Source organism: Bradyrhizobium acaciae, from assembly GCF_020889785.1.
In the GTDB taxonomy this organism is placed as follows: domain Bacteria; phylum Pseudomonadota; class Alphaproteobacteria; order Rhizobiales; family Xanthobacteraceae; genus Bradyrhizobium; species Bradyrhizobium acaciae.
Genome location: NZ_JACMYK010000034.1, coordinates 1 through 54541, shown reverse-complemented (window position 1 = coordinate 54541; position 54541 = coordinate 1). Strand labels below are relative to the sequence as shown.

Below are 54541 nucleotides of genomic sequence, written 5' to 3'. Positions count from 1 at the left end.
CGGCGATCCAACCCCGTTCACGATCCGCGACGTCAAGCGCGACGACAAGAACAACGTGCTGGTCGATGTCACCGCGCCCGACAACAAGGAGCTCAGCCTGTACGTCGAGGGGCCGACGCCCGATTGGGCGCTGCCGGTGCCCAAGCCCGTCGAGCACGCGCCGCCGGGCGTGAAGCGCTTCTCGTTCGAGCTCGACGGGTTGCCGCCGGGCGCCAAGGCGGAAGGCGCAGCGTTGAAGCTGACGCTGGTCGGCGGCGACAAAAGCTACGAATTCAACGTCAATTTGAACTGACGCCACAGCGTCGTCCCGGGCGAAAGCCGGCACCTATACGCCGCAGCGTCAGTTTGAGGCGCGCTGGGGCCAAGCAGCGCGTACCAACTGTTTCCTGTGGCTATGGATCCCGGCTTTCGCCGGGATGACGCAAGACGGGAACACCCCCTCACCCAACCCAATCTTAACGTTTCGTTGATAGATCGGGGCCATTGCCGCCTTGCGGCGCTTTGGGAATTTTCCGCTTTGGCTGTGATGGAGACACGATCCGCAACGTCTGCCGCAACCTCTGCCGCAAGCTCTGCGCCATCGGGCCCGGTCGCACGCCTGCGCGGCCTCGTTGCGCTCCTGCTCGGCGGCACCAAGGAGGCATCGGTCACCAAGCGCCTCGCCGGGATGATCTTCGTCATCCGCGTCGTCAGCGCCGCCATTGCCTATCTGGCGCAGATCCTGCTGGCGCGCTGGATGAGCGGCTCGGATTACGGCATCTACGTCTATGTCTGGACCTGGGTGCTGCTGCTCGGCAGCACCATGGATTTCGGCATCGCGCCGTCCTCGCAGAAGATCATTCCGGAATATCGCACGCGCGGCGACCTCGCCGCGCTGCGCGGCTTCCTCTCCGGCGGCCGCTGGGTGGTGCTTACGGCGTCGAGCACGGTGGCGCTGCTGCTTGCCGGCGTGATCCACCTCGCCACGCCCTGGATCGACCCCAACGCGGTGGTGCCGCTCTATATCGGCTGCCTGACCTTGCCGCCCTTCGTGGTCGCCAACACCCAGGACGGCATCTCGCGCGCGCATGACTGGATGCAGCTCGGCCTGATGCCGCAGTTCATCGTACGGCAGGGGCTGATCATCGCGCTGACCGCCGGCGCGCTGGCGCTCGGCCTCAATCTCGGCGCGACGGCTGCGATGATCGCGAGCGCCGCGGCGGTGTACATCGCGGCGATCGGCCAGATGATCGTACTGAACCGCCGCCTCAAAGCCCATCTCGGGCCGGGCGAGAAGACCTACGACGTCAAGGGCTGGTTCGCGATCTCGCTGCCGATCATGCTGGTCGAGAGCTTCTATCTCCTGCTCGGCTATACCGACGTGCTGATGCTGCAGCAGTTCCGCTCCTCCGAGGAGGTCGGCATCTATTTCGCCGTGGTGAAGACGCTGGCGCTGGTGTCGTTCGTGCACTACGCGATGTCGGCGACGACGGCGCATCGCTTCGCCGAGTACAACGCGCTCGGCGACAAGGACCGGCTGTCGGCCTATGTCGCGCACGCCATCAGCTGGACGTTCTGGCCCTCGCTGCTCGCGACCATCGCCCTGCTCGCCTTCGGCAAGCCGCTGCTGTGGCTGTTCGGCCCGAAATTCGTCGGCGGCTACAGCATCATGTTCGTGGCCGCGATCGGGCTCGTGGTGCGCTCGGCGATCGGGCCGGTGGAGCGGCTGTTGAACATGCTCGGCCACCAGAGCATCTGCGCCACCGCCTATGCGGTGGCGTTCTTCATGAATGTCGGGCTCTGCACTGCGCTGGTGCCGCGCTATGGCGGCATGGGCGCCGCCGCCTCAACCTCGCTGTCGCTGATCTTCGAGACCATCCTGCTGTTCGTCGTGGTGCGCTCGCGCCTCGGCCTGCACGTGCTGGCATTCGGGAAGCGGCGGCCGGCGGCATAGCTTTCCGCCGAACGCGGCCTCTCGTGCGCCGCTCTCGCCCTCAAATTCCAATTTCAGTTAAGCCAGTTCCGTTCCGATCAAAAGACAAAAGCCGGCCCTGATCTGAATCAGAACCGGCTCTGTCGTGAGCAACGAAACGATTACTCCGCGGTCCAGCCGCCGTCGATCGAGAGGTTGGCACCGGTGATCTGCGCGGCATCGTCGCCGCACAGGAACAGCGCCAGCGCTGCGACCTGCTCCGAGGTCACGAACTCCTTGGTCGGCTGGGCGGCGAGCAGCACGTCCTTGATGACCTGCTCCTTGGTCATGTTGCGCGCCTTCATGGTTTCCGGAATCTGGTGCTCGACCAGCGGGGTCCAGACATAGCCCGGCGAAATGCAGTTGCAGGTGATCTTGAACTGCGCGAGCTCGAGTGCCGCGGTCTTGGTGAGGCCGGCGATGCCGTGCTTGGCCGAGACGTAGGCCGACTTGAACGGCGAGGCGACCAGAGAGTGCGCGGAAGCCGTGTTGATGATGCGGCCCCAGCCGCGCTTCTTCATGCCGGGCACCGCGGCACGGATGCCGTAGAATGCCGACGACAGATTGATCGCGATGATCGCTTCCCACTTCTCCGGCGGGAATTCCTCGATCGGCGACACGAACTGGATGCCGGCATTGTTGACGAGGATGTCGACTGAGCCGAAGGTCTTTTCGCCGAGCGCGATCATGTCGGCGATCTCGGCCGGCTTGGTCATGTCAGCCGGCGAATAGGCCGCCTTGACCTTGAAGTCGGTCTCGATGCCGGAACGCTCCTTCTCGATGTCGGCCGGCACGCCCATGCCGTTGAGGACGATGTTGGCGCCGGCGCCGGCGAAAGCGCGCGCATAAGCCAATCCGATGCCACTGGTCGAGCCGGTCACAACGGCGGTCTTGCCTGTCAACGTACCCATTGTTCTTCGCTCCTATTTGCTTGCAGGGGGTGTGGGTTCGTCCCCCGTGAGGTCGTAAGTCACCATGGTTTCCCCGGACTGCGGCCGTTCTAGCCATTCTTTGTGACGCATCGACAAATGCACGTCGCGCACGCCGGCGCCCCAGTGCTCGACCATCGCAACATGGGAGAAGTCGTAGTCCTTCGACGAGCTCTCGTAATTCTTGCTCTTGTAGATCAGGTGAACCACCGTCACGGTGTTCTCCTTGGACGCCTTGCGCAGCAGCTCGACCGACGGATCGTTCTTAAGGTAATCCGGCAGCTTGCCGATCAGGTCACGCACCGCCATGCGGGCGTTGTGGACCTGCTTGTTCTTGTCGGTGTTCATCCGCGTCCGGCTGGAATAGCGGATGTCCTTTTCGCGCTCGGCGGCCTCCAGCAGCGTCTCCGGCAGCGGGCCGCGCGCGCTGAACAAATCGACCTGGAAGATCAGGAGATCGCGGCTGGTCTCCTCATCGAGCACGAAGTCGAGCGGGGTGTTGGAGGCGATGCCGCCGTCCCAGTAATGCTCGCCCTCGATCACGACGGCGGGAAAGCCCGGCGGCAGGGCACCGGAGGCCATGATGTGCTCGGGACCGATTTTCTTGCCGAGCTTCTTGAACTCGTAATTGTCGAAATAGCGGAAATTGCCCGAGGTGACGCCGACCGCGCCGACCGACAGCCGCGTCTTCAGATCGTTGATGCGATCGAAGTCAACGAGGCGCTCCAGCGTCTTCTTCAGCGGCGCGGTGTCGTAATAGCTCAGCGATTGCGAGCTGCCGGGCGGCCACATCGGCGCCGGCGGAATCCGCGGCGTGAAGAAGCCGGGTACGCCGAAGGTCGCGATGATGGCGGCAGAAGTCTCGTTGAACAGCGAGCGGGCGCGCTCATGTTTCGAGACCGGATTCCACGGCACCGGCGCCGACACCATCTCCCAGAATTCCTTCAGCCGCGGCACACGCTTGTCCGGCTCGTTGCCGGCGATGATCGCGGCATTGATGGCGCCGATCGAGATGCCGGCGATCCATTCCGGCTCGAAGCCTGCATGACAGAGCGCCTGAAAGGCGCCGGCCTGGTAGGAGCCGAGCGCGCCGCCGCCCTGAAGTACCAGCACACGCTGCGCTTGCGCGGGCGTCGAGGCCGGCGCGGTCTCAGAAGTATCCATTCGCAACCGTTCGGTCAGAAATGACGTGAGCCGCACCGTGGCGGCTGTTCGCCGCGGCGTCAATCAGCGAGATCAAGGGGTTGGATCACGCGGAATTTATCGAAGGTCAGGTTGCCGCCAGAATGAGCGTCCAGAACACCTTGTATTTGGTATTCGGAGCATAGACGGCCGCGATGCCCATTTTTGTGACACCGCTCTTCAGCATGTTGGCCTTGTGCGGCGGTGAATCGCGCCAGCCCGAAAAGGCCTCCGCCAGCGTGTGATAGCCGGCCGAGATGTTCTCGACCGCGACGGTCGCGGGATAGCCGCCGGCCTCGAGCCGCTTGCCGAGCGGGGCCTTGACGTCATGGTCCATCTTGTTGCGGGCCGCCATCGCCTGCGATTGCTGCTCGGCGAGCCTCGTCAGGTCCGGATCGACCACGACGGTGCCGAGGCCATTATTCTGGCGGTACTGCGAAAACATGATCGCGGCCGCCTGGCTGTCCAGCACGGCGCCGGGCTGCGCCATGTTGAGATACATGGCCGGTTCTTCCGGGATTTTGGTGTCCGTGCCGCAGCCGGCAAGCACCAGAAGCCCGAACAGGGCGACCGTCGTCCGTTTCACAGGTGAAAACCCCCAAGGTTGGCGCGCCGTTGTTGCATACCAACCGTGGCTGAATGGTGAACAGGGACTAACTTTTGGCGAGCAAGGCCGTCATTCCGCATGCGCCCGGTTCTTGCCGGGAACACCGGTTTTCCCTTTCCCCCTGAAAGGGGGAAGGCCGGGATGGGGGTCAGCCGTGGGCGACGCTGTGTGCGGAGACAAGAACCCCACCCGCTTTGCTATGACGAGCAAAGCGCCGCTCCCCTTTTCAAGGGGAGGTTTGAGCGGCCCTACTGCGCGGCAAAGATCCGGTAGCGGCGGGGCTGCAGCGAGACGATTTCGCCGGCCTGGAGCTCGCGGTCGCGGGGGGCGTCGATCTCGATCACGGTCTTGCCCTCGCTGCCCGACAGCGCCACCTCGGCGCGCTGGATCGGACCGAACGAACGGACATGCCGGATGGCGCCTTCCAAGGCGCCGGTTCCGGCCGGACCGACCGCCATGTCGTGGCGGCGGACGAACAGTTTTGCCGCGCCGGAGGCGGCGCCCAGCGCCGGAATGTTCAGCGGACGGCCGTCGAGCCGCACCGCATCGCCGGCCACGTCGACCGGCAGCACGATGGACTCGCCGATGAAGCCGTGCACGAAGGCGGTCGCCGGATTGTCATAGACATCGCCGGGCGAGCCGATCTGCTCGATCTTGCCCTTGTCCATAACCACGACGCGGTTGGCGACTTCGAGCGCCTCCTCCTGGTCGTGGGTGACGAAGATCGAGGTGACGTGGATCTCGTTGTGCAGCGAGCGCAGCCACTGCCTGAGCTCCTTGCGCACCTTGGCATCGAGCGCGCCGAACGGCTCGTCGAGCAGCAGGATGCGCGGCTCGATGGCGAGCGCACGCGCCAGCGCAATGCGCTGACGCTGGCCGCCGGACAATTGGCTGGGATAGCGGTTGGCGAGCCAGTCGAGCTGCACCAGATCAAGCAGGTTCTTGACGCGGGCGCGGATCGTCGCCTCGTCCTTGCGGATCGCGCGCGGCTGCACGCGCAGGCCGAACGCGACGTTCTCGAACACCGTCATGTGGCGGAACAGCGCGTAGTGCTGGAACACGAAGCCGACCTGGCGCTCGCTGGCGCCGCGCGAGAGCGCATTCTCGCCGTCGATCGCGACCTCGCCCGAGTCGGGCCAATCGAGCCCAGCGATGATCCGCAGCAGCGTCGTCTTGCCGGACCCGGACGGACCGAGCAGCGCCAACAGCTCGCCGTCGGCGACCTTGAGATCGACATTGTCGAGCGCGGCAAAGCTGCCGAACCGCTTTACGATATTCTTGACTTCAATCGCCATCGGGCACCTCTGCCTCGTCGAGCCGCCGCTCGAGAATGGTTTTCGCCACCAGCGTGATCAGTGCCAGCATCGCAAGCAGCGATGCGATCGCGAACGACGCGACGAACTGGTATTCGTTGTAGAGAATCTCGACCAGCAGCGGCATCGTGTTGGTCTCGCCGCGAATGTGGCCGGAGACCACCGACACCGCACCGAACTCCCCCATCGCGCGCGCGTTGCAGAGCAGGACGCCGTAGAGCAGACCCCATTTGATATTGGGCAGCGTGACGCGGAAGAAGGTCTGCAGGCCGGAGGCGCCGAGCGAGATCGCCGCCTCCTCTTCCTGGGTGCCCTGCTCCTGCATCAGCGGGATCAGCGCGCGCGCCACGAACGGGAAGGTGACGAAGATCGTCGCCAGCGCGATGCCGGGCACCGCGAACAGGATATGGACGTTGTGCGCCTGCAGCCAGGGTCCGAAATAGCCCTGCGCGCCGAACAACAGCACGAACACCAGGCCCGAGATCACCGGCGAGACCGAGAACGGCAGGTCGATCAGCGTGATCAGGAAGGTCTTGCCGGTGAACTCGAATTTCGAGATCGCCCAGGCCGCGACCACGCCGAACACGAGGTTGAGCGTGACCGAGATCGCGGCGACCAGCAGCGTCAGCTTGATCGCGGCTAGCGCCTCAGGCTCGGCCAGCGCCGCGAAATAGGCGACGACGCCCTTCGAGAACGCCGACGCGAACACGACGACCAGCGGAAGCACGACGAAGATGCTGAGGAAAGCGATGGCGAGCGCGATGATGACAAGGCGGATCGGACCCGGCTCGGTGCGCGGGTTACGGTGGGCCGTGACCGGCGTTGCGCGCGCGATCTCAAGCCGCGGCGCCGGCGCGGCAACGCTGACATCGGTCGCGGGTGCGTAGGTCCGCAGCTGCGTGGTCGAGGTCGCCAATCCCGTCTGCATCGACATCTTTGGGACCTCAATGCACGGGAATGCGGGCTTGCGCCCAGCGCTGCAGCCGGTTGATCAGGAAGATGATCAGGAACGAGGCCACCAGCATCACCACCGCGATCGCGGTGGCGTCGGCATAGCGGAACTCGGACAGCCGGATCACGATCAACAGCGGCGCAATTTCGGAGACGTTGGGCAAATTGCCGGCGATGAAGATCACAGAACCGTACTCACCGATGGCGCGGGCAAAGGCCAGCGCGAAGCCGGTGAGCAGCGCCGGGATCAGGCTCGGCAAGATGACGCGAAACACGGTGTGCCAGCGATTGGCCCCCAGGCTCGCGGCCGCCTCCTCGATCTCGGGATCGAGATCGATCAGCACCGGCTGCACCGTGCGCACCACGAAGGGAATGCCGATGAAGATCATCGCGATGAAGATGCCGATCGGCGTGAATGCGACCTTGATGCCGAGTTCGGCCAGCGGCGCGCCGAGCCAGCCCTTTTGCGCAAACAGCTGCGTCAGCGCGACGCCGGCGACCGCCGTCGGCAAGGCGAAGGGAATATCGACGATGGCATCGAACAGCCGCCGGCCCGGAAACCGATAGCGCACCAGCGCCCAGACGATGATGGTGCCCATCACCAGATTGACGCAGGCGGCCGCAAACGAAAGCCCGAACGAAATCTTCAGGGCATTCAGGGTGCGGCGGCTGGTGACGATGCCCCAGAACTGATCGAGGCTGAGCTCGAACGTCTTGAGGAACAGCGCGGCCAGCGGGATCAGGATGATCACGGAGAGCCATGTCAGGGTCAGTCCCATGGTGAGACCGAACCCCGGCAGGGTACTGCGCCTTGCGACCGCTGTGCTCACCAGTCCCCCTGTTGATCAGTTCTTGTAGATCTGATCGAAGATGCCGCCCTCGGCGAAGTGATCCTTCTGCGCCTTGGTCCAACCACCAAAAACGTCGTCGATGGTGAAAAGTTCGACCTTGGCGAAGGATTTTTCGTACTCCTTGGCGATCTCGGGATCGCGCGGCCGGTAGGAGTTGCGCGCGGCGATCTCCTGGCCTTCCCTGGTGTACCAGTACTTCAGATAGGCCTCGGCGACCGCGCGGGTGCCCTTCTTGTCGGCGACCGTATCGACGATCGCGACCGGCGGCTCGGCGAGGATCGACTGCGGCGGCGCCACGATCTCGAACTTGTCCGCGCCGAATTCGCGCTGCGCCAGAAAGGCTTCGTTCTCCCAGGCGAGCAGCACGTCGCCGACGCCGCGCTCGACGAAGGTCACGGTCGAGCCGCGCGCGCCGGTGTCGAGCACCGGCACGTTCTGGTAGAGGTCGGCGACGAATTTCTTCGCCTTGTCGGCAGAGCCGAACTTCTTCTGCGCGTAGCCCCAGGCGGCCAGATAGTTCCAGCGCGCGCCGCCCGAGGTCTTCGGGTTCGGCGTGATCACGGCAACTCCGGGCTTGATCAGATCGTCCCAATCCTTGATGCCCTTGGGATTGCCCTTGCGGACCAGGAAGACGATTGTCGAGGTGTAGGGCGAGGCGTTCAGCGGCAACCGCTTCTGCCAGTCCGGCGCGATCAGGCCCTTGGCTGCGATCGCATCGATGTCGTAGGCCAGCGCCAGGGTGACGACATCGGCCTGCAGACCGTCGATCACGCTACGCGAGGAAGCGCCGGATCCGTTATGCGACTGCTTGATCTCGACGCTCTTGCCGGTTTCCTTCTGATAGGCCGCGGCGAACGCCTTGTTGAAATCCACATAGAGCTCGCGCGTCGGATCGTAGGATACGTTGAGCAGCGAATAGTCGGCCGCAAAGGCCGAGCTCGCCCACAACAACCCCGCGACCAGCGGCAGCAAACGACGGATCATTTCAGTCTCCATTCAACCTGAGAATGCCAGGAAACACCTCAGACATAACTCACGGTGAAGCGGCTTTAAGTCAACGAAACCGGTTTTCTTTGTTTGCGGCCGTGCAGCGCGCCTGTGCTACGAAGGCGCCGCATTGCGAAGGCTTTGTCACGTCACCAAATCGCGATTAAGCATCATCGCGATCAAGCGCAGTACCCTACGACATCTTGGTTGTGTGGATGCCGCATTCCGTCTTGGCCCGGCCACGCCAGCGGCCGTCGCGTGCGTCCTCGCCGGAAGCAGCCCGGCTCGAGCAAGGCATACACCCGACCGACTGATATCCCGATGCGACAAGTGGATGCGGCGGCAGTTTGCCGAGGGCGTAGATCGCCTCGATCTCCTCGCGGGAGACATGGGCGAACGGATTGAATTTCAGCCTGATCCCATCGTGCTCGACGACGGGGATGTCGGCCCGGGCGTTGCCCTGAAAACGCTTGCGACCGTTGATCCAGCCGGCGAACGGCTTCAGCGCGCGCGCCAGCGGCTCGACCTTGCGGATGCGGCAGCAGGCATCGGGATCGGTGAACCACAATTCGCGGTCCGGATCCTGGCGCGACAGCGCCTGCTCGTCGGGCTTGATCGAGCGCACATCAGTGAGACCGAGCGTCTTGATCAGCGTGTCGCGATAGGCCAGCGTCTCCTCGAACAGCCAGCCGGTGTCGAGGAAGACCACCGGGATCGCCGGATCGACATCCGCCATCACCTTGAGCAGCGCGGCGGACTCGGTGCCGAACGACGACACCAGCGCCAGCCTGTCGCGGCCGACCGTCTTCAGCGCGGCCGCGATCACCTCGGCGGGCGATGCCGTGCGCAACGCGCGATCGAGCGCATCGGCCGCGGACAATGCGGCCGATGCTGCCGCGAGCTCTGGTGCAAGCATGCTCACTGGCCCGCGCTCTCCGAGTGACGCAGCTGCATGCGGCGGTTGAGGGCGGTGACGCGGCCGTCGCCGGTCGGCTGGTAGAACACCGAATAGCGCTTCATGGTCTGGGCGAACGCGTCGGCGTCGGCATCCTTCTTGACCTCGAAGGCGTCGAAGCCGGCGCGGGTCATGAACACGAACTGGTCGCGCAGGATCTGCCCGGTGGCGCGCAGCTCGCCGTCATAGCCGTAGCGTTCGCGCAGCAGGCGGGCCTGGCTGTAGGCGCGGCCGTCGCGGAAGGTCGGAAACACCAGCGCGACCGAGGCCAGCCGACCGAGATGCGGCACAAGATCGTCGAGGTTGCGGTTGTTCGGCCAGATCACGCCCACCTTGCCGGCGCGGCGCAGCAGCGCCTCCGGATCGGTGAGAAAGCGCTCGGCCGTGACCAGCACCGCACCGTCGCCGGGCAGCTCGGCGCCGTCGGCGACATGCACGAACAGATCGGTGGTCAGTCTTCCCTGCTTAACGAGTGGCATAGACCCGCTCCCTGATAGGCTCGACGCCCAGACGCTTCACCGTGTCGACGAACAATTCCTCGGGACGGTCGCGCAGCGCGAGATAGGCTTCGACAATGTCTTCGATCACGTCGGCGACTTCCGCATAGGGAACGGCCGGGCCGATCAAGGTGCCCAATTGCGCGTTCTCGTCGGCGCGGCCGCCGATCGTGATCTGGTAGAATTCCTCACCGTTCTTCTCGACGCCGAGAATGCCGATGTGGCCGACATGGTGATGGCCGCAGGCATTGATGCAGCCGGAGATGTTGATGTGCAGCCGGCCGATCAGATCGGCGGTGTCGTGGTTGGCGAAGCGGCGCGTCAGCTCCTGCGCGATCGGGATCGAGCGCGCATTCGCCAGCGAGCAGTAATCCAGCCCCGGGCAGGCGATGATGTCGGTCACCAGATTGACGTTCGGCGTCGCGAGGCCGAGGCGGTCGAGCGCCTTGAACAAGACCGGCAGATCGCGCTTGGCGACATGCGGCAGCGCCAGGTTCTGCTCGTGGCCGACGCGGATCTCGCCGAACGAATATTTGTCGGCGAGGTCGGCGACCGCGTCCATCTGCTCGGCGCTGGCGTCGCCGGGTGGACCACCGACCGGCTTCAGCGACAGCGTCACGATCGAATAGCCCTGCACCTTGTGCGCCGACACCGAGTTCTTGCGCCAGCGCTCGAACAGCTTGTCATGCGCGGCCTGCTTCAGCTCGTCCGGCATGTGCGGCAGCTTTTCGTAGGCCGGGTAGGAGAAGCGCGAGCGGACCTCCTCGATGGCGGTGTGATCGAGCGTCAGCCCGACATCGCCCATCGCCTTCCACTCCTCGTCGACTTCCTTGGCGAACTTCTCGATGCCGAGCTCGTGCACCAGGATCTTGATGCGCGCCTTGTAGATGTTGTCGCGGCGGCCGTACTGATTGTAGACCCGCAGGATCGCCTCGATATAGCTCAGGATATCGCGGCCGGAGACGAACGGCTTGATGGTCTTGGCGATGAAGGGCGTGCGGCCGAGGCCGCCGCCGACCAGCACCTCGAAGCCGGTCTCGCCGTCGGCATTCTTGTGCAGCCGCAGCCCGATGTCGTGGATCTTGATCGCGGCGCGGTCGTGCTCGGCGGCGGTGATCGCGATCTTGAACTTGCGCGGCAGGAACGAGAATTCCGGATGCAGCGTGGTGTGCTGGCGGATGATCTCCGACCAGATCCGCGGATCCTCGATCTCGCCGGGCGCGACGCCAGCCCACTGGTCCGAGGTGACGTTGCGCATGTTGTTGCCGGAGGTCTGCATCGCGTGGATGCCGACCTCGGCGAGATCGGCCAGCGCGTCGGGCAGCTCGGCGAGCTTGATCCAGTTGAACTGGATGTTCTGCCGCGTGGTGAAATGGCCGTAGCCGCGATCGTAGCGGCGCGCGACATGGGCGAGCCGGCGCAGCTGCTTCGACGACAGCGTGCCGTAGGGGATCGCGACGCGGAACATGTAGGCGTGCAGCTGCAAATACACGCCGTTCTGCAAGCGCAGGATCTTGAATTCGTCCTCGGTGAGCTCGCCGGAGAGGCGGCGCTTCACCTGGTCGCGGAATTCCGAAACACGCTCGTTGATCAGCGTGCGGTCGAGTTCGTCATAAGCATACATGTTCGATGAGCCTTACGCCGGCGCGCCTTACGCGGGGACCTGGAGATCGATGGTGACGCCCTTGGCGCGGATGTGTTCGCGGAGATTGCCGGGCTTGACCTTGCCGCCGTCCTTGAGCTCGACCGGCGCGATATAGGGGCCGACCGCGCCGACATCGTCGGCGGTCGCTTCGGCCAAAAGCGCGCGGGCATCGTCAGAGGTGCTGACGATGGCGGAATCGGCGAGTTCGGTGGACCAGCCTTGCTTGGCGGTTCGGTACACGACGGCGCCGTCCCAGGTGCGGTTGGCGGTCACCACCGAGGGGCCCGTGATCCTGATTTTCTTCTGTTCAAGCGGAGAGGTCATTCGGCAGCTTTCAGCAGTTCGGAGAACATCTGGTTGGAGAAAAGTTGGGTGACGTTGGATTGGCTCCACGGCGCGGAATGCGCGACGACGTCGCCAATGATGAGGACGACGGGACCGCCATCGACCTGTTTGACGAGCTCAGGCAGCCGCGACAGCGTACCGACCGCGGCCTTGGCATCCAGCCGCGTGACGCGCGCGAACACGCCGACCGGCGTCTCCGGCGAGCGGCCCGCCGCAAGCATGCCCTCGCGGATCGCGGGCGCCGCCGTCATGCCCATGTAGACGACGACGGTCATCTTCTTGTCCGTCAGCACCGACCAGTCGACGACCTCGGCATCGCGCGCCTTGTGCGCGGTGAGGAAGGTGATGCGCAGCGCCTCGTGCCGGAAGGTCAGCGGCACTTCGAATTGCGCGGCCGCGCCAAGCCCGGCGGAGACGCCGGGAATAATGGAGTACGCGACGCCAGCGTCGCGCAGCGCTTCGATTTCCTCGCCGCCGCGGCCGAAGATGAAGGGATCGCCGCCCTTGAGCCGCACCGCGCGCTGGCCCGCCTGCCCGGCCTCGATCATCAGGCGGTTGATGGCATCCTGGCCGATGCCGGGCTTGCCGACACGGCGGCCGACCGGGATCCGCGCAGCATCGCGGCGGATGCGGTCGAGAATTTCAGGTGAGACCAGTTCGTCATAGAACACGACGTCGGCGTCCTGCAGCGCGCGCAGCGCCTTCACCGTGAGCAAATCAGGATCGCCGGGACCGGCGCCGACCAGCGTCACATGACCGACGGCCTTGCCTTCCGCGCTTGCGCCGGCGAAGGCGGCGGGATCGGTGATCGCTTTCAACGCCCGCTCCGCCTCGTCGTTGCGGCCGGCCAGCACCTGCGCGCCGATCGGGCCGTCGACGATGCGCTCCCAGAAGCGGCGACGCAGCGGAAACTCGTCGATGCGGGCATGCATCGATTTGCGGAAGCGGCCGATGAAGCCGGCGAGATCGCCGATCCGCGCCGGCAGCACCGCCTCGATCTTCTCGCGGATGCGGCGCGCCACCACCGGCGACGTGCCGCCGGTGCCGACCGCGACCACGACATCGCCGCGATCGACGATCGCCGGCATGATGAAGGTGGAATGCACCAGGTCGTCCATCACGTTGACCGGCAGGCCAATCGCCTTGGCGCGCACCGACATCGCTACTCCAATGTCGCCTGCGCCGGCACAGAGCACCGCGATGACGTCAGAGAGATCGGCTGCGAGCGGATCGCCGTCGGCACGCTCGATGCGCGCGGCGTCCTCGGCTGCGATGCCGGCAAGCTCATGATCGCCGTCGGTCGCGTACCAGCGCACTGCGGCGCCAGCGGCTGCGAGCAGCCGCAGCTTGGCGCGCACGAGCTCGCCCGCTCCAACGAGCAGCACCTTGCCGCTTTGCAGATCCAGAAACACCGGCAGATATCGCATTAGACACTCGCTTCCCCAATTTGGGGGTTGACTGAAATTATTTTCTATTTATCTCTCGATCAAGCCCAGCAAAGAGAAAATTATTTCTTCTCTATTGCAGCGCAACTTTAGAATTTTCAACTCCACAGGCCAAGGCCAAGAGATGCATCTTCTCGACAATGAATCCGCCGCTGCCGGAACGCGTTCCGCAGCCCTTGGTAAAGCGTCTTCCGTGCCGGGAATTTCGGCCGCTCAGCCGCCGTCGATGGACCATCTCGACGAGCTCGAGGCGCAGAGCATCTACATCCTGCGCGAGGCGTTCGCCCGGTTGAAGAAGCTCGCGCTGCTGTGGTCGCTCGGCAAGGATTCCAACGTGATGATCTGGCTGGCGCGCAAGGCGTTCTTTGGCCGCGTCCCGTTCCCGGCGCTGCATGTCGATACGGGCAAGAAGTTTCCGGAGATGTATGCGTTCCGCGATCGCTTCGGAAAGGAGTGGGATCTCGACCTACGCGTCGAGCCCTGCCCGCCGATCGACAGCGTCGACCCCACCCTGCCGCCGGCCGCGCGTTCCGCCGCGCGCAAGACCGAGGGCCTGAAGCTCGCACTCAACAAGTATGGCTTCGACGGACTGATCGCCGGCATCCGCCGCGACGAAGAGGCAACCCGCGCCAAGGAGCGCGTGTTCTCGCCGCGCGGCACCGAAGGCGAATGGGACGTGCGCGACCAGCCGCCGGAATTCTGGGACCACTTCAATGCCTCGCCGCCGCAGGGCGCGCATCTGCGAATTCATCCGATCCTGCATTGGACCGAGGCCGACATCTGGGCCTATACCAAGCGCGAAGGCATTCCGATCATCCCGCTCTATCTCGCCAAGGACGGCAAGCGTTATCGCTCGCTGGGGGATCAGGACATCACCAACCCGGTCGCCTCCACCGCCTCCAACATCGACGAGATCCTCGCCGAACTCGACGCCACCAAGATCCCGGAGCGCGCCGGTCGCGCGCTCGACCACGAGACCGAGGATGCGTTCGAGCGGCTGCGTGTCGCCGGCTATCTCTGATCCAAGTTTTGCCGTGAGTGCTTTGATGAACATGATCCTCCCCACCGCTTCGATCTCGGCGACCCCCAACGGCACCACCCGTCCGCAGGTGCGCATCGTCATCGTCGGCCATGTCGACCACGGCAAGTCGACGCTGGTCGGACGCCTGCTGCATGAGACCGGCAGCCTGCCGGACGGCAAGCTGGAGATGTTGAAGGCGGTCAGCGCGCGGCGCGGCATGCCGTTCGAATGGTCGTTCCTGCTCGACGCGTTGCAGACCGAGCGCGACCAGGGCATCACCATCGATACCACCCAGATCCGCTTCCGCACCCGCTCGCGCGACGTCGTGCTGATCGATGCGCCCGGCCACGCCGAGTTCCTGCGCAACATGATCACCGGCGCCTCGCAGGCCGACGGCGCGGTCCTGATCATCGACGCGCTCGAAGGCGTCCGCTCGCAGACGCGGCGGCACGGCTATCTCCTGCACCTGCTCGGCGTGAAGCAGGTCGCGGTCGTCGTCAACAAGATGGACCGGGTCGATTTCAGTGCCGACCGTTTCAAGGAAATCAGCGAGGAGATTACGGCGCATCTGATCGGCCTCGGCGTGACGCCGACTGCGGTGGTCCCGATCTCGGCGCGCGACGGCGACGGTGTCGCCGAGCACACGCCGCGGATCGAATGGTACAAGGGTCCGACCGTGGTCGAGGCGCTCGATGCGCTCGAGCCGGCGCGGCCGCTCGCCGAATTGCCGCTGCGGCTGCCGGTGCAGGCGATCTACAAATTCGACGACCGCCGCATCGTGGCGGGCCGCGTCGAGTCGGGCAGCCTGAAGGCCGGCGACGAGATCGTCATCATGCCGACCGGCAAGATTGCGAAGATCAAGACCGTCGAGAGCTGGCCGGTGACGCCGGTCAACGGCCCGCAAGGCGCCGGGCGCTCGGTCGGCATTACGCTCGACCGCGAACTGTTCCTCGAGCGCGGCGACATCATCGGCCATGCCGGACAGAGCCCGCGCGACACCCGCCGCATCCGGGCCCGGATCTTCTGGCTGCACGACAAGCCGCTGACCAAGGGCGAGCAGATCCTGATCCGGCTCGGCACCAAGGAAAGCCGCGCCACCGTGGTGGCGATCGAAAAGGCGGTCGATCCCGGCGCGCTGTCCAACGAAGAGAACACCGCGATCGCGCGCAACCACGTCGGTGAGATCGACGTCTCGCTGGCGCAGCCGGTTGCGACCGATCCCTACACCGACAATCCGCGCACCGGCCGCCTGGTGATCGAGGTCAACGGCCGCATCGCCGGCGGCGGCCTCGTGCTGTCGGTCGACGCCGGCCGGCCTGCAGTGCCGGTCGATATCGTGCCGGTGGAATCAGCACTGCGGCCGGACGAGCGTTCGGCGCGCTATCACCATAATGGCGCGGTGATCTGGCTGACCGGGCTGCCCGGCTCGGGCAAGTCGACCTTGGCGCGGGCGCTGGAACGGCGCCTGTTCGGCAATGGCGGCTCGCCGATCCTGCTCGACGGCGACACCTTCCGCGCCGGGCTGAACAGCGATCTCGGCTTCTCGCCGCAGGATCGCGCTGAAAACATCCGCCGCCTCGCCGAGGTCGCGACCCATCTGGCGCGCAACGGCCATATCGCCATCGTCGCCGCGGTGTCGCCGTCGGCGACCGACCGTGCGGCAGCACGCCGCATCGCCGACAGCGCGTTCCGCGAAATCTATGTCGCGACCCCGGCCGAGGTCTGCGAGACCCGCGATCCCAAGGGCCACTATGCCAAGGCGCGCTCCGGCGGACTGCCGTCCTTCACCGGCATTACCAACGACTACCAGCCGCCGACCGGCAACGAGCTGACTATCGACACCTCGAACCGCTCGGTCACTGAAGCCACCGACGAGATCGAGCGGATGCTGGCCACGACCGGCATCCTGTTCGACGAGCTGACCGACCTCGCGGCGAATATCTGATCTTGCTCACCTGTCGTCGCCCGGCGCGACCGGGCGATCCATTATTCCAGAGACAGCAGTTACCAAGGCGATGGGCCGCGGCGTGCTGGATGCCCCGCTTGAAGCGGGGCATGACACCAGTGTCAAAAAGCGGGCTTCGGTCGACGCCTATTCCGCCGCGCGTTGGCTTCCGGACCCGTGCCGCACCATTCCCGGCGATCGCCCGGTGACACGCTTGAACGCGCGGCTGAAGGCCGCCTGTGACGCATAGCCCAGCCGTTGAGCGATGATGTCGATCGGCTGGCGTTCATGCTCGATCCACTGTGTCGCAAGGCGCATGCGGAGTTCGGCAAGATAGCGCAGCGGCGATTGCCCGGTCATCGACTGGAAGCGCTCGGCGAACAGCGAGCGCGAGCAACCTGCCTCCGCGGCCAATTCGGCCACCGTCCAGTTGCGGCCGGGCGCGCGGTGCAGCGCGCCGATGGCGCGGCCGAGACGCGGATCACGCAGCGCTTCGAACCAACCGACGGCGTTGTCGCTACCGCATTCGACCCAGCCTCGCACGATCGACGCGGCGAGCACATCGGCGAGCCGCGCGGTGACACCGACGGAGCCGGCCCGCGGCGTGCAGGTCTCCCGCTCCATCGCCTTCAGCATCGGTTCGATTTCCGGCTGGCGCACAAGCAACGTGTCGGCCCGCATCACCTCCGGCATCAGGGCAATGAGCGGACGCATGCCGCCAAGATCGAAATTCATGCAGGCGCTGAAGACCAGGACCGACTCGTCCTGCGGGCATCCCGCAGGACAGGCCGACGTCACATCGACATTGCCGCAGAGCGTCTCGGTCTCGAAACGCTCGACGTCGCAACTCGGCTCGTCCGCGGCCGAGACGAGATCATGCGCACCGCCGCGCGGCAGGAAAATCGCGTCACCGCATCCAAGCGGAAGCAGCGTCGCATCGGCGTAGCGCAGCAGCGCCGTGCCATGGGCGACGAAGTGGAATTGCGCGCGTCCGTATGGCGTTTCAAAGCGCAAGCCGAACGGCGCCCTAGTCTGGAGCCGACGGTAGTGAACGCCCTCAAGCCTCATGCCGAGCAACAATTCGCTCACCAGATCGACGGCGGTGTCCGTCGGACCAGCGGCAGGCGATTTGGACGATCGATCAAACATTCGAGCGTCTATGGCATAGATTGTCCAAAACCTCCAGCCTATGTCTGCGGCAACGCAGCATAGAAATGGAAGTTTTGGTCGATGGATCAAGAAATGGACCCGGCTCTGGCGCACACCGATGTGGTCGCGCTGGTACCGCGCGACGTCGCGCTAAAGTCGCTCCCCTCGGAAGAGCCTGCCTGGGGCGCGGTCGTCGCAATGATGCTGGGCGTCACCGCGCTTCTGACGGCGGAGTTCCTGCCGTCCGGTTTGCTGACGCCGATGGCGAGGGACCTCGGTGTGAGTCCGGGCCTGGCCGGCCAGGCGGTGACGGCGACCTCGCTGGCCGGACTGATCGGCGCATTGTTCACACCGAGGCTGACACGCAGCTTCAACCGAAAGCCGGTGCTGCTGAGCTTTTCAATCCTGCTGGTGATCTCCAATCTGCTGGTGGCGCTGGCGCCGAACATCACGTTCCTGCTGGCAGCGCGCATCGTGCTTGGCCTCGCCATCGGCGGCTTCTGGGCGATGGCGGCAGCGACGACGATCAGGCTGGTGCCGCCGGCCCTCGTGCCGCGAGCCCTATCGATCGTGATGAGCGGCATTCCCGCCGCGATGATCATTGCCGTTCCGCTCGGCAGCTATCTGAGCGAAGTGGCGAGCTGGCAGTCCGTGTTCCTGCTGGCGACGGCGCTGGGCGCAGCGGTGTTCGTGATCCAGGCACTGGCTTTGCCGCGTCTGGCCCCAAAGGGCGAAGCCGGGCTCGGCACCCTGATCGACATCCTGACGCGGCCGGGTATCGGCGCCGGCATCCTGGCGGCGACGTTGGTCTTCACCGGACACTTCGGCTATTTCGGCTACATCCGTCCATTCCTTGAAAGCGTGACCGGGCTTGGCGCCGCCGGCGTGGCGGCGACGTTGCTTGCTTTCGGTGTTGCCAACTACATCGGCTCCTTCGCGAGCGGAGTGATGGCTGAGCGCAGACTCAAGCTCACGCTGATCGCGATGCCCTTGGCGATCAGCGTGATCGGTCTGTTGCTCTCGCTCCTTGGACAAGACGTCATCCCCGCCCTGGTTCTGGTCGCGCTGTGGGGATTCGCCTTCAGCGGTGTGCCGGTTGCGACGACGACCTGGATCACCCGCATGGTGCCCGATGAAACCGAAAGCGGGACCGGATTGACCGTGGCCTCGATCTTCCTCGGCATCACCATGGGCGCGGCCGGCGGCGGACTTGTGCTCGATTTGATGGGCGCTGCGGCGGTGTTTGTGGCAGGCGCCGTCCCCCTGGTGCTCGCCGCCCTGCTGATCGCCGCCAAGGTGCGGACCAGGGTGCCGTGACCACTTGGCGTGAGGGTGCCAGCAGGGGCCTTCTCAGAGCCGTGGCTTTAGGGCTAAAAGGGCCGTGAACGCGGCCCTTTGGCGCGTTTTTTGCTGATTTCTTTCGAAAACAGCGCCTAAACGCCCCATTTTTTGAGAAAGCCCATCATGACTCGTGTCGATGCCCATGGATTGAAGATCGCCCCTGTCCTGTTCGATTTCATCGCCAAGGAGGCGACGCCGAAAACCGGGATCGCGCCCGACGCGTTCTGGGCAGGACTTGCCGCCATCATCCAGAAGCTCGGCCCGAGAAACCGTGAGCTGCTCGCGGTCCGCGACGCGCTGCAGGCCAAGATCGACGACTGGCATCGCGCCAACAAGGGCAAGGCGTTCGACATCAACGCCTACACCGCGTTCCTCAAGGACATCGGCTATCTGCTGCCGGAGCCCGCGACCCACAAGGTCGAGACCGCAAATGTCGACGAGGAGATCGGCAAGATCTGCGGCCCGCAACTCGTGGTGCCGCTGACCAACGCCCGCTACGCCTTGAACGCCGCCAACGCGCGCTGGGGTTCGCTGTACGACGCCTTCTACGGCACCGACGCGATCCCGCATGATCCGAGCGAGAGCGGAAAGGGCTACAACAAGGCCCGCGGTGACAAGGTGATCGCGAAGGCGAAGGCGTTCCTCGACGCCGCCGTGCCGCTCGCGACCGGAAGCCACACCGACGTGACGTCCTACGCCGTGATCGCGGGCCAGCTCTCGGTCAAGCTGAAGAGCGGCAATTCGACCGCGCTGAAGAACGGCGCCCAGTTCGCCGGCTATCTGGGCGATGCCGCCCAGCCCACCGCGATCCTGCTCGTCAACAACGGCATGCATGTCGAGGTCAAGATCGACCGCAGCAACGTCATCGGCAAGGATGATCCGGCCGGCGTCGCCGACATGATCCTGGAATCGGCGGTCTCCACCATTCTCGACATGGAAGACTCGGTTGCCGCGGTCGACGCCGAGGACAAGGTGCTGGTCTATCGCAACACGCTCGGCCTGATGAACGGCACGCTGTCGGCCGATTTCGAGAAGGGCGGCAAGACGCTGACGCGCTCGCTCAATGCCGACCGCGTCTACAAGAAGCCCGACGGCAGCGAGCTGAAGCTGCACGGCCGCAGCCTGCTCCTGATGCGCAATGTCGGCCACCACATGTTCACCGACGCCGTGCTCGACGCCAAGGGCGAGGAAATCCCCGAAGGTCTTCTCGACGCTGCGGTCGCCGGCCTGCTCGCGATCCACGACCTCAAGGGCAATTCCAAGGTCAAGAACAGCCGCACCGGCTCGGCCTACATCGTCAAGCCGAAGATGCATGGTCCCGACGAGGTGACGCTGACCTGCGACCTGTTCGCCGAGGTCGAGAAGATGCTCTCGCTGCCGGAGAACACGCTGAAGGTCGGCATCATGGACGAGGAGCGCCGCACCACGGTCAACCTCAAGGCCTGCATCCAGCGCGCCTCCAAGCGCATCATGTTCATCAACACCGGCTTCCTTGACCGCACCGGCGACGAGATCCACACCTCGATGGAAGCGGGTCCGATGATCCGCAAGAACGACATGAAGGCGCAGCCGTGGATCAAGGCCTATGAGGACTGGAACGTCGACAACGGCCTGATCGACGGCCTTCCCGGCCATGCCCAGATCGGCAAGGGCATGTGGGCCGCGCCCGACAAGATGGCCGACATGCTGGCGCAGAAGATCGGCCATCCGCAGGCCGGCGCCACCACCGCGTGGGTGCCGTCGCCGACCGCGGCCACGCTGCACGCGCTGCACTATCACCAGGTCAACGTAACAGCCCGCCAGCAGGAGCTCACCAAGGGCGGCCCGCGCGCAAAACTCTCCGACATCCTCACCATTCCGGTGTCGCAGTCGAACTGGGCGCCCGACGACGTCAAGCAGGAGATCGACAACAACTGCCAGGGCATTTTGGGCTACGTCGTGCGCTGGATCGACCAGGGCGTCGGCTGCTCCAAGGTGCCCGACATCCACGATGTCGGCCTGATGGAAGATCGCGCCACCTTGCGCATCTCGAGCCAGCATCTGGCGAACTGGCTGCATCAGGGCGTCATCACCAGGGATCAGGTGATGGAATCGCTGAAGCGCATGGCCGTCGTCGTCGACAAGCAGAACGCCGGCGACAGCCTCTACAAGCCGATGGCGCCGTCGTTCGACGGCGTCGCCTTCAAGGCGGCCTGCGACCTCGTGTTCGAGGGCCGTACGCAGCCGAACGGCTACACCGAATACATCCTCACCGCGCGCCGCCGCGAGGCCAAGGCCGCGGGCTGATCCACGATGTCCCAACGACAAGCAAAAGCCCCGGCGACGAGCCGGGGCTTTTTTTATTGGAGATGCACTGCTGCATCCACGTCATTGCGAGGAGCGAAGCGACGAAGCAATCCATTGCTCGCCTCGCGCGGTGAGATGGATTGCTTCGCTTCGCTCGCAATGACGAAGCTAAAACACCGCCAGATATTTCAGCAGCGAGACGATGCCGATGATGATGACGACGACGCGCGCGATCTGCTTGGCGCGGCCGTCGAGCGGCAGCATGTTGATGAGATAAAGAACGAGAATAATGACAAGGAAAGTGACGAGTACGCCGACGAGCATGCGGGGCCCCCTGATGGCATCGGTGAATGTGCTGTTCGCATGTTGCTAACGTGCGAGCGGGAGGCCGGTTCCAGAATTCGGAACCGAAATGGCCTGCCTTGCGTGAGCGACGCTATTCGCGCGCCAGCACCGGCGCGCGCTGGTACTTCGCGCGGATGCGATCCGGCGCCGGTGTGAAATTGAGAGATGCACCACGCCGGTCCGGACGGCTGACCGACATCAGCCCATCCTTGCCGGCGACAATGTCGCCCTTGCGCAAGGTCGGGTCGTCCTCGATCTTCACCGCGGCGAGCCCGACGGGATCCCTGCCGTTGCAGGTGCAGCCTGAGACGAGTTCGTCGCGATAGCGGAACGCGTTCGGCAGCTCGGAATACGGCCTGCCGTCATCCGTCGCGGCATTGTCGATATTCCCGCCATAGACCACTTCGGTCGCACTCGCCGGGCAGAAGCTGTTGCAGCTCTCCGCCTTGCTCTGATTGCCGGTCGCAGCCAGCGGGAAATAGCGGCCGTCGCAGGTGCGCACGCAATAGGCCTGGCCGCCGTCATAGCGCGCGCGACGCTCGGCCCGCGGCATGACCTGTGCCGGGCCGTCGTCGAACGGCATGCGGATCACCGGTGCGCGGCCCTGCATGAAGCCGCCGAACAGTTGCTGGAAGAAATCCTGGGCTTGCGCCGCGGGCGCCAGGGACAGGCCGAGCAATGCCGCCGTCCCGAACGCCCACCGCCTCACGTGCAGCTTTGCCATTACCGACCCTCAGTACGACGCATTCCTCAGTACAACGTGGAAGTCGCAGGGATGTTCATCGCCTGACGGCCGGAAGGCAGCGTCATGACCGCGGGACGCGGCTGCACCGGCGCCGGCCGGACCGAGATCTGCGTCGTCGCCGGGCCGAGCTCACGCGCGGCGAGATGCGGCGCGTTCTTCGGCAGCACCACGACCTTGGTGCCGACATCGACCCGGCTGAACAGGTCGGAGACGTCTTCATTGGTCAGGCGGATGCAGCCCGACGACACGAACTTGCCGATCGTTGTGGGATCGTTGGTGCCGTGGATGCGGTATTCGCTCGAGCCGAGATACATCGCGCGGGCGCCGAGCGGGTTGCCCGGACCGCCGGCCATGAAGCGCGGCAGATAGGGCTGGCGCTTGATCATCTCGGCCGGCGGATGCCAATCCGGCCACTCGGCCTTGCGGCTGATGGTCTGGGTACCGGCCCAGGTGAAGCCCTCGCGGCCGACGCCGACGCCGTAGCGGATCGCGCGGCCGCCGCCGAGCACGTAATACAGCGCAGTGTTGCCGGTATCGATGATGATGGTGCCGGGCGCCTCTGACGTGTTGAGCGCGACGGTCGTCCGGCGCAGTCGCTCCGGCAGTGCGCCGTCCTCGGCGGCCCCGGTCGAGGGATCGATCATCGCCTCGTCGGACGGGAAAGCGCCCGGCTGGGTCGACGCATAGCCGAGCACAGAAGATCTGGCTTGGGCGTGAGCCGAATTGGTGACGATGAATGGCGTCACCAACAGGACGCCGGCGAAGGCAAGGCTACGGGCAAGAGTCCGGGCATGGGTACGCGCGGCGCGCGACGCAAGCCGGCGGCTGGAGAGAGACTGATTTGTCATGTGCTGCCCCTGGACGGGATGCGCATCGTGGTGATGCGATGCCAGACCAACGCGCGTGACCGCCGGAGAGTTCCGGTGCGAATCGTCCCGAAGCCGCGATTGTCAACCCGCCCCATCTCACGAACCCGCGATGGAACCTTTGCCCGGGCGGTCCGTTGTCAGGCGCTATTGAGGCGCGGGACGGTTTTGCTGCGCGAAATTCATTTGTTGTCCTCGTGCGGGAGGAGTCTGGTGCGCGCTTTTCCGAGTGAAATTCTGCTTGGCAATGCGCTCGAAGGCACGCCCGTCCCCGACAGCAAGGCCGAAACGCCACCGGTCGTCGGCCGTGCCGAGGTCGTCGCCTCTGCGCTGGTCGCGCTGCTGGTCATTGTCATCGTCGCCGTGCTCTATCTGGCCCGCGCCTTCTTTCTCCCGATCACCATGGCTTTCATTGTCGGCACCATGCTGTCGCCGGCGGCGAACCTGCTCGAGCGCTACCGGATTCCGCGCGCGCTCGGCGCCGTGCTGATCGTGATCGCGGTCGGCGCTGCCGTGACCTTCATGGTCGGGCTGATCGCTTCGCCGGCCATGGAATGGAGTTCGCGGCTGCCAGAGCTCGGCGCGATCCTGAGGGATAAGCTGCACGTGTTCGACCGGCCGCTCGCCCTGTGGCAGGAGCTGCAGAGCATGGTCGGCGGCTCCGGCACGCTGGCCAGTTTCCAGCTGCCGAAATTCGAATGGGTGCAGCCGACGCTGGAATTCCTGTCACCGACGTTCGCGGAATTCCTGCTGTTCATCGCGACCCTGATCCTGTTCATCGCGAGCTGGAAGGATCTGCGCCGCGCGCTGGTGATGACCTTCAGCGAGCGCGAGGCGCGGCTACGCACGCTGCGCATTCTCAACGAGATCGAAACCCATCTCGGCAATTATCTCCTGACGGTGACGATGATCAATGTCGGCGTCGGCATCGTCACCGGCGCGATCTGCGCGGCGACGGGCATGCCCAATCCGGCGGGGCTCGGCGCGCTCGCGGCGACGCTTAATTTCATTCCGATCATCGGCCCGGTCGCGATGTTCGTAGTGCTGGTCGCGGTCGGCATCATCTCTTCGCCGACCATCGGCGCAGGGCTGATCGCGCCGGCCTGCTTTGCGGTCGTGACCTTCATGGAAGGACATTTCGTGACGCCGACGATCGTCGGCCGGCGGCTGTCGCTGAACGCGCTCGCAGTCTTTCTCGCGCTCGCATTCTGGACCTGGCTGTGGGGCCCGATGGGCGCCTTCCTGTCGTCACCGCTGTTGATCGTCGGCCTGATCGTGAAGGAGCATTTGATGCCGGACAATTCGCCGCAGCTGCCCTAGTGCTAACCTCGGTTTCGTACCTGGAACCTTTGCTTGGTGCGAAGCGTTTTTCTCCGAACACACACGTCCTCCGGGAGCCTTCGATGTCGAGCACGGACAGCGCATTTGGGATCAAGAACATGACGGACAAAGCGACCTACGAACGCCTCGAAAAGGATGTCATCGCCGTGAAGAACGATATCGCAGCTCTGACCGAACAAATCACCGACGCGCTCAACTCGTTTGCGAGCAACGCAGGCAAGCAGGCGCGCCGCCACTACAAGGATGCGCGTGCCAACGCGGAATCGACCTTCGACGACGTGTCGGAGCGTGGCAGCGCGATGATGGGCGCGGCGCAGGAGGCGGCATCCTCGATCGAGGAATCGCTGGAAGAGGTGATCACACAGCGGCCGCTGGCGACCGTCGGCCTTGCGCTCGGTCTCGGCTTCCTGATCGGCCTCACCTGGCGCCGCTAGGCAACCAATCCATCCCTGAGATCATGGTGGCGATCATGCGCAAACCACCGTTCTGGGCCAGATGGCAGCGCTGGCGCGCCGCCGCCTCGTTTGTCGATGCGCTGTTCAAGGCAAGAATCAAGACAAGATTCAAAGCAAGGCTGGTCAATGCTTCAGCGGCTGATCGATGACCTCAAGGAGTCCACCGGCAGCGCGCTGCGGCTGACATCGCTCGCGGCCGCTGCCGCGATCGCGCTGTTCATCACCATCGCCTTCCTGTGTGCGGCCGCCTTCGTCTATGTGCTGCAGCACTACGGACCGGTAGAAGCGTGCCTGTCCGGCGCCGGCGTTTTCCTCGTCGTCACACTGATCGCGATCGGCGTTTACACCGCGCGCAAGCGCGAGATGCGCCGCCGCGCCGAGAGGGCGGCCAAGGCCGCGAAGTCTGCCGCGGCATCGATGCTCGCCGACCCCGCCTTGATCGCCACCGGCCTGCAGATCGTTCGCGCCGTCGGCGTGAAGCGGCTGATCCCGATCCTCGTGGTCGGCGGCCTCGCATTAGGCCTGATGGCAAGCCGCGGTGCAGCCAGCAGCGGCGAGGCGGAAGAAGAGTAACGTCCTCCACCGTCATTCCGGAGCTCGCAAAGCGAGCCGGGAATGACGGTGAGATAACTGACGTTCTCAAGTCACGCAGCGGCCGGGCTGCAGCAGCTTGGCCACTTCGGTCAGGACGCTGACCACGGGCTCGCAGGCCACCTTGCGGGTCTCACCGGGCCGGACCCGCGCCGGCGCGGCGGGGTGATTGCGCGCCTCTTCCCGCGCCACGGGGACGCGGACCAGAACCGACGTCTCGGGAAGCCGATCGAGTTTCAGCGCCACCGTCCGGCTCGGCAGGCCGCTTGATGGAACCGCCGCACGATCGGTCTTGGCGGCGCGATTGACGGCGCTCTCGGGCGCCAATGCGATGGTAACCTGCTGGCCGCCAATCAGATCGTGACCGGATGCCAGCTGGACGGCGCCAAGCGTCAGTCCGACCGCCAACGCAGCGAAAATTCCCTTTTGAATCTTTGACATGGTGCGCCCCATGGAAATTCGCTTAACAATCCCTTGGCGATCACGGACACAACGCGAACGAAACCTGTGGGGTTCTCGCGTCCGACCATCACTTAACCGTGTACGAAAAAATTTCGAATCGCGCGGAACGAGTCCGGGGGTCTGCGAGTCATTGGAAGAGCCGGTTATTCCCCCTGCCCCATTGACCGGCGACGTAGGGCGCGACCGTGGTGATGCCGGTCGCGCCCTGCTCTTTTTCGGCTGCCCTGCAGACGATGCGCACGCACCCGTCACATTGGACGTCAGGCATCGGGGGAAGCGGTCCCCTCGCCAAGCGGGAGGACCTCTTGTTTCAGGCATCGTCGCTCGATTGCATGTCCTGAGATCGAACAACCGTCACTTCACGGCATGACGGGCAACGACCGACATGAAACTTGATTCCCGTCGTCTGGTCGTCGACGAGCATCAATTCGCTCAGGGGCTCACCGCATTTGCAGGTGACGGTTTTCCTATCGGCAAAATACATCTGACGTCCTCCATAAGCCCGGAGATTCATCGCGTCATTGGGGCGGGCTCGCATGCGCCGCGCTCGCCCCTTGGGTTTCTGCTCCTTCTCGCCCTGTCAGATCCGGATGGTGGGAGTTGCGTTGCCGGCTGCTATTTTGAAACGGACTGTGCCTGCGGCCGATGCTCGGCGGCTTCGCGCGCATGCCGTTCGGCCTTGAGGCGCTGGAAATTGTCGTAGAAGGCCTTCTCGTTGGCGCGATGCTCTTTCATCGCCTGCGACGCCTCTTGCTGACGCTGCGCATCACGATCCTTGCGCTGCTGGGGAGTCAAATTCATTCGGCGCTCCGATAAACTATTGAATCGACGATGGATTCAACGCGCATCCGGGCAAAAAGTTGCATCGGGGTTTCCGGCGGCGGGAAAGCTTGCCCGGCCTATTTGCGCAGGCTGGCCCAGACGCCGCCGAGGATCAGCAGGCCTCCGATCAGATGGATCAGCTTCGGCGGCTCGCCGAGGATGATCCAGGACAGCAGCGCGCTCGCGATCGGCGCGACATAGAGCACCAGCGACGTCCGCACCGAGCCGAACCGTGCGCCGAGCCAGGCGAAGCCGGCATAGGCCATCAGGCCGGGCACGAGGCCGGCGAAGACATAGGCCTCGAACGCCCTGGCATTGAAGACCGCGGCCGGCGTCGCCCACATCTCCTGGAGCGCAGGCGGCAGCGAGCACAGCGCGCCGGCCGCCGAGAACAGGCTGACGCGGGCCAGCAGCGAGGCGCGCGGCGCGACCCGCGATTGCACCAGCGTGTAGCCGGACCAGCCGAGCATCGCGCCCACCACCAATAGATCGCCCCAGGCCCCGCTCGACTGCGTCAGCGTTTCCAGGTGGCCGCCGGAGACGATCAGCAGCGCACCGGCGAGCGCCAGCGCCGTCCCGAGCCATTGCAGCGGACCGATATGCTCGATGCCGAGCGCCGCCGAGATCAGCAGCACCATGATCGGCGACAGCGCGAAGATCAGCGCGATATGGATCGCGGTGGTGGTGATACCGGCGATGTAGACCGGGCCGCCGCACAGGAACATGCCGAGGAAGCCCGCGGCGAGGATCGGCCAGAAATTCTGCGCCAGCGGAATTTTGCCGTCGCGGATCGCCGCGATCGCAAACGGTGCCAGGCCGATGGCGATGATGCTCCAGCGGAAGAAGGCCAGCGAGAACGGCGGCACCGAGCCGGCAAGGCCGCGCGCCAGCACTTGGTTGGAGGCCTGCCCGACCGCGACCAGGATGAAGCCGGTCAGCGCGACCGCGTCCTCCCAGCCCGTGGCCGGACGGCCGAACGGCGCCTTCGGCTGCTCCGCATCCATGACACCGCCCCCTCAGCCGGTGCGCCGCGGCGCGCGCTACTGCTCCGCCGCCTCCCGCTCCATGTCGCGGCCGGACATGTCGTCGCCCTGCATGTTGGCGTATTCGCGCGCCATCTCGCGCATCAGGAATTTGGCGGGCACGTCGTGATAGGTGCCGTGGTCGTTGACATACTGCATGTAGGCACGCCCATCGCCGTCGAAGGGATGCAGCAGCGCATCCGAATGACCGTCGAAATCGAGCGGCGCAACACCGAGCTTGGCGCACAGCGTGTCGTTGAAGGTTGGCGTCGCCTTGCGCCAGGCGCCGTCGACGAACACTTCGGTGAAGCCGTGCCAGGTGAACAGGTCCGAACCCATGCTCTGGCGCAGCTTCTCGGTGGTGAGGTGGTTGCGCACGTCGGCGAAGCCGACGCGCGCCGGAATGCCGTGCACCCGGCAGGCCGCCGCGTAGAGCGCCGCCTTGCCGACGCAATAGCCGTTGCCGGCGGCGAGCACGCTGGAGGCCCGGTAGGTCTCGGGCGAGCGCATGCTGACATAGGGGTTGTAGCGGATGCCGTCGCGCACCGCGGTGTAGAGCCGGCTCGCTATCTCGCGCGCGCCGGTGCCGGGTAGGACGGCGGCGCGGGCGAACGCCTCGACGGCGGGATGGTCGCTGTCGACATAGTCGCCGGGGTCGGTGTAGAGGCGGCTGATCGTGTCAGTGAGTTGCTCGGTCATGGCGCGAGCTTAGCAAGCAACGGGATCAGATCAATGCAGCTCGTCCAGCGCTTGCTGCAGCCCTGCCCCCATGTCTGGGTTTTGACGCGTCGTCTTGACGCGAACCGGTGCCCACTTCGCTTGAAAACGCTCTAGTTCTCGAAGTGTTCGTCGAGTTGCGGCGGCCGGTAGCTGCGCCGCTTCGCCTTGAAATATTCGCGCGCGAAATGGATGCCGATCCCGATCAGGAACGGCGGGGCAAGCGCGGCAGCGATCATGAACACGGTGATCGACTTCGGCGTCAGGATGTCCAGCACCATCGACGCCAGCAGCCACAGCGTGGCAGCGATCACCGCGACGTCGACATGCTTCATTCCCCGCTCTTTCCTTGGTCCCTGACCACCATCCGGGTTCCATCCTACCGGCTGGCCCCGCACGCGCCAAGGATTCCGGCGGCAAACGATACCTGTGGCCCTTCACTTTTTGGAACGGCGCTCGCGCAGCCCACGTTGGTCCGCAGCAACCAGACGCGGAGGCTACGATGGGGAACTCGAGTGACATCCACAACGGCGTCGACCATCCCGCGAGCCGGAACGGCGTCAACGACCCCATCGACGGGGTCGATGTGAAGCGGACCTTCGACGACAACCAGACGCCGCACGAACGCGCGCAATGGGCCGCCGATGTGCGCGCCGACGCCTCGCCCAAGCATGGCGAGGCGTTCCTTCCCGAGGCACTGCGGCGGCAGCCGACCGCGCCACTCAATCCGCGCACCGGCCGCCGCCCCACCGACTAGCTAGAGCATTATCCAGTTTGGGACCGTCGCATGGGGCGTTGCCAAAATATCGAAAACAACCCCATGCAAAGGAGCCGGCGGCGGCCGGCGTTCGAACCAAGCAACTTGACACGTCGGGCAACTCAGAGGCATTCTTCTAATATTCCGAAATTGTGCAGGGACCATCAAGCCGCGAGCGCCTGCACCATCAGCAGGCCGCCGAACAGCGCCAGGATCGAGAGCGCAACGGAGGCCGCCATATAGGCACCGGCCGACCACAGCTCGCCCCGCTGCATCAGCACGATCGCATCGAGCGAGAAGGTCGAGAAGGTGGTGAAGCCGCCGCAGATGCCGACCGTGAGAAACACCCTCACCGTCTGGCTGACATTCCAGCTCAGCGCGAACGACTCCGCGAAGACGCCGATCAGGAACGAGCCCACGATATTGATCACCAGCGTGCCCCAGGGAAACTCCGTGCCGACCAGACGCCCCGCGCCGATCGCCACCAGATAGCGCGCGACCGATCCCAGCGAACCGCCGATCGCGACCGCCGCCAACAATTGTACGTTCAAAGTCTCACCCTTCCTGCACGCCACTCGGCGATGCCGACCAGCATCCCAACAACGAAAGTCGCGGCCACGAGCTCGCCGGGCGCGCCGACCAGCAGGGCGACGACACCGACGAGCCAGATCGACCCGACCAGCGACAATGCGATTGAGAGTGAACCAGGAAGACCCGTCATGCTCTGCCCCTTCTCGTTCGCGGGGCGCGGCGGCGGATCGGCAGTGGCGCATGCTCCTACCGACGCTGTCGCGCCCGGTAGGAGTCATCAGCCTTGCGGCGGTTATCGGGGGACTCCATCCCCATCGACCTGGGAATGGTAGGGGAGCCAAGCGGCGGGAGCAAGTGGCCTCCCGCCGCTCTGGTGTCGGTTCATTCGCTCATCGACAGCATCGCGTTCAATTCGACGGCTGTCTTCAGTTGCTCGATCCGCGCCGCGATCTGTTCGCGCTCGACGCCGCGCGGCAGTTGCGCGAGCTGGCCCTCGAGCCGCACGCGATGTTCCTCAAGCCGCTGCACGAACGTATGGGGCTCAGACCGTTTCCGCTTCTGAATCGTCTTCTGCATCATGCACCTTCGGTGGTTGCAGACCGGGACTATTGGCCCAGCGGTCCAGTTCATCGATGACCCGGGCGTGGCTCGGGCGCCGCGGTTCCGGCGCTTTCGGCTCCTCGGATAGTTTGCGGGGCAGCTTGACTTGGTTAGCCATGGCATTTCTCCCCCAACATAACGAAGCAGGCGGCCGGCCGTTCCCGATTTTTTGATTAAGCTATTGATTTTACTTGATAATTATACTCAATCGGCAACTTTACCTCGGTCTAGGGAACCGAATACGAGTTTGGCGGTTTAGCAAATTACTCAATTCGCTAAGTCCGGGCATTTGAAGATGAAAGAGTTGCGTGCCGAACGATTGCAAGTGATGTTGTCGCTTGAGGAATTGGCTGCCCTCGATGATTTCCGTTTCAAGCACCGGATGCCCACCCGCGCCGCGGCAGTCCGCGAACTGCTCAAGCTCGGCCTGGCCGGCATCGGCACCGATGCTGCGGCCGGAGTGAAATCCAGCGATTACGGGGTATTCAATCGGGGGCCCGAAGGGCACACCCAGATGGAAGACGCGGACGGCAAGTAGCGGCGCGTTGGCGCAGACGTAGCGCTCAGCCGCCGACGAAGAGGTCCACGACCGCCTTCAAGGTGCAAACCACGAGCGCCGACGCGAACATAGCCGTGCCGAGATCTGCGAGATAAAGCAGCTGCGCCTTTTGCTCCGCATCGAGCCGCGCGATCGCCTTGCGCATGGCCAAGCTCCCTTTCCAGGAGAACGCGTCTCGCGAACCTCGGTTCCGTCGGTCGCCTGCTCAGGCCCGCTGCAGCGCCAGCGTCACGCCGCCGAGCGTCAGCGCCATGGCACCGATCTCGCGCAGCCCCAGGGGCTCGCCGAGGATGATCGCGGCCGACACCACGCCGATCACCGGCACCAGCAGCATCCCCGTCGACGCCGATGTCGGCGGCAGGCGGCGCAGCGTCTCGAACCAGGTGAGATAGCAGATGCCCATCGGCATCAGCGTCATGTAGGCGAAGCAGCCGAGGCCGAACGGCGTGATTGCGGCATAGTTCGGATGTTCGAACAGAATGCCGAGCAGCAGCATCACCAGACAGCCGATGCCGACCTGCCAGGCGACCACCGCGAGGGGCGGCATCGGCAGCGGCTTGCGGTTCAGCACATTGCCGAGCGCAAACAGGATGGCGCAGGCGAGCGCGAGCGCAATGCCGGTGAGCTTGTCGGCGCTGAACGCAAAGCCGTTACCGCCGAGCAGCAGCGCGACGCCGGCGACGCCGAGCACCAGCGCCGCCAGATCCCGCAGCGTCGGGCGGCTGTGCAGCACCGGCCAGGCAAACAGCATCGCCCAGATCGGCATCGTGTAGGCGAGCAGCGCACCCTCGCCGACCGTGACGAATTTCATCGCGATGGTGCCAAAACCCATCCAGGCAAAGACATTGGTGAAGGAGGCGAACAACAGCCGCGGCATCGCCTCGCGCGGCACGGCCAGCGATTGGCCGCGGGCCAGCGCCAGCGTGCCCAGGATCACCGCCGCGCAGGTCCCCGCCAGGCCGCGGGCGAACAGCGGCGGCCATTGCTGCAGCAACAGCTTCATCAGCGGCCAGTTCAGGGCCCAGCCGAAGGCCGTCACCACCAGGCAGAGAAAGCCGATTGTTCGATCGCGCTGCGTCGTATCCATCGGCCGCGCTTAGCAGGCGGCGGCACGCGATTCCACAGCGCATCGCGCATGCCGCATCGCCCTGTCAGGCAAAGGTACCGGTCGTGATCTTTGGCCAGCCCTCGCTTTTCCGTGCGACGGCAAGCCTGCTCGCCCAGGCATCGATCAGGCTTGCGATCAGGAGTCGGCCGGTGCCGCGCATGTCGGGCAGCTTCATGGTGGGCGTTCCGAGCGTCAGGGCGACCACGCCATGGATTGCTGCAAGCAATGCGGTCGCAAGCCGTTGCGGCAGGCCCGGCGCCGGCTCGGCGCCATGTGCCGCGAGATATTCCCGCACCGAGATCACGAACAGCTCGTAGCTGCGGCGCGCGATCTCGGTCTCGCCGAAATAGACGCCGTCGGGAAAACGCCGGTCCTCGACCGTACCGGACATCGAGAACAGCGAACGGAAGTGATCGGGATTGTCGGCCCAGTAGTCGAGATAGGTTTCCATCACCCGCCGCAGCCGCTGATCGCTGTCGGCTGTCTGCGCGCGGACCCGCTCGAGCTGCGCGGCAACCACCTCGAGGTTCTGCTGCTTCACCGCGAGCAGCAGCAGCAGCTTGGTCGGATAATATTTGAGGACGGTGCCTTTCGAGTAGCCGATCGCGTCGGCGATCTTCTGGATCGAAACCGTCTCGAGGGTGCCGGCAGCGAACTCCTTGCGCGCGGTCTCGAGGATCAGCGCCTTCAGCACCTCCTTGTCGGCCTCCTGGCGCGCCCTGCGCTGAAACCGCCGCGTGCCCTTGGCTCGCTCCTCGATCGACATTGCCATCTCCCTGGCGCCTCCATGCCGCTTGTTCGCAAGGATGGCAACCTGAGCCCCTTGCCATCCCGGATTTAATTGACTATGGTCAATTAACTAATCATAGAACCGGAGGGTCCCAATGAGCACGATGGCCGGCGAGGCTATCCGCAGCGATTTCGATCCGTTCAGTCCGGCGACGCGAGCCGATCCCTACGGCATCTATGCGGAGCTGCGCGCCGCGGGGCCGGCCATTCGGCTGACCGGGTACGACATCTGGGCGGTGCCGCGCTTTGCCGAGGTCAAGACGATCTTCGGCGACCACGTCAATTTCAGTAACGCCGGCGGTGCGGGGCTTGCGAACCACTTCAAGGAGAAGCCGTGGCGGCCGCCGAGCATCGTGCTGGAAGCCGATCCGCCGCTGCACACACGGACCCGCGCGGTTCTGGCGCGGGTGCTGTCGCCCGGCGCGATGCGCAAGCTTGCCGATGACTTCAAGGCGAAGGCTGCAACGCTCGTCGACGGGCTGATCGAACGCGGATCGTTCGACGCCATCAAGGACATCGCTGAGGTGTTTCCAGTCAGCGTGTTTCCCGACGCGCTCGGCATCGACCAGGAAGGCCGCGAGAACTTTCTGACCTATGGCGCGATGGTGTTCGCCGGCTTCGGGCCCGAGAACGACTATTTCCGCGCGTTGATGAAAGAGGCGCCGCGCGTGCTGCCCTGGGTCGCGGCGCGTTGTCAGCGCGAGGCGCTGCGCCCGGGCAGCTTCGGCGCGCAGGTCTACGAGGCGGCCGACACCGGCGAGATCAGCGCGGAGGAAGCTCAGCTGCTGGTGCGCTCGCTGCTCTCGGCCGGGCTCGACACCACGATCAGCGCGATCGGCATGGCGCTGTACACGCTGGCGCGCCATCCCGAGCAATGGGCATTGCTTGCCGCCGACCCGTCGCTGGCACGCGCGGCGTTCGACGAGACGCTGCGCTTCGATTCACCGGCGCCGTTCGTGTTCCGCACCACGCCGCATGACACCGAGATCGCCGGCGTCAGGATCGGCAAGCACGAGAAGGTGCTGCTGCTGCTCGCTTCCGCCAACCGCGACGAGACGCGCTGGGAGCATCCCGACCGGTTCGACGTCAGGCGGCGGCTGTCCGGACACATGGGCTTCGGCGTCGGCATCCACGGCTGCGTCGGGCAGATGGTGGCGCGGCTGGAGGCGGAGGCGGTGATCGCCGCGCTGGCTGGCCGCGTGAAGCAATTCGACATTGCGGGCCCTACAGCCTTCCGCGACAGCTCGGGGCTGCGGGCACTCAGCACGATGCCGGTCCGCGTCACACTGAAGTAGTTTCGAAATACTCCAAGAAAAACCGGCGTACCTCTCGGTACGCCGGCCGGATTTTGCCCTCTTGCGTAAACTCAGGTCATGCCGACGCGGCACGTGGCGTGCGGTTGCGCGAGTTGCGCTGGAAGAACAGCGCCTGGCTCGCCACCGCCGACACCATCGCCGGCTGGAACGGCTTTGAGATCAGGAACGCCGGCTCCGGCCGCTCGCCGGTCAGGAAGCGCTCGGGATAGGCGGTGATGAACACCACCGGCACCTCGAAGGTCCGCAGCAGCTCGTTCACCGCATCGAGGCCCGACGAGCCGTCGGCGAGCTGGATGTCGGCGAGGATCAGGCCGGGCTTCTTGTTCTTGGCAAGCGCCACCGCATCGGAATGCGTGCGCGCGACGCCGATCACGTTGTGGCCGAGGTTCTTCACCAGGCTCTCGAGGTCCATCGCGATGAAAGTCTCGTCCTCGATGATGAGGACGTCGGTGGCGATCTCGGCGGCCATCTCGCGGCCGGCGGCATCGGTCAGCTTGCGCGTCTCGGCGATGTCGGTGCCGAGAATGTAGCCGACCTCCTCCTCCGAAAAACCTTCCAGCGAAAGCAGCAGGAAGGCCTGGCGGGGCAGCGGCGTGATGTTGGAGAGCCGGCGCTCCGGCGGCAGCGACAGCGTCGCCACGTCGTCATTGTCGTTGTTGTTCACCGACACCGAATTCCAGATTTGGGTGAACAGCCGGAACAGGCCGGCGCGCGGGCCATGCGTCTGGTCCAGCAATGATCCATCCTGCAACAGGGCCTCAAGCATGGCTCCGACATAGGCGTCCCCCGACGCCTGGTTTCCGGTCAGTGCGCGCGCATAACGCCGCAACAGCGGAAGGTGTTCGGCAACGATCTGCGATCGGGACATTCCCACTCCATCCTTGTTCGTGAGGCCTGCGGCCTGAAACCCGTATCCTGGGGCGGCGTACCAATTTGGGGCGCCCCCGGTTCCCCTGCATGCCCGACTACGCGCGAAAGCCGGAAAAGTTCCACGAAATAGTTCCAAGCTTCCGGAACTTTATCCGCAACTTCGCATTAGCTCCTGACCGACGAGGCAACGCGGCCAGCCTCTTTTTTCGAGGAAACATCTTGGAAATCAGAGACTTAACTCCCGGGGAAGCGTGGATCAGATCATGAAGGAAGTAAAGAAGCAGGGCGGTCTCAACGCCGAGATTCAGTCGAGAATCGGCCACCAGCTGCGCGCCATGTACGACGACGTGGTGCGGCAGGGGGTGCCCGACCGCTTTGCGGAGCTGATCCGCAAACTCGACGGGCCCGAGGCTGCCGCCGCGGCTGTGGCCGGGGGCGATACCGACAAGAACAATGGAGGGGACTAATGCCTCTCACGAATGAACTCCGCGACGATATCCTGGCGTCGGTCCCGAGCCTGCGCGCGTTCGCGATCTCGCTGTCCGGTAATGGTGACCGCGCCGACGATCTGGTGCAGGAGACCCTGCTGCGCGCGATCGCCAATATCGATTCGTTCCAGCCCGGCTCGAACCTCCCCGCGTGGCTGTTCACCATCCTGCGCAACCTGTTTCGCTCCGACTACCGGAAGCGGCGGCGCGAGGTAGAGGACGCCGAGGGCAATTATGCCAAGACGCTGAAGAGCCAGCCGTCGCAGGCAGCGCATCTGGAGTTCGAGGAATTCCGCGCGGCGCTCGAAAAGCTGCCGCAGGACCAGCGCGAGGCGCTGATCCTGGTTGGCGCCTCCGGCTTCTCATACGAGGATGCCGCGGCGATCTGCGGCTGCGCGGTTGGCACCATCAAGAGCCGCGTCAACCGTGCGCGATCGAAGCTGTCCGCGCTGCTCTATGTCGACAGCGCCGAGGATTTCGGCCCCGACAACACCGTGCGCGCCGTGATCGGCGGCAATGGCGGATAAGCCAGACGCGCGATGAACAAGGAAGAAGGCGGCCCCGATCGGGCCGCCTTTTTGATTGGGAGAGCAGATCACATTGACACGATCGCCAGACGCGCTGTCTTTGCGCAGCTGGAGCCTAATGAGATTAGATTGAGCTGGAGCGGCATCGAAGCTTCACCTCTCCCTTGGGAGAGGTCGATTTGCGCAGCAAATCGGGTGAGGGGTTACGGTCCATCGAGAGAGCAAGAGCCCTCACCCGGATTGCACTGGACGATGCTTCGCATCGTCAGGCGCAATCCGACCTCTCCCCGCTGGGGAGAGGTGAACCGAGACCGCCAAGGCGATTCAATCAAAACGCTCTAACCCGCCATCGCCTTCTTGACGGCGGGCGGCTTGAAGCCGTTTCTCAGTTCGAGAATCTTGGCTGCGACTTCGGTCACCGGGACCGGATGACTGAACAGGAAGCCCTGGGCCTCGTTGCAGCCTTCGGCGCGCATGTGATCGAGCTGCTCGACGGTCTCGATACCCTCCGCGATCGTCGTCATGCCAAGGCTTCTGCCGAGACTGATGACGGCGCGGACGATCGATTTCGATCCATTGGTCGCGGTCGCGTCGCGCACGAAGGACTTGTCGATCTTGAGCTTGTCGAACGGGAAGCTCCGCAGATAGCTCAGCGAGGAATAGCCGGTACCGAAATCGTCCAGCGCGATGCGCAGTCCCTGCGCCTTCAGCTTGTGCAACGTTGCAAGGGTCTCGTTGCTGTTCGCGAGGAAGACGGACTCGGTGATTTCGAGCTCCAGCCGGCGCGGCGACAGCTTCGAGGCCTCGAGCGCGTTGACGACGACGTCGATGAAGTCGGGATCGCGAAACTGGACCGCGGAGACGTTGACCGCGAGCTTCATCTCGCTTGGCCAGCCGACGGCCTGCTCGCAGGCGCGATGGAGCACCCATTCGCCCAGCGGGCCGATCAGGCCGATCTCTTCGGCGATCGGGATGAACTGGTCCGGCGGCACCAGCCCGCGCTTGGGGTGGTGCCAGCGCAGCAACGCCTCGAACCCGCAGATGCGATCGAGATGGAGATCGTAAAGCGGTTGGTAGAACAACGAGAACTCGTCCTTGGACATCGCCTCGCGAAGGTCGAGCTCGATCGCCCGGCGCCGCTGCAGGCTGGCATCCATCGCAGGCTCGAAGAAGCGCCAGGTGCCCCGGCCCTCCATCTTGGCGCGGTACAGAGCGACGTCGGCGTTCTTCAGGAGCTTCTCGCCGGTGGTGCCGTCGCCCGGCGACATCGAAATGCCGACGCTGCATCCGACGACCACGCGATGCCCACTCAATTCATACGGAGCGCCGACGCATTCCACGATGCGGCGCGCGAGGCGTTCGGCCTCGTCTCCGCCCTGGACGCCACACTGGATGACCGCGAACTCGTCGCCGCCCAGACGCGCGACGGTGTCGACCTCACGAACGCAGGCGTTGAGTCGATCCGCGACCGCGCAAAGCAGCTCGTCGCCGACCGGATGGCCAAGCGTATCGTTGACCTGCTTGAAATTATCGAGATCGAGGCAGAACACCGCAAAGCCGGATCCGCGGCCGACCTGAGCGACCGCGAGCTCGATCCGTTCGGCCAGCAACGTCCGGTTCGGCAGCCTGGTCAAGGCATCATGCCGGGCCATGAACGCGATCTGCGACTCCGCCCGCTGCTGTTCGGTGACGTCCTCGCAGGTCACGAGCCAGCCGCCGTCGGTCGTCGGCCGCTGCGCGATGGCAATGATCCGGCCATCGCTGAGATGCTGCAGATAGGTGCCGCCCTCGTTCAGCGCCATCGACCGCTCGCGCTCCGCCAGCAGGTCGGCGACGGTCCGCTCGCCATGGTTGCCGGCGGCGACGCTGAGGCCGAGCACGTCCTCCATGGTCATGCCGGGAACCACGAGCTCCGGCGAGATATCGAAGATCTCGCAGAACCGGCGGTTGGCGACCTGGAGACGCGCCTCGCTGTTGTAGAGGCACAAGCCTTGCGACATGTGCGTGAGCGCAGCATCGAGCCGCAGATTGGTCTCGTGCAGCTCCGCCTTCTGCTGCTTCAGCGCGGAGATGTCGCTGTAGACGAGGACGACGCCGCCCTCCTGCGTCTCGCTCCGGCTGACCCGCAGCCAGCGCCCGTCCGAAAGCTGCGCTTCGCTCGCGAAGCCGTCGATGTCACCGTCGGCCGGCGCCAGCCGGGCGGCATCGAGCCGATCCGACTGCAGAAGCTGCGGCGAAAGGCGGATGAACTCACCGGCGCGCGAATTGGCCAGGGCAATCTGGCCGTCCGCATCGAGCAGCACGACACCCTCGCGCGACGTTTCGAGTGCATCGGAAAGCCGCGCCTGCGCGGAGCGACGTTGCGAGACCTCCTGATCGACCATCCGCCTGATGTTGTCGCGCATGGTTTCCATGGCGGTCAGGAGCGTCCCCAATTCGTCGGTGCCGCCCTTGGGGACGGTCGCATCGAGGTCGCCGCCGGCGATGCTGCGCGCAGCCCGGGATGCGATGGCGACGGGTCCGATGATGCGGCGCGCCAACAGCCACGAAAACAGGGCCGACAGGAACAGCGCGACGGTCAGTCCGGCCACGTTGAGCTGCAGGTCCCGCTTGATCGTCGAGAGCGCCTTTTGCCGGAACAGAAAGCCGTCGCCGGCGGTATAATTGACCAGCAGTTCGACCTGCTGGCTGACGATCTTGGAGTAGCGATCGACGTCGCCGACCGTCGCACCCGATGCACGCGGATCGGTCGCCGGATTTCCCTCGAGCGACAATCCGACCGCACGGCGATGCAGCGTCATCCAGGCGTCGGCGGCTTCCTGAACCTTGGCGGCGGCCTGTGCCGCCCGCGCGGACTGCGACCGGTCGGCTGCGATCGTCAGATCTTCCGAGAGCGTCTTCGCGAGCTTTTCAATCTGGCTGTCGAGGCCGGCGCGGATCTCCGGATCCGTGGTCAGCAGCCGCTGCGACGAGGCGACCCGCATCGAGGCGAAGTCTGCGCCGGCCGCACGGGCGTAATTGATCGACATCAGGGATTCGTCGAACGTCTTGGCCACCAGGTCGCCGGCATGGCTGATGCCAAGGATGGAGTATCCGCCGAGGGCGACGGCAACCGCGCTCATCGCAAGGCAAAAAATCAGAATCTGGGTGCGGATCGAACCCTTGGTCAGGGCAAGACGCGACAGGCCGCCGGTTGCGAACCGGAAGGCCGCACCGCCCTTTACCTTGAGGTTGCCCAATAGGCTATCCATGCCCGCGTTTCGCCGTAGTGCTCGATGTTCAAGCTACGCAGAAACGCGCAGCGCTGCGGAAAAATGACTGTCTGCTCAAAATTGGTTTAGTAGTGACTGCAACTCATGCTGAAATCGTTAAGATCAGCTGGCGATAATCGCCACTACAGGTAATCCGGGAGGCACGACTTGCGCCCTGGGTAGCCGATGTCGGGTGTTCGAGGTTCAACCGGGGGTCCCATGCAGTCAGGCTTGTTGCGCGCAGTGCGCCTCGGCCAGTTCGGTCGCGTGCCGTTTGTGGCCGCGATTGTCATGGGAGCGCTTGCCGGAGCCGCTCTGGGTGCGGCTCCCTATGTCATTTCGCAGAAGGACCGTGAATTCAAGCCCGCAGAAATCTCGATCAAGCGCGGTGAGGTTTTACGGTTCATTAACGATGACGGCGAACTGCTGCATCACGCTTATTTGAGCAGCGATACGTTCAGTTTCGACTCGGGCGACCAGCAGCCGGGCAGCAAGTTCGACGTCACATTTTCCGTGCCCGGCGACTTCACCGTGTTGTGCGGCATTCATCCGAAGATGAAGCTCGCCGTCCACGTCGCCAAATAGCTCCTTGAGGCAACGACGATCTACAGGACCGACGTCTTGAAGATCGCGGCGTGGCCGACATAGTAGACGAACAACGTCAGCGACAGCGCGGCACAGAGCGCGACCGGAGCAAGCCACGGGGCACGACGGTCGCGCGGCAGCACCTTGTCGTCGGCGACAATCGCAATCAGCACGGCGATGATCGCCGAGTGTCCTATCGTGTCGATCCTGCCGAATTCGAAGCACGCGCTGATGAACATCCCGGTCAGCACGGCAGCCGCGCAACGCCGGATCAGCGGCGTCCAGATCAAGGCGAAGGCGAGCACGAATTCCACCATGCCGGCGGCGCGCATGTAGAACTCATTGTCGAAGCCGAGGGTCATTCCGGCATGCTCGATCAGGAGCGGGAAGCTCCACTCCGGATAGGCCCATTTTTCGATCGAGGCCCACATCAACGTCACGGCAGCCGCGTAGCGCATCACGTCGATCGGCCGGATTCCGAACAGATCCCTGTTCAGGCCGATCAACGCAAAATAGGCGGCAACGCCGAGGAAAATCGGGTAATCCGCGAGATGGAAGACACCGTAGTCGCGGACGCCGATCCCGAACAGGATCGCCATGCCCACGGCCGACAGCGGCAGCGTGCGCCGCGACAGCATCCCGGCCGCGATCGCGAGCTGCAATGCGCCGACGAGCGGCGACGTCGTCTTCAACTCCGGCGTCAGCAGGATTCCACCGACCGCCCAGATCGAGATGAAGAAGAACCCGGCAACCGCGCGCATCATCAGTTCGGTGTGCGACCGCACCCCCGCGGTGATGCGGTCCATCACCCGGATCGTCGCATCGCCCAGCGACGTGGGCTCGACCAGGCAGCCCGCAAACAGCCAGAAGACGGCAACGCCGAGCAGCAGTTCAAAATCGAGGCAAAGGACGTTCTCGAGTCCGCGGGGCTGACCGGCGACATCGTACGCACAAAACCATTTGACATGTGCCTCGGCACTGCGCGCGGCTACGACGCAAAACAAAACCGCTGCAAGGCACGTGGCAAAAAAGGAGCGCACAGCCGATCGGGCATCGCGCTCCTGCCCATTAAACATTGAACCAACCGCCCACACACACTTAAGGACTTGTTTAACTTATATCAAATTTTAGGCTTTGCGCCTGCCTCGGACACCCGCTGGTTGCATTGTGGTTAATTGCGGCAGGCAGGCCCCAGCCCGTCCCTCAGTGCGGTCGTTTCCGGCCGGTTCCGTCGAATTTTAGCTAATTCCGGCACGGGGGCTCAATTCAACTGTCGTAGTGAAATCCGGACAAATCGGATCGGGAGGCCGGTTAAATGTTCGGAGTGTTGAGCGTCGTCAGTATCGGGGTGGGGTCGGCCCTCGCCTATGTGACAAAATCGTCGCCGTCGCGCACGGCGGCCCTCGAGACCTGCGCGGGTGCGCTCCTGCTCGTCGGGCTTGGCCTGCTGGGCGCCGCGCTGCCGCACCTCGCCTGAAGGCCCCTGCCCCTAGCGGTCCTTGTTTCGGATAGCCTTGTTTCAAATAGCCTTGTTTCGAACAGCCTTGTTTCGAATAGCCCTGCGCCGCGGTCAGCGCGGCAGCTTGGGGACCCCCGCCACCGGCGGCGCCGTCGCGGTCAAGGTTTGCAGGAAGGCGATCAGATCCTTCTTCTCGCCCGCGGTCAGCGACAACGGCTTGATGTCGGGCGACCGGCTCGGCCGCTCGATCCCGCCCTTGTTGTACAGCTCGATGACATCTTCCAGCGTTGCGACCGATCCGTCGTGCATGTAGGGCGCACGGCGCGCGACGTCGCGCAATGTCGGGGTCTTGAACGCATATTTCAGCTTCGCCGAGGTCGGAAAGAAACGACCGCGCCCGATGTCGTGGCCCTTGGCGGTGCCGATATCCTGAAAGGATCCGTCGGAGAAGGACGGACCACTGTGGCAGGACGAACAGCGTCCCTTGCCGTTGAAAAGTTCAAAGCCGTGCTGGGCTGAAGCGCTGATGGCGCTTTCGTCGCCCTTGATCCAGCGGTCGAACGGCGCTTCGCCGGCAACGATGGAGCGCTCGAAGGTCGCCAGCGACTGTTCGATCCTCGGCCGCGTGATCGCGCCGTCTCCGAAGGCGTGGGAGAACGCGTCGACATAGCCGGGGATCGCCGCAAGTCGCGCGATCAATTCCGGCTCGGTCATGTTCAGGTTCATCGGGCTGAGGATCGGCCCGAACGCAACGGATTCCAGATCCCTGAACTTGCCGTCCCACCCCAGCGGCTCGAAGAAAGCCACGTCGATCAGGGTCGGCGAGCGGATCGGCAAGCCCTTCGGATCCTCACCGATGGCGCGCGGAAGGCCGTCGGCCCAGGACAGGCTCGGCTTGTGGCAGCTCGCGCAGGAATGCGTCTTCGACCGCGACAGCAGCGGTTCGAAGAACAGCATCCGACCAAGCGCGGATTTCGCCTCCGAATAGGGATTGCTGCTCGGGAAGGGAACGATGTCGAGCCTGCGATAGCTTGCACGAATAGCCGCAGGGTCGCGCGGCTCCGTCGCCGGAGTCAGGGCAAGCGACAGCCCTACCGGCAAAACTGCCGCGAGCAAGGTCAGGCTGACCCAAAGCCTCATCGGGGTCCTCAAGCGGTATCCTGCTCGGTATATGCCGAAGCATGTTCAACGAAGTTTTAACGCTCGGTTGCGGGATATTACGGATGCCGGGTGTCGGTCCCGGAACGTTGCCGGCGTATTCCCATCAGCGTGAATACGATCAATCCGTGCAGCGGTGGAGCCGCACAATCTGTGGCGGTCGCGCGCGGCTACTTCTTCACCGGACGCAGCGGCGCGGAGAACTGCTCGGTGCGATCGCGCTCGGTCATGTCGACCACGGTGTCCATCGGCGCGGTCAACTCGTAGACATAGGAGACGTCGGTGAAGTAGCGCTTCGCAGCGCCGCCCAGCGCCTCGGGCGCGACACGGTCGAGCAGGATCAGGCCGAAGTCGCTGTCGGCCCGCCGCGTCGCCTGGCTGGTGTTGAACTCCTCCCAGCGGAAATTGAAGACCGCGTCCGCATCCTCGCCGACGACCTCCCAGTTCGCGACGATGTGCGGATGCTTGCCTACCAGCGACAACCCTTCGTCGGAGTGCGAGGCGAGCTCGAAGAACAGCAGCGACAGCGATTGCGCGGCACGGGCACTGACGGTGATATCAGGGCCGTTCACCGCGATCCGGTCGGCATGCGGGATCGCGCGCGATTCGAACAGGCCCTTCAGCTTGACGCCCTGCCACTGGCTCTCGCTGAGCAGCGTGACGACGTTCGACATCGCGTGGATGCGCCCGATCAGGAGCTCGCGCGCGCCGTCGATATCGGCGCCATGCCTCAGCGTGCGGGTCACGATCGACTGGATCACCGCGAGGATGTTCTTGACCCGATGGTTGAGCTCGTCGATCACCGCGGTCAGCCGACGCTCGAAACCGATCCGGACCTCGATCTCGCGGCTGAGACGCAAATTGTTGTAGGCGACATAGCCGAACAGGCCGCAGACGATGCCGGTCAGCGCGAGGCCGATCGCCGCGACGATGGTTGCGGTCTGCTGCGCACGTACTGTGGCGTTGCTCTTGGCGTAATAGTCGAGCGACCAGTCGCGGCCGCCGAACGTCACGGTGCGAACCATCGACGGCAGCGGTCCGTCCTGGCGCACCGCACGTGAGGTGACGATGCCCTGTTCGTTGGAGGTGAACTCGTCGTTGGAATCGCGCGGATCCTTCAGCGCCACCGCAAACAGCGAGGAATCGTCGTTGGTCAGCATCAGCGACGACAGCTCATAGGAGAACGTGATGAAGCCGGCCGGCTCGGAGGCCCCTTCCTGGAACACCGGCGCGGCGAGCACGACGCCGACCGGGCCGTTCTGCCGCAGCAGCGGTACCGGGTCCGAGGCCACCGGCTTGGCGTTGGCCATCGCCTTCGCCAGCATCGGGCCGACCACCGAGTGGCGGTCGAAGGCGCGGCCCGGGATGCTCAGGGTCTCCGGATTGCGCGGCTCGACGTCCATCAGCACGTTGATCGGCTTGTCGAGCGCCTTGATGTCGAGCGCCTGGTCGTCGAAATCGCGGATCGAGGGATTGGTGAAGCCGGCGGCTTTCAGCTCCGCCTCCGCCGCCGTCAGCTCGTTCGGCTTGAGCCGCGCGATCCAGGCGGCGACGACGAAATCGGTCTTGAAGGCATAGATCGCCGAGCGCAGCGGCTGCAGCATGTTGGCCTTCACCATCGACGGCGTCCGAAACAGGCCCGAGGCCACCCGCGCCAGCAGCTCGCGCTCGGTCAGGCGGTCCTGCACCAGGCTGGCATGGACGTCGATCGCCCGCGCCAGCGCGATACCGTCGATGGCGAGCTCCTGATCGTGCACCCGATAGGCGGCAAGACCGGAGAGCAGGACTCCGATCAGCGCAATCAAGGCAACGATGAAGCCCAGTCGAACCACACGCTTACTCGGCAATCAGGGGGTGGCGAAAGGGGACTGAAGGCATCTGGCTTCTGCGGGGGCGGCGATAGATCAGGGTGCGAAGAACGCCAGCCGCACAGGAATATGGAATAGCGATCATCGGTACGCAACAGGAGCCGGTCGGCAACATTAACGACGACGCCACCCGGCGGTCTTTGGCGGCGCCAAAGGTTGCTAATCGTCAAAGTTGGAAATTGTTCCGGCCATTGGGCAGCTTTTTGCGGCGGGGTACTGCCGCCCCGTCATCCCCGCGCAAAGGCTTCGCCTTTGTCGCTGGAGGTGCGAGCACTTGCGAGCCTCGAAGGATGCACGGCCACAATCGGGCCGTCGCCCCTTCGAGACGCGCTACGCGCTCCTCAGGGTGACGGGACGGGCTGCTGGCGCTGGCAGCTCCGCCACAATGATTAACGACTGGCCCGCGCCGTCAGCCTGCCTTGCCGGCGGCCTGCGGCCGAAGGCCGCCCTTGGTCTCGATGAAGCTGATGATGCGGTCGAGGCCGTCGCTCTTCTTCAGGTTGGTCATCACGAAGGGCCGCTCGCCGCGCATCCTTCTGGCGTCGGTGTCCATCTTCTCAAGCGACGCACCGACATGGGGCGCGAGGTCGATCTTGTTGATCACCAGAAGGTCGGATCGCGTGATGCCGGGGCCGCCCTTGGAGGGAATCTTGTCGCCGGCAGCAACGTCGATGACGTAGATCGTGAGATCCGCCAGCTCCGGCGAGAACGTCGCCGCCAGATTGTCGCCGCCGGATTCGATCAGGACCAGATCGAGATCGGGGAATTTCGCCCGCATGTCGGCGACCGCCGCGAGGTTCATCGAGGCATCCTCGCGGATCGCGGTGTGCGGACAGCCGCCGGTCTCGACACCCGCGATGCGGTCCGGCGTCAGCGAGCCCGAGCGCACCAGAAACTCCGCATCCCATTTGGTGTAGATGTCGTTGGTGATCGCCGCGATGTCGTAGCGCTCGCGCATCGACTTGCAGAGCAGGTCCATCAGCGCGGTCTTGCCGGAGCCGACCGGACCGCCGACGCCGACACGGAGTGGGCCATGAGAAGTGGGCATGTGATGTGCTCTCTATGTTATCGTCGTCCCGGCCTAGTGCGCAATTGCGCACGGGGGCCGGGACCCATTACCACCGAATTGAATTCTTGCGAGAGGCTGGAGCCCCAGCGTTGCACAATCACAGAGACTTGTGGTTATGGGTCCCGGCCTTCGCCGGGACGACGGTTGAGGACGCAGGGACGACGGGTGGAGAGTGTCGCGCATCATGACCTAAACAACCTCGTATATTGCGTCTCGTGACGCAGGCTCGCGAGATCCGCCCGAAAGGTCGCGCTGCCGAGCTGGTCGAGCGAGGCCGCGTTGGCCCGCCCTGCGGTCGCGGCAACGACCGGCTCGAGATCGGCCAGCACGCGCTGGCTGTCGGTTTGCCCGAGCGGGATCAGCCGGGCGCCTGCCGAAATCCAGTTCGAGAGCACGGCATGCAGGAAGGCATGCAGCGACGGCGCGAGCCGAATGCCATGCGCGGCGCTGACGATGCCGACCGCGACTGGATAGACGATCGGTCCGTCGCAGGCCGCGACCATCGCGTCGAGGCCGGGTGAATTCCAGGCGGCACGAGCAATCTCGATGAAGGCGCGCCCCTGCGTCGTGGTCTCGAGCTGCCGCTCGCGCGACGGCACGAAGGCGGCTGCAAGCTCGGTGATCTCCTTCAACCCAGCAGGATCAGACGCCGCGCGAAAACTCTGCGCGAGAAACACGGCGTCGCAAAATCCGCTGCCGTCGGTGAGCATCGCGGCGAGCCAGCCGCGCAACGATGCGGCATCGGTGATGTCACCGGCCTCGACCGCCCATTCGATTCCGCTGGAATAGGCGAACGCGCCGACCGGAAAGGACGGCGACAGCCACGTCATCAACCGGTACAGCGCGGCCGCCTCGTCCTCCTCCATCCCGCCGCGCACTGCAGCGGGATCGGGCTCATTTGTGGTCATGAGCATGGGAGTGGTCGTGGTGATGATGAGCGTGGTCGCAGTGCTCATCATGATGATGGTCGTGGTCATGCCCGTGATCATGATGGTGACCATCACCGTGGTGATGTCCATCACCGTGGTGGTGACCATGATCGTGCGCATGGCCATGGGCACGATCGTGCCCGGTGTGACCATGCGCGGGTGCGTCGGCATGCGCATGCTCGGCATAGGCACCGCCCTCGGGATCGAACGGAGCCTCGATCTCGATGACACGGGCCCCTAGCCCCTTCACCATCGCCTCGATCACGTGATCCCTGCGGATGCGCAGGCCCTTAGGCATGATCTGCGTCGGCAGATGGCGGTTACCGAGATGCCAGGCGACCCGGATCAGATGATGCGGATCGCTGCCGCGGATCTCCGCGAGCGGTTCGGGCGCTGCGACCACCTCGACGAGGCGGCCGTCCTCCAGCACCAGCGCATCGCCGCCGCGCAATGCGACGGCGTTCTCGAGATCGAGCAGGAACTCGAGCCCGCGCGTCCCGGTCATCGCCATCCGCCGCCGGTGCCGGTCGTCGAAATCGAGCACGACGGTGTCGGCTGCCGCTTCCGTCCAGCGATGCTGCCCCAGAACCTTGGTTGCGCGGATCATCGATTGCCTCAGAGCTTCTGAACCTTGGCGTCGCTGATGATCTCGATCATCGTCGGGCCCGTCTTCATGTCGGCGGAATATTCGCGCCACACCTTCATGTGCGGCGCCTTGCTGTGCGCGGTCAGGTCGTCGCGGGTTTCCCAGCGTTCGACCACCACGTACAGATTGGGATCGTTGACGCTGACATGCCCCTCATAGGAGAGGCAGCCCTTCTCCTTGTGGGTCTCGACGATGCACGCCTTGTGTCCCTTGATGAAGGCGTCCTTGTTTTCCGGCTTCATCGGCGTGGTGGCGATGACATAGATCATGATGTTTCTCCCATTCTTGTTGTTGTTTTAGCGGACGTCGACCTTCTCGGGCGTGATCACCTCGATCTTCGGCGGCGCCGCCATGCACTTCACCGCGACCCGGCCGAACGTCTTCATGTGCTCGGCGGTGCGATGCGGCACCAGCGCGTCGGCATTTTCCCACTGCTCGACGAACACCATCTTGGCCTGATCGGTGACACTCTCATGCAGGTCGTAGGCGATGTTGCCGGGCTCCTTCCGGGTTTCCTTGATGCAGGCCGTCGCCGCAGCGATGAATTCGGCACGGGTCTCGGGCTTGATGGTCAGCGTGGCAACGACGTAAATCACGGAAATTCCTCCCGGTTTTCTCTTTTGGCTCAAGTCTTGTTTTGACGCGTTTTCTTTCTGCGAACCGGAAATCCACTTCGCTCGAAAACGCTCTGGTTACCGGGACGGGTTTTAGAACATAAAATAGCGCTGTGCCATGGGCAGCACCTCGGCCGGCGCGCAGGTCAGGAGCTCGCCGTCTGCGCGGACCTCATAGGTCTCGGGATCGACCTCGATCTCTGGCGTCGCATCGTTGTGGATCATGCTCTTCTTGGAGATTTTTCCACGGGTGTTCTGCACCGCATAGAGCTTCTTGCTGATCCCGAGCTTGCGGGCGAGGCCGCCGGTGACCGCAGCCTTCGAGGTGAACACCACGGAGGATGCCGTCAGCGACTTGCCGAAAGCGGCGAACATCGGTTGGTAATGCACCGGCTGCGGCGTCGGGATCGAGGCGTTCGGATCGCCCATCGGCGCCGCCACGATCGAGCCGCCCTTGATGATGCAGTCCGGCTTGACGCCGAAGAACGCCGGCGACCACAGCACGAGGTCGGCCATCTTGCCCTTCTCGACCGAGCCGATCAGCTTCGACACGCCATGCGCGATCGCGGGGTTGATGGTGTATTTGGCGATGTAGCGCTTGACGCGGAAATTGTCGTTGGCGTTGCCCTTGTCCTGCGGCAGCGCGCCGCGCTGCTTCTTCATCTTGTCGGCGGTCTGCCAGGTGCGGATGATCACCTCGCCGAGCCGGCCCATCGCCTGCGAATCCGACGACATCATCGAGAGCGCGCCGAGATCATGCAGGATATCCTCGGCCGCGATGGTCTCCTTGCGGATCCGGCTTTCGGCGAAGGCGAGGTCTTCGGCGATCGAGGGATCGAGATGATGGCACACCATCAGCATGTCGAGATGCTCGTCGATGGTGTTGCGGGTGAACGGCCGGGTCGGGTTGGTGGAGGACGGCAGCACGTTCTTGAGCCCGGCAATCTTGATGATATCAGGCGCGTGGCCGCCGCCGGCGCCTTCGGTGTGGAAGGCATGGATGGTGCGGCCCTTGAACGCCTTCACGGTGTCCTCGACGAAGCCGGACTCGTTCAGCGTATCCGAATGCAGCATCACCTGGACGTCGTAGTCGTCGGCCACCGACAGGCAGGTGTCGATCGCAGACGGCGTGGTGCCCCAATCCTCATGCAGCTTCAGCGCGCAGGCGCCGGCCTTGATCATCTCGACCAGCGCCGCCGGACGCGACGCATTGCCCTTGCCGGAAATGCCGAGATTGACCGGGAAGGCGTCGAACGACTGGATCATTCGCCCCATGTGCCAGGGGCCGGGCGTGCAGGTGGTGGCGAAGGTGCCGTGCGAGGGCCCTGTGCCGCCGCCCAGCATCGACGTGACGCCCGCCATCAGCGCGTGCTCGATCTGCTGCGGGCAGATGAAATGGATGTGGCTGTCGAAGCCGCCCGCGGTAAGGATCTTGCCCTCGCCCGCGATCACATCGGTACCGGGGCCAATGATGATGGTGACGTTGGGCTGGATGTCGGGATTGCCGGCCTTGCCGATCGCAACGATCATGCCCTCCTTGATCGCGACGTCAGCCTTCACGATACCCCAGTGATCGACGATCAGCGCATTGGTGATCACGGTATCGGCCGCGCCCTGCGCGTTCGTCACCTGCGACTGCCCCATGCCGTCGCGGATCACCTTGCCGCCGCCGAACTTCACTTCCTCGCCATAGGTGGTGAGATCCTTCTCGACCTCGATGATCAAATCGGTGTCGGCGAGCCGCACCTTGTCGCCTGTGGTCGGACCGAACATGTCGGCATAGACGGAACGCTTGATCTTCACAGACATATCAGCCCCCAGTTTCAGCCAGCGCGGCCCTGGCGCGCGCAATGGTGTCATCGAAAATACGGTCAAGCCGCGGATTGATTCCCCGGCAACCGGCAACGACCTTCTCCGCCCAGGCCGCATAGTCGGCGAGATCGTCGCGCTCATCCTTGCTTGGATGCGGCACGATCCGGGCACCGATATTGCTGACCTTGTCGGCGGTCTTGATCAGTCTTGCGTCGGGCGATTTGTGCGGAGCGTCCTCGATCTGCCTCTGCCGGCGGACGGCTTTCGGCAGGCTCATGTCGTCGGTGCATTCGACCACCAGCGAGGCAACGCGTTCGCTGAATTTTTGCGCGAGCTCTTCGCGCGTGGTCTCGGTGTCCTCGATGGTGTCGTGGAGCCACCCGGCAGCAATCAGCTCGGCATCGGCGCCATCAGTCACCTGCGCGAGCAGGTTCGCGACCTCGGCTAGATGGTTGATATAGGGCTCACTCCCCCGCCCCTTGCGCGCCATCCCATTGTGACGGCGCGCAGCAAGCTCGGCGGCTTCGGAGACAAGGCGGAGCGCGGGGAGCATCGACTACGAGGCCTCCTCTTGACCGCAACCGCAATCGGCGCGGAATCGAAAAACGACTTCGATTAGCGCCCGGGGCTTACCCCTCTCCCCAACCCTCCCCCGCAAGGGGGGAGGGAGCCTGACTGACGTGCTCACCTCACTTTGCCTTAAAGCTCTACCACACAGCATTACAGCTTCTCCGCTCCATCGACGTCAGACGTGAGGGAAGCACTGGTGGCCGGGTTCCCTCCCCCCTTGCGGGGGAGGGTTAGGGAGAGGGGTGTCGCTTGCTCCGCAGCTTCCGCGATGCTCAGAGCGACTCCTTCAAGATCCTTCAGCACGTCGTCGTTGGTGAAACGGAGAACACGATAACCGCGTGACTTCAGCCAGGCATCCCGTCGTTCATCGTGACGGATACGCTCCTCGAAATCATGGCTCTCGCCGTCGACCTCAACGATGAGCTTGCAGGAATGAGCGATGAAATCGGCGATGTAGCTGCCAATCGGCGCCTGCCGACGAAAGTTGAGACCGGCGAGACGATCGGCTTTCAAATGACGCCACAGCAAGGTCTCCGCGCGCGTCATGGTGCGGCGGAGTTGCTTGGCGCGATCGCGCTGGATGTCGCTCACTTGAGTGTGCGGCATACCCCTCTCCCGAGTGCAATATCCAGCGACGGAGTTCGGGGCTTACCCCTCTCTCCAACCCTCCCCCGCAAGGGGGGAGGGAGCCCCTCCGTAGTGCTCACCTCACGATCCGTCACAGCTTCCCCTTCACCTCGGCGCGAAAACCGTAGATCACGCGTTTGCCGGCGAGTGCGACGAGCTGGACGTCGCGGGTCTGGCCGGGCTCGAAGCGGACGGCGGTGCCGGCGGCGATGTCGAGGCGCATGCCGCGGGCGCGTCTGCGGTCGAATTTCAGCGCCGGGTTGGTCTCGAAGAAATGGTAGTGCGAGCCGACCTGGATCGGCCGGTCGCCGGTGTTGGCGACCGACAGCGTCACGGTCTTGCGGCCGGCATTGAGCTCGATCTCGCCGTCCTTGATGAAGAGTTCGCCGGGGATCATGTCGCGCTCCTATCGGATCGGCTCGTGGACGGTAACGAGCTTGGTGCCGTCGGGGAATGTCGCCTCAACCTGGATGTCGTGGATCATCTCCGGGATGCCATCCATCACCTGCGCGCGGGTCAGGACCTTGGCGCCGGCCTGCATCAGCTCGGCTACCGTGCGGCCGTCGCGCGCGCCCTCGACGATGAAGTCGGTGATCAGCGCAATGGCCTCGGGATGGTTCAGCTTGACGCCACGCTCGAGCCGGCGGCGCGCCACCATGGCGGCCATCGAAACCAAGAGCTTGTCCTTTTCGCGGGGAGACAAATTCATGCGAGCACTCTGATCGTTCTAAAAGGATTAGTTGAGCCACAGGCCTTTAGTTGAGCCACAGCCGCGGCAGCGGGACGATGGAGGCGCGGCCGAGCACCGTCATCATGTCGGCGCGCAGCCGGGCCGCATCTTGGGCACAGAAGCGCGCTATTGCAAAGCCATTCCATGCTGAGATGCCGACCTCGCCGCCGAAGCTTTCCGACGCCTCGCGGATGCGCTCGACCAAGGCTTCGTCGCCCGGCACGATCAGCGCCGTGCCGATCGCGCAGCCGCCATTTGCAATCGCGGGTCTCGCGAGCTTCTCGCCGATCTCGCCGTCGAGCCTGATCGTTTCGGCAAACACCAGCCTGCCGCCGCGCCGCATCCGCCAGCGGTCGACGAATTCGCCATGGCGCATGGTCTCGCCCATCGCGGCGCGGCCGAACACCACGATTTCGCAGAGTAGCAGTGAGGCGCCCTCGGCAAGGTCGATGTCGAAAGTGCGGTGGATGCGCGCGCGGTCGAACAGGATGGTTTCCTGCGGCAGCCAGGAGAGATGCGCGCCCGCGGCAACGTTCAGCGAGATATCAAGCCGCGCCGCGGCGCCAGGGGCGCGATAGACCTTCTCGGCGGCCGCCGTGGTCAGCGTCAGGCGGGCGCCCTCACCGGCCGTGATCGCGACCTCGAAGCGGTCGCCCCCGGCAATGCCGCCGGCGGTGTTGACGAACATGGCCGAGAGCCCGTCATCCTCCGGTGACGGGAAGCGGACACGCAAGGAGCCCGACTCATGCAGGTCGCCGCGGCGGGTGGCGCCGTCTTTGCGATGCACCTCGAACCTCGCAGCACCCTGGGCGCGGTTCGCCGCAAACGTCGCCGCCGCCGCGCCTGCGATCCCGGTCCGCATTCCCCCGACGCTCCCTTGCGCACGCCGCGAGAGGCGGCGTCACTTCCTGTTTACAGCGCCATCTGGCGGCTGATCTCGGCGGGATCGAGGTTCGCGCGGTCGCAGGCATATTTCACCGCACCCCGGTCCATCACGGCAAAACTGTCGCCGAGTTCGCAGGCAAAGTCGAGATATTGTTCGACCAGCACGATGGCGATGTTGCCGAGGTTGCGCAGATAGGAAATGGCGCGGCCGATATCCTTGATGATCGAGGGCTGGATGCCCTCGGTCGGCTCGTCGAGCAGCAGGAGCTTCGGACGCATCACCAGCGCGCGGCCGATCGCAAGCTGTTGCTGCTGGCCGCCGGAGAGGTCGCCGCCGCGGCGGCCCAGCATGGTTTCCAGCACCGGAAACAGCGAGAACACGTCATTGGGAATGTTGCGGTCCTCGCGCTTCAGCGGACCGAAGCCGGTCTTCAAATTCTCTTCCACCGTCAGCAGCGGGAAGATCTCGCGGCCCTGCGGCACGAAGCCGATGCCGCGCCGCGCCCGCTCATAGGGTTTCAGCGCGGTGATGTCCTTGCCGTCGAAATTGATCGCGCCGGAGGCGATCGGATACTGGCCGACCATGGCGCGCAGCAGCGAGGTCTTGCCGACGCCGTTGCGGCCGAGCACGCAGGTGACCTTGCCCGGCTCGGCAGTCAGCGACACGCCGCGCAGCGCCTGCGCCGCGCCGTAATAGAGATTGATGTTGTCGACCTTCAGCATCGCGCTAGCGCCCCAGATACACTTCAACCACCCGCTCGTTCGACGACACCTGGTCGATCGAGCCTTCGGCAAGCACCGACCCCTCGTGCAGACATGTCACCTTGACGCCGAGCTCGCGCACGAAGGTCATGTCGTGCTCGACCACCATGATGGTGTGGTTCCTGTTGATCTCCTTCAGCAGCTCCGCCGTCAGATGGGTCTCGACATCGGTCATCCCCGCGACCGGCTCGTCGACCAGCAGCACCTTCGGATCCTGCGCCAGCAGCATGCCGATCTCGAGCCACTGCTTCTGGCCGTGCGACAGGCTGCCGGCAAGGCGGTGGCGCGCATCGGTCAGGCGGATGGTCTCCAGCACCTTGTCGATCCGCTCGGACTCGGCCTTGCTGCCGCGCCAGAACAGCGTGCCGCGCACGGAATGATCGACGTTGAGCGCGAGCAGCAGGTTGTCCTGCACGGTCTGGCTCTCGAACACGGTCGGCTTCTGGAATTTGCGGCCGATGCCGAGCTCGGCGATGCGGGTCTCGTCGAGCCGGGTCAGGTCGACGGTGCCGTCGAACAGCACGGTGCCCTCGTCCGGTTTGGTCTTGCCGGTGATGATGTCCATCATCGTGGTCTTGCCGGCGCCGTTCGGGCCGATGATGGCGCGCATCTCGCCGGGCGCGAGCGTCAGCGACAGATTGTTGATGGCGTGGAAGCCGTCGAACGAGACGTGGACGCCGTCGAGATAGAGCATGGCCGAGGTGGCGCGGGTATCCATGACGTTCATCTGCCTACTCCGCCATCTTCGCAGCGCTGATACCGTCTTCGCGCGCGGCACTTGCCTCGTCGGCTGCGATGCCCGTGCTGCGCCGCGGCTCCCACCAGCTGTTGAAGGTGCCGACGATGCCCTTGGGCAACAGCAGCGTGACCAGGATGAACAGCGCGCCCAGCATGAACAGCCAGTACGGCGCGAGCGGCCCGGAGGTAAAGAACGTCTTGGCGTAGTTGACGACGACGGCGCCGAGCGCGGCACCGATCAGGGTGCCGCGGCCGCCGACCGCCACCCAGATCACCGCCTCGATCGAGTTGGCCGGCGCGAACTCGCTCGGATTGATGATGCCGACCTGCGGCACATAGAGCGCCCCGGCGACGCCGGCCATGCAGGCCGACAGCGTGAACACGAACAGCTTGTAGGATTCGACGCGATAGCCGAGGAAGCGGGTCCGGCTCTCGGCGTCGCGTACCGCGATCAGCACCTTGCCGAGCTTCGAGCTCACGATCGCGCGGCAGATCAGGAACGCGATGATCAGCGCCAGGCAGCTCAG

65 protein-coding genes and 1 riboswitch (1 of these 66 cut by a window edge) are annotated in these 54541 nt (G+C 64.6%); of the genes, 17 read left to right on the top strand and 48 right to left on the bottom strand.

Translation table 11 applies throughout. The features are described from left to right. Positions 1-292, top strand: partial view of a protein-disulfide reductase DsbD domain-containing protein gene (locus H8A92_RS16285; protein WP_229196721.1) — the end only. 548 nt of this gene lie to the left of the window's left edge; 292 of the gene's 840 nt are visible here — the last part of the coding sequence; its start codon lies off the left edge, out of view; it ends in the stop codon at positions 290-292. Between the two features lie 234 nt (positions 293-526). Next, positions 527-1933, top strand: a complete 1407-nt coding sequence (locus H8A92_RS16280; protein WP_229196720.1) for an oligosaccharide flippase family protein — start codon at positions 527-529, stop codon at positions 1931-1933. 140 nt (positions 1934-2073) lie between these two features. Here H8A92_RS16280 and H8A92_RS16275 read toward each other — a convergent pair whose 3' ends face one another. The 12 genes from H8A92_RS16275 to cysG all read right to left on the bottom strand — a co-directional run bounded on the left by H8A92_RS16275 (position 2074) and on the right by cysG (position 13640). Beyond that, on the bottom strand, positions 2074-2862 hold the full coding sequence (locus tag H8A92_RS16275) for a 3-hydroxybutyrate dehydrogenase (RefSeq protein ID WP_092118875.1): 789 nt from the start codon (positions 2860-2862) through the stop codon (positions 2074-2076). 12 nt (positions 2863-2874) lie between these two features. Beyond that, positions 2875-4044: a DUF3734 domain-containing protein gene (locus tag H8A92_RS16270; RefSeq protein WP_229196719.1), complete on the bottom strand. Its 1170-nt coding sequence runs from the start codon at positions 4042-4044 to the stop codon at positions 2875-2877. Positions 4045-4150: 106 nt separating this feature from the next. Then, a complete protein-coding gene (locus tag H8A92_RS16265) occupies positions 4151-4648 on the bottom strand; it encodes a CAP domain-containing protein (protein WP_076860877.1) in 498 nt (165 codons plus the stop codon). Between the two features lie 269 nt (positions 4649-4917). Next, positions 4918-5964, bottom strand: coding sequence for a sulfate/molybdate ABC transporter ATP-binding protein (locus tag H8A92_RS16260; protein WP_212012293.1), 1047 nt, complete (start codon positions 5962-5964; stop codon positions 4918-4920). Then, positions 5954-6916, bottom strand: a complete 963-nt coding sequence (gene cysW / locus H8A92_RS16255) for a sulfate ABC transporter permease subunit CysW (protein ID WP_420831329.1) — start codon at positions 6914-6916, stop codon at positions 5954-5956. Before cysW ends, H8A92_RS16260 begins: the two co-directional genes overlap by 11 nt. A 10-nt stretch (positions 6917-6926) precedes the next feature. Further along, on the bottom strand, positions 6927-7733 hold the full coding sequence (gene cysT, locus H8A92_RS16250) for a sulfate ABC transporter permease subunit CysT (RefSeq protein WP_092126216.1): 807 nt from the start codon (positions 7731-7733) through the stop codon (positions 6927-6929). Positions 7734-7778: 45 nt separating this feature from the next. Next, positions 7779-8768, bottom strand: a complete 990-nt coding sequence (locus H8A92_RS16245) for a sulfate ABC transporter substrate-binding protein (protein ID WP_229196718.1) — start codon at positions 8766-8768, stop codon at positions 7779-7781. A gap of 196 nt (positions 8769-8964) precedes the next feature. Further along, the gene (locus H8A92_RS16240; protein WP_233285477.1) at positions 8965-9687 is read right to left on the bottom strand and encodes a phosphoadenylyl-sulfate reductase; all 723 of its coding nucleotides are present in this window, start codon (positions 9685-9687) and stop codon (positions 8965-8967) included. Between the two features lie 2 nt (positions 9688-9689). Then, positions 9690-10205, bottom strand: coding sequence for a DUF934 domain-containing protein (locus H8A92_RS16235; RefSeq protein WP_229196716.1), 516 nt, complete (start codon positions 10203-10205; stop codon positions 9690-9692). Next, complete coding sequence (locus tag H8A92_RS16230; protein WP_229196715.1) at positions 10192-11847, bottom strand: nitrite/sulfite reductase; 1656 nt, start codon at positions 11845-11847, stop codon at positions 10192-10194. The genes H8A92_RS16235 and H8A92_RS16230 overlap by 14 nt, the downstream gene beginning before the upstream one ends. A gap of 27 nt (positions 11848-11874) precedes the next feature. Then, on the bottom strand, positions 11875-12192 hold the full coding sequence (locus H8A92_RS16225) for a DUF2849 domain-containing protein (protein WP_229196714.1): 318 nt from the start codon (positions 12190-12192) through the stop codon (positions 11875-11877). After that, positions 12189-13640 carry a siroheme synthase CysG gene (gene cysG, locus H8A92_RS16220; RefSeq protein WP_229196713.1) on the bottom strand — a complete coding sequence of 484 codons (1452 nt, stop codon included), beginning with the start codon at positions 13638-13640 and terminating at the stop codon, positions 12189-12191. Before cysG ends, H8A92_RS16225 begins: the two co-directional genes overlap by 4 nt. Positions 13641-13884: 244 nt before the next feature. Between cysG and cysD the strand changes: the two genes are divergently transcribed. Together cysD and cysC are read left to right on the top strand one after the other, a co-directional pair. Then, positions 13885-14679, top strand: a complete 795-nt coding sequence (gene cysD, locus H8A92_RS16215; RefSeq protein ID WP_229196728.1) for a sulfate adenylyltransferase subunit CysD — start codon at positions 13885-13887, stop codon at positions 14677-14679. A 25-nt stretch (positions 14680-14704) separates the two neighbouring features. Further along, positions 14705-16624 carry an adenylyl-sulfate kinase gene (cysC, locus tag H8A92_RS16210; RefSeq protein ID WP_229196712.1) on the top strand — a complete coding sequence of 640 codons (1920 nt, stop codon included), beginning with the start codon at positions 14705-14707 and terminating at the stop codon, positions 16622-16624. A 147-nt stretch (positions 16625-16771) separates the two neighbouring features. Here the strand turns inward: cysC and H8A92_RS16205 are convergent, their stop codons facing one another. After that, the gene (locus H8A92_RS16205) at positions 16772-17692 is read right to left on the bottom strand and encodes an AraC family transcriptional regulator (RefSeq protein WP_229196727.1); all 921 of its coding nucleotides are present in this window, start codon (positions 17690-17692) and stop codon (positions 16772-16774) included. 174 nt (positions 17693-17866) lie between these two features. Between H8A92_RS16205 and H8A92_RS16200 the strand changes: the two genes are divergently transcribed. Beyond that, positions 17867-19090, top strand: coding sequence for an MFS transporter (locus tag H8A92_RS16200; protein WP_229196711.1), 1224 nt, complete (start codon positions 17867-17869; stop codon positions 19088-19090). A gap of 147 nt (positions 19091-19237) precedes the next feature. Next, entirely contained in the window at positions 19238-21400 is a 2163-nt protein-coding gene (locus H8A92_RS16195; protein WP_229196710.1) for a malate synthase G, read from the top strand. A gap of 168 nt (positions 21401-21568) precedes the next feature. On the opposite strand, the gene H8A92_RS16190 is transcribed toward H8A92_RS16195, so the two are convergent. The 3 genes from H8A92_RS16190 to H8A92_RS16180 form a co-directional block, all read right to left on the bottom strand. Beyond that, positions 21569-21724, bottom strand: a complete 156-nt coding sequence (locus tag H8A92_RS16190) for a Thivi_2564 family membrane protein (protein WP_021076357.1) — start codon at positions 21722-21724, stop codon at positions 21569-21571. Positions 21725-21836: 112 nt separating this feature from the next. Then, complete coding sequence (locus H8A92_RS16185; protein WP_229196709.1) at positions 21837-22469, bottom strand: DUF2865 domain-containing protein; 633 nt, start codon at positions 22467-22469, stop codon at positions 21837-21839. 26 nt (positions 22470-22495) lie between these two features. Then, complete coding sequence (locus H8A92_RS16180) at positions 22496-23338, bottom strand: L,D-transpeptidase (RefSeq protein WP_229196708.1); 843 nt, start codon at positions 23336-23338, stop codon at positions 22496-22498. Positions 23339-23569: 231 nt separating this feature from the next. On the opposite strand from H8A92_RS16180, the gene H8A92_RS16175 reads away from it, so the two are divergent. The 4 genes from H8A92_RS16175 to H8A92_RS16160 all read left to right on the top strand — a co-directional run bounded on the left by H8A92_RS16175 (position 23570) and on the right by H8A92_RS16160 (position 25725). After that, positions 23570-24676 carry an AI-2E family transporter gene (locus H8A92_RS16175; RefSeq protein WP_229196707.1) on the top strand — a complete coding sequence of 369 codons (1107 nt, stop codon included), beginning with the start codon at positions 23570-23572 and terminating at the stop codon, positions 24674-24676. An 83-nt stretch (positions 24677-24759) separates the two neighbouring features. Beyond that, a complete protein-coding gene (locus H8A92_RS16170; protein ID WP_229185093.1) occupies positions 24760-25131 on the top strand; it encodes an ElaB/YgaM/YqjD family protein in 372 nt (123 codons plus the stop codon). Positions 25132-25154: 23 nt separating this feature from the next. Continuing rightward, a complete protein-coding gene (locus H8A92_RS16165; RefSeq protein ID WP_229196706.1) occupies positions 25155-25301 on the top strand; it encodes a hypothetical protein in 147 nt (48 codons plus the stop codon). After that, entirely contained in the window at positions 25279-25725 is a 447-nt protein-coding gene (locus H8A92_RS16160; protein WP_229196705.1) for a hypothetical protein, read from the top strand. Before H8A92_RS16165 ends, H8A92_RS16160 begins: the two co-directional genes overlap by 23 nt. 66 nt (positions 25726-25791) lie before the next feature. Here the strand turns inward: H8A92_RS16160 and H8A92_RS16155 are convergent, their stop codons facing one another. The 6 genes from H8A92_RS16155 to H8A92_RS16130 form a co-directional block, all read right to left on the bottom strand. Continuing rightward, the gene (locus tag H8A92_RS16155) at positions 25792-26184 is read right to left on the bottom strand and encodes a hypothetical protein (protein ID WP_229196704.1); all 393 of its coding nucleotides are present in this window, start codon (positions 26182-26184) and stop codon (positions 25792-25794) included. A gap of 331 nt (positions 26185-26515) precedes the next feature. Then, positions 26516-26689, bottom strand: coding sequence for a hypothetical protein (locus tag H8A92_RS16150; protein WP_229196703.1), 174 nt, complete (start codon positions 26687-26689; stop codon positions 26516-26518). A gap of 131 nt (positions 26690-26820) precedes the next feature. Continuing rightward, positions 26821-27006 carry a hypothetical protein gene (locus H8A92_RS16145; protein ID WP_229196702.1) on the bottom strand — a complete coding sequence of 62 codons (186 nt, stop codon included), beginning with the start codon at positions 27004-27006 and terminating at the stop codon, positions 26821-26823. 98 nt (positions 27007-27104) lie between these two features. Beyond that, complete coding sequence (locus H8A92_RS16140) at positions 27105-28031, bottom strand: DMT family transporter (RefSeq protein WP_229196701.1); 927 nt, start codon at positions 28029-28031, stop codon at positions 27105-27107. A 36-nt stretch (positions 28032-28067) separates the two neighbouring features. Then, complete coding sequence (locus H8A92_RS16135; protein ID WP_229196700.1) at positions 28068-28748, bottom strand: transglutaminase-like domain-containing protein; 681 nt, start codon at positions 28746-28748, stop codon at positions 28068-28070. Between the two features lie 131 nt (positions 28749-28879). Further along, on the bottom strand, positions 28880-29101 hold the full coding sequence (locus H8A92_RS16130) for a hypothetical protein (RefSeq protein ID WP_163158569.1): 222 nt from the start codon (positions 29099-29101) through the stop codon (positions 28880-28882). Positions 29102-29268: 167 nt separating this feature from the next. Between H8A92_RS16130 and H8A92_RS16125 the strand changes: the two genes are divergently transcribed. Beyond that, positions 29269-29523, top strand: coding sequence for a hypothetical protein (locus tag H8A92_RS16125; protein ID WP_229196699.1), 255 nt, complete (start codon positions 29269-29271; stop codon positions 29521-29523). A gap of 164 nt (positions 29524-29687) precedes the next feature. On the opposite strand, the gene crcB is transcribed toward H8A92_RS16125, so the two are convergent. The 4 genes from crcB to H8A92_RS16105 form a co-directional block, all read right to left on the bottom strand. Next, the gene (gene crcB, locus H8A92_RS16120) at positions 29688-30074 is read right to left on the bottom strand and encodes a fluoride efflux transporter CrcB (protein WP_229196697.1); all 387 of its coding nucleotides are present in this window, start codon (positions 30072-30074) and stop codon (positions 29688-29690) included. Then, positions 30071-30244 (bottom strand): hypothetical protein, encoded by a 174-nt coding sequence (locus tag H8A92_RS16115; RefSeq protein WP_229196696.1) that lies wholly within the window; start codon positions 30242-30244, stop codon positions 30071-30073. Before H8A92_RS16115 ends, crcB begins: the two co-directional genes overlap by 4 nt. Before the next feature lie 71 nt (positions 30245-30315). Beyond that, a riboswitch (Fluoride riboswitch) is annotated at positions 30316-30376 on the bottom strand. A 59-nt stretch (positions 30377-30435) separates the two neighbouring features. Then, positions 30436-30630 carry a hypothetical protein gene (locus H8A92_RS16110; RefSeq protein WP_229196695.1) on the bottom strand — a complete coding sequence of 65 codons (195 nt, stop codon included), beginning with the start codon at positions 30628-30630 and terminating at the stop codon, positions 30436-30438. Beyond that, the gene (locus H8A92_RS16105) at positions 30596-30772 is read right to left on the bottom strand and encodes a hypothetical protein (RefSeq protein ID WP_229196693.1); all 177 of its coding nucleotides are present in this window, start codon (positions 30770-30772) and stop codon (positions 30596-30598) included. The genes H8A92_RS16110 and H8A92_RS16105 overlap by 35 nt, the downstream gene beginning before the upstream one ends. Before the next feature lie 177 nt (positions 30773-30949). Here H8A92_RS16105 and H8A92_RS16100 point away from each other — a divergent pair, with 177 nt between their 5' ends. Beyond that, positions 30950-31192, top strand: a complete 243-nt coding sequence (locus H8A92_RS16100) for a hypothetical protein (RefSeq protein WP_229196692.1) — start codon at positions 30950-30952, stop codon at positions 31190-31192. A 25-nt stretch (positions 31193-31217) separates the two neighbouring features. On the opposite strand, the gene H8A92_RS16095 is transcribed toward H8A92_RS16100, so the two are convergent. The 3 genes from H8A92_RS16095 to H8A92_RS16085 form a co-directional block, all read right to left on the bottom strand. Beyond that, positions 31218-31358, bottom strand: coding sequence for a hypothetical protein (locus H8A92_RS16095; RefSeq protein ID WP_229196690.1), 141 nt, complete (start codon positions 31356-31358; stop codon positions 31218-31220). 60 nt (positions 31359-31418) lie between these two features. Then, entirely contained in the window at positions 31419-32300 is an 882-nt protein-coding gene (locus H8A92_RS16090; protein ID WP_229196689.1) for a DMT family transporter, read from the bottom strand. Positions 32301-32364: 64 nt separating this feature from the next. Next, positions 32365-33087 carry a TetR/AcrR family transcriptional regulator gene (locus H8A92_RS16085; protein ID WP_229196687.1) on the bottom strand — a complete coding sequence of 241 codons (723 nt, stop codon included), beginning with the start codon at positions 33085-33087 and terminating at the stop codon, positions 32365-32367. 118 nt (positions 33088-33205) lie between these two features. Here H8A92_RS16085 and H8A92_RS16080 point away from each other — a divergent pair, with 118 nt between their 5' ends. After that, the gene (locus H8A92_RS16080) at positions 33206-34405 is read left to right on the top strand and encodes a cytochrome P450 (RefSeq protein ID WP_229196686.1); all 1200 of its coding nucleotides are present in this window, start codon (positions 33206-33208) and stop codon (positions 34403-34405) included. 76 nt (positions 34406-34481) lie between these two features. Here H8A92_RS16080 and H8A92_RS16075 read toward each other — a convergent pair whose 3' ends face one another. Next, positions 34482-35294 carry a response regulator gene (locus H8A92_RS16075; protein ID WP_163158559.1) on the bottom strand — a complete coding sequence of 271 codons (813 nt, stop codon included), beginning with the start codon at positions 35292-35294 and terminating at the stop codon, positions 34482-34484. Positions 35295-35559: 265 nt separating this feature from the next. Here H8A92_RS16075 and H8A92_RS16070 point away from each other — a divergent pair, with 265 nt between their 5' ends. Further along, positions 35560-35763, top strand: a complete 204-nt coding sequence (locus H8A92_RS16070; RefSeq protein WP_018269610.1) for a NepR family anti-sigma factor — start codon at positions 35560-35562, stop codon at positions 35761-35763. Then, a complete protein-coding gene (locus H8A92_RS16065) occupies positions 35763-36311 on the top strand; it encodes a sigma-70 family RNA polymerase sigma factor (RefSeq protein ID WP_016847265.1) in 549 nt (182 codons plus the stop codon). Before H8A92_RS16070 ends, H8A92_RS16065 begins: the two co-directional genes overlap by 1 nt. Positions 36312-36649: 338 nt before the next feature. Here H8A92_RS16065 and H8A92_RS16060 read toward each other — a convergent pair whose 3' ends face one another. After that, positions 36650-39562 carry an EAL domain-containing protein gene (locus H8A92_RS16060; protein WP_229196684.1) on the bottom strand — a complete coding sequence of 971 codons (2913 nt, stop codon included), beginning with the start codon at positions 39560-39562 and terminating at the stop codon, positions 36650-36652. Positions 39563-39781: 219 nt separating this feature from the next. On the opposite strand from H8A92_RS16060, the gene H8A92_RS16055 reads away from it, so the two are divergent. Then, the gene (locus H8A92_RS16055; RefSeq protein WP_229185755.1) at positions 39782-40147 is read left to right on the top strand and encodes a methylamine utilization protein; all 366 of its coding nucleotides are present in this window, start codon (positions 39782-39784) and stop codon (positions 40145-40147) included. A gap of 20 nt (positions 40148-40167) precedes the next feature. Here H8A92_RS16055 and H8A92_RS16050 read toward each other — a convergent pair whose 3' ends face one another. Beyond that, entirely contained in the window at positions 40168-41151 is a 984-nt protein-coding gene (locus tag H8A92_RS16050) for a hypothetical protein (protein ID WP_229196683.1), read from the bottom strand. A gap of 311 nt (positions 41152-41462) precedes the next feature. Between H8A92_RS16050 and H8A92_RS16045 the strand changes: the two genes are divergently transcribed. Beyond that, positions 41463-41624 carry a hypothetical protein gene (locus H8A92_RS16045; protein WP_229196682.1) on the top strand — a complete coding sequence of 54 codons (162 nt, stop codon included), beginning with the start codon at positions 41463-41465 and terminating at the stop codon, positions 41622-41624. A 93-nt stretch (positions 41625-41717) separates the two neighbouring features. Here the strand turns inward: H8A92_RS16045 and H8A92_RS16040 are convergent, their stop codons facing one another. The 16 genes from H8A92_RS16040 to H8A92_RS15965 all read right to left on the bottom strand — a co-directional run. Continuing rightward, complete coding sequence (locus H8A92_RS16040; protein WP_229196681.1) at positions 41718-42746, bottom strand: cytochrome-c peroxidase; 1029 nt, start codon at positions 42744-42746, stop codon at positions 41718-41720. Between the two features lie 188 nt (positions 42747-42934). Then, a complete protein-coding gene (locus H8A92_RS16035) occupies positions 42935-44596 on the bottom strand; it encodes a CHASE domain-containing protein (RefSeq protein WP_229196680.1) in 1662 nt (553 codons plus the stop codon). Positions 44597-45041: 445 nt separating this feature from the next. Beyond that, positions 45042-45680 carry an urease accessory protein UreG gene (ureG, locus tag H8A92_RS16030; protein ID WP_163158545.1) on the bottom strand — a complete coding sequence of 213 codons (639 nt, stop codon included), beginning with the start codon at positions 45678-45680 and terminating at the stop codon, positions 45042-45044. Positions 45681-45883: 203 nt separating this feature from the next. Continuing rightward, the gene (locus H8A92_RS16025) at positions 45884-46615 is read right to left on the bottom strand and encodes an urease accessory protein UreF (protein WP_229196726.1); all 732 of its coding nucleotides are present in this window, start codon (positions 46613-46615) and stop codon (positions 45884-45886) included. Then, the gene (locus H8A92_RS16020) at positions 46596-47237 is read right to left on the bottom strand and encodes an urease accessory protein UreE (RefSeq protein ID WP_229196679.1); all 642 of its coding nucleotides are present in this window, start codon (positions 47235-47237) and stop codon (positions 46596-46598) included. Before H8A92_RS16020 ends, H8A92_RS16025 begins: the two co-directional genes overlap by 20 nt. An 8-nt stretch (positions 47238-47245) precedes the next feature. After that, on the bottom strand, positions 47246-47545 hold the full coding sequence (locus H8A92_RS16015) for a putative quinol monooxygenase (RefSeq protein WP_229196678.1): 300 nt from the start codon (positions 47543-47545) through the stop codon (positions 47246-47248). A 27-nt stretch (positions 47546-47572) separates the two neighbouring features. After that, positions 47573-47872 (bottom strand): putative quinol monooxygenase, encoded by a 300-nt coding sequence (locus tag H8A92_RS16010; RefSeq protein WP_229196677.1) that lies wholly within the window; start codon positions 47870-47872, stop codon positions 47573-47575. 111 nt (positions 47873-47983) lie between these two features. Next, the gene (ureC, locus tag H8A92_RS16005; RefSeq protein WP_229196676.1) at positions 47984-49699 is read right to left on the bottom strand and encodes an urease subunit alpha; all 1716 of its coding nucleotides are present in this window, start codon (positions 49697-49699) and stop codon (positions 47984-47986) included. 1 nt (position 49700) lies between these two features. Beyond that, on the bottom strand, positions 49701-50255 hold the full coding sequence (locus tag H8A92_RS16000; RefSeq protein WP_229196675.1) for an HD domain-containing protein: 555 nt from the start codon (positions 50253-50255) through the stop codon (positions 49701-49703). A gap of 167 nt (positions 50256-50422) precedes the next feature. Beyond that, a complete protein-coding gene (locus tag H8A92_RS15995; RefSeq protein WP_229196674.1) occupies positions 50423-50878 on the bottom strand; it encodes an endonuclease domain-containing protein in 456 nt (151 codons plus the stop codon). 112 nt (positions 50879-50990) lie between these two features. Next, positions 50991-51296, bottom strand: a complete 306-nt coding sequence (locus tag H8A92_RS15990) for an urease subunit beta (RefSeq protein ID WP_229196673.1) — start codon at positions 51294-51296, stop codon at positions 50991-50993. A gap of 9 nt (positions 51297-51305) precedes the next feature. Next, on the bottom strand, positions 51306-51608 hold the full coding sequence (locus H8A92_RS15985) for an urease subunit gamma (RefSeq protein ID WP_050387204.1): 303 nt from the start codon (positions 51606-51608) through the stop codon (positions 51306-51308). Between the two features lie 46 nt (positions 51609-51654). Continuing rightward, positions 51655-52491: an urease accessory protein UreD gene (locus H8A92_RS15980; protein ID WP_229196672.1), complete on the bottom strand. Its 837-nt coding sequence runs from the start codon at positions 52489-52491 to the stop codon at positions 51655-51657. 50 nt (positions 52492-52541) lie between these two features. Further along, positions 52542-53237, bottom strand: a complete 696-nt coding sequence (gene urtE, locus H8A92_RS15975; protein ID WP_163162171.1) for an urea ABC transporter ATP-binding subunit UrtE — start codon at positions 53235-53237, stop codon at positions 52542-52544. A 4-nt stretch (positions 53238-53241) separates the two neighbouring features. Further along, positions 53242-54003, bottom strand: coding sequence for an urea ABC transporter ATP-binding protein UrtD (urtD, locus tag H8A92_RS15970; protein ID WP_229196671.1), 762 nt, complete (start codon positions 54001-54003; stop codon positions 53242-53244). A gap of 4 nt (positions 54004-54007) precedes the next feature. Beyond that, on the bottom strand, positions 54008-54541 hold a 534-nt coding region (locus H8A92_RS15965), incomplete at its 5' end, for an ABC transporter permease subunit (protein WP_420831328.1).

Bases quoted from the DNA above. Each gene is read 5' to 3' on its own strand.
- H8A92_RS16280 (WP_229196720.1), top strand. From the start codon at position 527: ATGGAGACACGATCCGCAACGTCTGCCGCAACCTCTGCCGCAAGCTCT.
- H8A92_RS16275 (WP_092118875.1), bottom strand. From the start codon at position 2,862: ATGGGTACGTTGACAGGCAAGACCGCCGTTGTGACCGGCTCGACCAGT.
- H8A92_RS16270 (WP_229196719.1), bottom strand. From the start codon at position 4,044: ATGGATACTTCTGAGACCGCGCCGGCCTCGACGCCCGCGCAAGCGCAG.
- H8A92_RS16260 (WP_212012293.1), bottom strand. From the start codon at position 5,964: ATGGCGATTGAAGTCAAGAATATCGTAAAGCGGTTCGGCAGCTTTGCC.
- cysW (WP_420831329.1), bottom strand. From the start codon at position 6,916: ATGTCGATGCAGACGGGATTGGCGACCTCGACCACGCAGCTGCGGACC.
- H8A92_RS16245 (WP_229196718.1), bottom strand. From the start codon at position 8,768: ATGATCCGTCGTTTGCTGCCGCTGGTCGCGGGGTTGTTGTGGGCGAGC.
- H8A92_RS16240 (WP_233285477.1), bottom strand. From the start codon at position 9,687: ATGCTTGCACCAGAGCTCGCGGCAGCATCGGCCGCATTGTCCGCGGCC.
- H8A92_RS16235 (WP_229196716.1), bottom strand. From the start codon at position 10,205: ATGCCACTCGTTAAGCAGGGAAGACTGACCACCGATCTGTTCGTGCAT.
- H8A92_RS16230 (WP_229196715.1), bottom strand. From the start codon at position 11,847: ATGTATGCTTATGACGAACTCGACCGCACGCTGATCAACGAGCGTGTT.
- H8A92_RS16225 (WP_229196714.1), bottom strand. From the start codon at position 12,192: ATGACCTCTCCGCTTGAACAGAAGAAAATCAGGATCACGGGCCCCTCG.
- cysG (WP_229196713.1), bottom strand. From the start codon at position 13,640: ATGCGATATCTGCCGGTGTTTCTGGATCTGCAAAGCGGCAAGGTGCTG.
- cysD (WP_229196728.1), top strand. From the start codon at position 13,885: ATGGACCATCTCGACGAGCTCGAGGCGCAGAGCATCTACATCCTGCGC.
- cysC (WP_229196712.1), top strand. From the start codon at position 14,705: ATGAACATGATCCTCCCCACCGCTTCGATCTCGGCGACCCCCAACGGC.
- H8A92_RS16205 (WP_229196727.1), bottom strand. From the start codon at position 17,692: ATGAGGCTTGAGGGCGTTCACTACCGTCGGCTCCAGACTAGGGCGCCG.
- H8A92_RS16200 (WP_229196711.1), top strand. From the start codon at position 17,867: ATGGACCCGGCTCTGGCGCACACCGATGTGGTCGCGCTGGTACCGCGC.
- H8A92_RS16195 (WP_229196710.1), top strand. From the start codon at position 19,238: ATGACTCGTGTCGATGCCCATGGATTGAAGATCGCCCCTGTCCTGTTC.
- H8A92_RS16190 (WP_021076357.1), bottom strand. From the start codon at position 21,724: ATGCTCGTCGGCGTACTCGTCACTTTCCTTGTCATTATTCTCGTTCTT.
- H8A92_RS16185 (WP_229196709.1), bottom strand. From the start codon at position 22,469: ATGGCAAAGCTGCACGTGAGGCGGTGGGCGTTCGGGACGGCGGCATTG.
- H8A92_RS16180 (WP_229196708.1), bottom strand. From the start codon at position 23,338: ATGACAAATCAGTCTCTCTCCAGCCGCCGGCTTGCGTCGCGCGCCGCG.
- H8A92_RS16170 (WP_229185093.1), top strand. From the start codon at position 24,760: ATGTCGAGCACGGACAGCGCATTTGGGATCAAGAACATGACGGACAAA.
- H8A92_RS16165 (WP_229196706.1), top strand. From the start codon at position 25,155: ATGGTGGCGATCATGCGCAAACCACCGTTCTGGGCCAGATGGCAGCGC.
- H8A92_RS16160 (WP_229196705.1), top strand. From the start codon at position 25,279: ATGCTTCAGCGGCTGATCGATGACCTCAAGGAGTCCACCGGCAGCGCG.
- H8A92_RS16155 (WP_229196704.1), bottom strand. From the start codon at position 26,184: ATGTCAAAGATTCAAAAGGGAATTTTCGCTGCGTTGGCGGTCGGACTG.
- H8A92_RS16150 (WP_229196703.1), bottom strand. From the start codon at position 26,689: ATGTATTTTGCCGATAGGAAAACCGTCACCTGCAAATGCGGTGAGCCC.
- H8A92_RS16145 (WP_229196702.1), bottom strand. From the start codon at position 27,006: ATGAATTTGACTCCCCAGCAGCGCAAGGATCGTGATGCGCAGCGTCAG.
- H8A92_RS16140 (WP_229196701.1), bottom strand. From the start codon at position 28,031: ATGGATGCGGAGCAGCCGAAGGCGCCGTTCGGCCGTCCGGCCACGGGC.
- H8A92_RS16135 (WP_229196700.1), bottom strand. From the start codon at position 28,748: ATGACCGAGCAACTCACTGACACGATCAGCCGCCTCTACACCGACCCC.
- H8A92_RS16130 (WP_163158569.1), bottom strand. From the start codon at position 29,101: ATGAAGCATGTCGACGTCGCGGTGATCGCTGCCACGCTGTGGCTGCTG.
- H8A92_RS16125 (WP_229196699.1), top strand. From the start codon at position 29,269: ATGGGGAACTCGAGTGACATCCACAACGGCGTCGACCATCCCGCGAGC.
- H8A92_RS16115 (WP_229196696.1), bottom strand. From the start codon at position 30,244: ATGACGGGTCTTCCTGGTTCACTCTCAATCGCATTGTCGCTGGTCGGG.
- H8A92_RS16110 (WP_229196695.1), bottom strand. From the start codon at position 30,630: ATGCAGAAGACGATTCAGAAGCGGAAACGGTCTGAGCCCCATACGTTC.
- H8A92_RS16105 (WP_229196693.1), bottom strand. From the start codon at position 30,772: ATGGCTAACCAAGTCAAGCTGCCCCGCAAACTATCCGAGGAGCCGAAA.
- H8A92_RS16100 (WP_229196692.1), top strand. From the start codon at position 30,950: ATGAAAGAGTTGCGTGCCGAACGATTGCAAGTGATGTTGTCGCTTGAG.
- H8A92_RS16095 (WP_229196690.1), bottom strand. From the start codon at position 31,358: ATGCGCAAGGCGATCGCGCGGCTCGATGCGGAGCAAAAGGCGCAGCTG.
- H8A92_RS16090 (WP_229196689.1), bottom strand. From the start codon at position 32,300: ATGGATACGACGCAGCGCGATCGAACAATCGGCTTTCTCTGCCTGGTG.
- H8A92_RS16085 (WP_229196687.1), bottom strand. From the start codon at position 33,087: ATGTCGATCGAGGAGCGAGCCAAGGGCACGCGGCGGTTTCAGCGCAGG.
- H8A92_RS16080 (WP_229196686.1), top strand. From the start codon at position 33,206: ATGAGCACGATGGCCGGCGAGGCTATCCGCAGCGATTTCGATCCGTTC.
- H8A92_RS16075 (WP_163158559.1), bottom strand. From the start codon at position 35,294: ATGTCCCGATCGCAGATCGTTGCCGAACACCTTCCGCTGTTGCGGCGT.
- H8A92_RS16070 (WP_018269610.1), top strand. From the start codon at position 35,560: ATGAAGGAAGTAAAGAAGCAGGGCGGTCTCAACGCCGAGATTCAGTCG.
- H8A92_RS16065 (WP_016847265.1), top strand. From the start codon at position 35,763: ATGCCTCTCACGAATGAACTCCGCGACGATATCCTGGCGTCGGTCCCG.
- H8A92_RS16060 (WP_229196684.1), bottom strand. From the start codon at position 39,562: ATGGATAGCCTATTGGGCAACCTCAAGGTAAAGGGCGGTGCGGCCTTC.
- H8A92_RS16055 (WP_229185755.1), top strand. From the start codon at position 39,782: ATGCAGTCAGGCTTGTTGCGCGCAGTGCGCCTCGGCCAGTTCGGTCGC.
- H8A92_RS16045 (WP_229196682.1), top strand. From the start codon at position 41,463: ATGTTCGGAGTGTTGAGCGTCGTCAGTATCGGGGTGGGGTCGGCCCTC.
- H8A92_RS16040 (WP_229196681.1), bottom strand. From the start codon at position 42,746: ATGAGGCTTTGGGTCAGCCTGACCTTGCTCGCGGCAGTTTTGCCGGTA.
- ureG (WP_163158545.1), bottom strand. From the start codon at position 45,680: ATGCCCACTTCTCATGGCCCACTCCGTGTCGGCGTCGGCGGTCCGGTC.
- H8A92_RS16025 (WP_229196726.1), bottom strand. From the start codon at position 46,615: ATGCTCATGACCACAAATGAGCCCGATCCCGCTGCAGTGCGCGGCGGG.
- H8A92_RS16020 (WP_229196679.1), bottom strand. From the start codon at position 47,237: ATGATCCGCGCAACCAAGGTTCTGGGGCAGCATCGCTGGACGGAAGCG.
- H8A92_RS16015 (WP_229196678.1), bottom strand. From the start codon at position 47,545: ATGATCTATGTCATCGCCACCACGCCGATGAAGCCGGAAAACAAGGAC.
- ureC (WP_229196676.1), bottom strand. From the start codon at position 49,699: ATGTCTGTGAAGATCAAGCGTTCCGTCTATGCCGACATGTTCGGTCCG.
- H8A92_RS16000 (WP_229196675.1), bottom strand. From the start codon at position 50,255: ATGCTCCCCGCGCTCCGCCTTGTCTCCGAAGCCGCCGAGCTTGCTGCG.
- H8A92_RS15995 (WP_229196674.1), bottom strand. From the start codon at position 50,878: ATGCCGCACACTCAAGTGAGCGACATCCAGCGCGATCGCGCCAAGCAA.
- H8A92_RS15990 (WP_229196673.1), bottom strand. From the start codon at position 51,296: ATGATCCCCGGCGAACTCTTCATCAAGGACGGCGAGATCGAGCTCAAT.
- H8A92_RS15985 (WP_050387204.1), bottom strand. From the start codon at position 51,608: ATGAATTTGTCTCCCCGCGAAAAGGACAAGCTCTTGGTTTCGATGGCC.
- H8A92_RS15980 (WP_229196672.1), bottom strand. From the start codon at position 52,491: ATGCGGACCGGGATCGCAGGCGCGGCGGCGGCGACGTTTGCGGCGAAC.
- urtE (WP_163162171.1), bottom strand. From the start codon at position 53,237: ATGCTGAAGGTCGACAACATCAATCTCTATTACGGCGCGGCGCAGGCG.
- urtD (WP_229196671.1), bottom strand. From the start codon at position 54,003: ATGAACGTCATGGATACCCGCGCCACCTCGGCCATGCTCTATCTCGAC.